Source organism: Achromobacter ruhlandii (assembly GCF_002082135.1).
GTDB lineage: Bacteria > Pseudomonadota > Gammaproteobacteria > Burkholderiales > Burkholderiaceae_B > Achromobacter > Achromobacter ruhlandii.
The window spans coordinates 403,753-460,945 of the sequence record NZ_CP017433.1 but is presented as its reverse complement, the minus strand read 5'-3'; the positions used below and the strand labels follow the sequence as shown (position 1 = coordinate 460,945).

Sequence of the window (57,193 nt, the reverse complement as noted above, 5' to 3'; positions counted from 1 at the left end):
CCGCCGTGGCCGGCAGTCCGCCTCAGGGCGCCAGTTGCTTGAACCAGGCGCGCGGCGAAATGCCGCGGTCCGGACCCAGGATCGAGAAACCGCCGTCCACCGGGATATCCACGCCCGTCATCCACGAAGCCGCGTCGGAGCAGGCGAAACACACCGCCGCCGCGATCTCCTCGCCCGAGCCGACCCGGCCCAGCGGATGAAAGTGCGCGCCCACCGCGTCGGCGGCTTCGCGCGAGCCGCCCGCCAATTGTTCGACCGACGGCGACCAGGTCCAGGCCGGCGACACCGCCAACACGCGAATGCCGGCCGGCGCCAATTCCACCGCGAAGTTCTTGGTGATCTGCAGCAAGGCGGCCTTGGACGCCGGATACAGCGCGCGTCCGGCGGCGCCGAACTTGCCGCCGGTGCTGCCCAGGTTGATCACCACGCCACCGCGCGGCAGCAGCGGCGCCGCCATCTGCGTGAAGATGGCGGCCGACACCAGGTTGGTGTCGAGCGTGGCGTGCCATTCCTCGCGGCTGGAGGCCAGGCCGCGATCGTTGTACTGGCAGGCGTTATTCACCAGGATATCGACCCGGCCGAAGCGCGCCCGCGCGGCATCCAGGCATTGCCGGATCTGGTCGTCCTGGCCGATATCGGTCTCGTGGAACAGCGCGCGGTCGCCCATCTCGCCCGCCAGCGCCCGGCCGGCCGCGGCGTTGCGCCCCACCAGCACCACGTTGGCCCCGGCCGCCGCCAGCCCGCGCGCGATGTCCGCGCCCAGCCCCTGGGTGCTGCCGGTGACGATGGCCGTCTTGCCGGCCAGGCCGGGAAAGCCGGAAAAATCCATGATGAGTCCTTTCGATCAGTGGGAGGTGGCGGCCCAGCGTACCGCCTGCGCCACCGAGCCGGTCTGCGCGATCAGGCGCATGCTGGCCAGCGAGGCGTCATGCACCGCCGGATCGGCCGAGGCGCAGGCGTCTTCGGCCACCATGACATTGAAACCGATATCCGCCGCGTGCCGCACCGTGCCCTCGACCACCGAATGGGTCGCCACGCCCGCCACCACCAGGCGACGCGCGCCCAGCAGCCGCAGCGTCTCTTCCAGCGGCGTGCCGTAGAAGGCGCTGATGCGGGTGTGCTTGACGACGAACTCGCGCGCGCTGCCGGTCAACGGTTGCAAGCCTTCGTAGAAGGCACTGCCCCATTGCCCCTCGGCCACGGCGCCGATGCGGGCGACGTTGCGGAAGATATCGCAATTGGGCAGCAGGTCGGCATAGTCGGGGCGGAAAGCGATGCGCACGTGCACGATCGGCAGGCCGTGATGGCGCGCGCCGTCGAGCAGGTCGGCGGCGCCGCGCAGCAGGCGCTGGCGCTCCGCGCCGGCGGCGTCCAGCCCGACGCGGATCTTGCCCTCGGGATGCAGCACGTCGTTCTGGTAGTGCAGCGCCAGCACCGCGGCGTCGGCGGCACTCACACGAACACCTCGAACACATCGTGCGCGTCGTCGCAGTTCACCAGGTCCACCCGCTTCATGCGGATGCGCCAGCTGTCGCCGTCGGCGGCCAGCTTATGGGTGTAGCGGCCCGCCAGTTGGCGCGGCTGGCGCTTGCGCCACTCGGTCATCTGGAACGCCGAGTGCACCACCAGGTTGCCGCCGGCGTCCATGCCCTCGACCTGCACCCCGCCCACCAGCCGCGCGCTGCGCGTGGGCGGCTGCTGCGACCAGTTGCGCGGATGTTCCAGCCGGCGGATGCGCACGTCGCGCAGCATGCGGTCTTCCCAGAACAGCGAGATGTGGTCGTAGGGGCTGGACTGACCCGGCTCGCGCGGCATCCAGTACATGCCGTCGTCGGTCCACAGCGACTGCCACTCGTCGTAGCGGCGCTCGTCCAGCAGCCGCGCCTCGCGGTACAGGAACTGGGCGATGCGGTGATAGGCCTCGGCCGGCACGTCGGCCGGCGCCAGGTTGGCGGTGGATACGTCGAATTCCAGGTCTAGCAGCATGCGCCTTCTCCTTGGCCATGGGCGGACGCCACGGGACCGGCCTCCATATAGTGCTTCCAGGCGCGGAACTGGTTGCGCATCGGCAGCTCGCTGGTGCCGTTGATCGACACCATGCCGTCCGCGTCGCTGCGGTCGGTGCCGTGGTAGCGGTGCATGCTGACCCATTCGCCCCCACGGGTGGCGTTGCCTTCCTGGCAGCGGTTGTAGAGCTCGATGTCGTCCGGCATGACGTTGGAGGACGGCGAGTTGATCACATTGGCGTACAGCATGGCGCGCTTGAACACGCCGTCCGGCGCGCCCTTGCAGCGGAAGGTCTGGATCTCGATCAGCGTGCGGTCGACGGCGATCGGGCGGATCACGCGGAACTGCTGGAACACCGTGTGCGGCGAGCCGCTGCCGTAGATGACGGTGTTGTGGCGGTTCATGCCGAGGATCTCGCGGGCGCGGTCGGCGCCGTAGGCAGCGGTCAGCGCCTCGAAATGCGCGCGCGACACCGGATCGCGTTCGGCCGCGCCCGGGTTGAAGATGCCTTCCATGTAGCCGTGGCCGTTGTCGTAGGCGCGCAGCTCCAGCTTTTCCCAGAACTCGTAGGGCTCGCCGTTGCCGTCCATGATATGCAGCTCGAACGGCATCTCGCCGATTTCCTTGGCCTCGTCGCGCGCGGCGGCGAAGGACGATTCGTGCGTCACGCGGGCATGCATGGTGTCGTGCAGGTTCTCGTAGAACACCTTCCAGTTGGAACGCTGCATCACGCGGAAGATGCCGCCGGCCACCTCGACCTCGCCGACCGGCGAACGGTCGCACAGGTTGTCGATGGACGAACGCACGCCGCCCAGGAATTCCTCCAGGCCCTGGCCGTCGCGGGCCTGGCTGGCGAAGACGAAGCCGCGATAGCTTTCCACGCGCGGCAGGCGCCGCATCGAGAAGCTGGGGTCGGTCGGATCGTACGAGGTGCCCTCCAATCCCTGCTTGAGCGGCACGCCCAGGTGGCTGCCGTCGAGCTTGAAGGTCCAGGCGTGGTACGGGCAGCGGAAGAACTTGCCGACACAGCCGTCGCCATCCGCCACCACCTTGGCGCCCTTGTGCGGGCAGCGGTTGTAAAGCACGTGCACGCGGCCGTCGCTGGCGCGCACCATCAGCACGTCCTGGTCGCCCAGCCGCGTGGTGTGATAGTCGCCCGTCTTGGGCACCTGGCTCTCGTGGCCAACGTAGACCCAGGCCCGGCCATAGATGCGCTGCATCTCCAGCTCGAAAATCGCCGGGTCGGTGTACAGGGCGCGGTGCACGCTGTCGCCGCGCACCATCTCGCCCAATTGTTGATCGCTATACGGCATGGCGGTCTCCTACTTGTTCTCGCTGTCTTTCCAGCGCGCCATCAGGGTGTTGGAAGGCAGGGTCTCGTCCAGCAGCTTCTGCGCGGTCTCGCGGCCGGCCACCGGCAGGCCCTTGGGGTCGAGCACGCCGATCTGCACCAGCACGCTGGCCTGGTCCCAATAGATGTGTTCGTGGCACAGCTTGTCGCCGCGGAACTTGACGATGGCCACCAGCGGAATCTCGACGTATTTGCCGGTAGGCGCGACGCCGGGCAGCAGCCAGTCGATCTCGGTGGTGTGGGTGAAGCAGAACAGCAGCTCGTCGACGATCTGGGTCGCGCCCACGGTGCGCGACAGCGGCACCAGTCTGGTGTCGGGCGGATTGCTGTTGACGAAGTGGTGCTGGTAGAAGCGCGACAGCTCGCGGTAGCCGACGCCGCCGGTCATGGTGGGAATGTGATTGACATAGGGCTCGGCCACCATCGTGGCCATGGTCGCGGCCACATCGCGCGTGCCGAATTCGTATTCGCAGTGCTTGTCCCACAGGGCCGAATAGTCGAACTGCGGGCCGATCACGCGTTGCAGCGCGGCCATGCTGCGCTGGTGCGCCATCAGCGCCGACGGCTTGTCGTAGTGCGCGCCGCCGGTGCGGGCAAAGGCGTGGTCCATGCCGGGGTACACATACAGCTCGACGTTGGCCTTGCCGCCCAGCGCCTCCAGGATGCGCTGGCGCGCCGGCGGCGGACAGAAGCCGTCCTGCTCGGCGATGTGCAGCACCAGCCGGCCGCGCAGGTTGGCGGCTTCTTCCAGGCTGTCCTCGATGCCCACGCCGTAGTAGCCGATGGCCACGTCGGCATCCGTGCGGCAGGCGGCCAGATAGGCCAGCTTGCCGCCCAGGCAATAGCCCAGCACGCCGGCGCCGCCCTGCTGCTCGGGCAGCGCGCGCAGCGCGGTCAGGGTCGAGGCAATGTCCTTGACGCCCAGCTCAACGTCGAAACGCTGATACAGCTCGAAGGCGCGCGGCATGTCGGCCGGGCCGTCGGTCAGCTGGATGCCGGGCTGCTGGCGCCAGAACAGGTCCGGCGCCAGCACCACGTAGCCTTCATCGGCCAGCGCCTGCGCGGTGCGCCGCATGAAGTCATTGATGCCGAAGATCTCCTGGCACAGCACCAGCCCCGGCCCGTGGCCCGCGGCGGGCACGGCCAGGTAGGCGCTGAATGATTGGCCGTCGTGCGAGGCGATGGTCACCTCGCGCGTCGTGATCGTTGCGGTCATGCGTCTCTCCTTGATGCGTGCGTCGCCTGCCTTACTTCATCTGGCAGGCGGCGGCGAACGGGTCGTGATACTGCGTCAGCACCGTGCCCGACAGCTTGTTGGCCAGCTTGCCGTCCGCGCCCTTGACGATGGTGCGCAGGTAGTAGTTCTGGATCGGGTACTGGTTGCGGTTGAAGGTGAAGTCGCCACGCACCGACTTGAAATCGGCGCGCCGCAGGGCCGGACGCAACGCGTCGGCGCCCAGCTTGCCGCCGGTCTGCCTGACCGCGCTGTCCAGCAGCATGGCGGCGTCGTAGCCTTGCGAGGCGTACAGCGTGGGGGTGCGGTTGTAGGTTTTCCTGAAGTCCTCGACGAACTTGCGGTTGGCCGGGTTGTCCAGGTCGGCCGCCCATTGCGACGAGTTGTGCAGGCCTTCGATCGGCGCGCCCACCGCCGCGATCGTATCCTCGTCGCCCGAGAAGCCCGGCGCCAGCAGCGCGATCTCCTTGCCCAGGCCGGCGCCGTTGAACTGCTTGATGAAGTTCACGCCCATGCCGCCCGGCAGGAAGAAGAACACCGCGTCCGGCTTGCTGGCGCGCAGCCGCGTGATCTCGACGCCGTAGTCGAGCTGGCCGAGCTGGGTATAGATCTCTTCCGACAGCCCGCCCTTGTACAGGCGCTTGAAGCCGTTGAGCGATTCGCGCCCGCCGGGATAATCGGGCGCGATCAGCGCCACCCGCTTGAAGCCCTGGTCGGCGGCATATTTGCCCATCGCCGCCGGGATGTCCTCGTTCTGCCAGGCCACCGCGAAGAAATTCGGATTGCAGCCGGCGCCGGCATAGTTCTCCGGCCCCGTATTGGTGCTGAGATAGATGGTGCCCGACTGCAGGATGGCCGGCATCACCGGCAGCAGCACGTTGGAAAACACGATCCCCGTCATGACGTCGACCTTGTCGCGCTTGAGCAGGCGCTCGACCGCCTGGCGTCCGGCATCGGCCTTCTGCTGGTCATCGGCCACCACCACCTCGGCCGGCAGCCCGCCCAGCTTGCCGCCGGTATGCTGCAGCGCGAGATTAAAGCCGTCGCGGATCTCGTTGCCCAGCGCCGCGCCCGGCCCCGACAGCGTGGTCAGCAGGCCTACCTTGATCTTGTCCGCCGCCGATGCCCCGGCCGCGGCCGTCATACAGCCCACCGACACCAGCATCGCCAGCGCGCGCCGGCCCCATAGCTTTCCCTTCATGAGCCACCCCGTTCGTGTCCGCCGGCGCCGCCGGCGCAATGCTGACAGAATCCGTCTGCCGTCGGTACACCCTGCCAACGATGAAAACTGCCAGCTTACGCGCCACGGCGCCGCCTTCCAACAACCCCCAGCTTAGGACGGCCGGGCGCGCGGCTCTATCCGAATCGGCCCACGCTTATCCGGGATTCACTTAATTCCCAACGCTTGACGATTGCATTACGCTCGACGGCGATACGGGAGCGTTCCCGTCCCGGAGGCATCCATGCACGGCTGGTCCCGCATCGAGCTGGCGCCATTGCTCAAACGACGCGTCTTCAGTTCCACCCAGCCGGCCGAAACCCGCGAGCGCGTCTCCGAAGCGCTCAAGGACCACCGCCTGACCTGGAAAGGCGGCCGCGTCGACGCCGAACTGAACCGCGCCCGCTTCGGCGCCCTGAGCGTCTGTACGCTGCGCTACGGCGCCGAAGTCCACATCGAACCCGACCGTCTGCAGGACTTCATGCTGGTGCAGGTGCCGCTGCGCGGCCGCGCCCGCATCGAATGCGGCACCGACTGCGTCGACGCCCACCCCGACTGCGCCGCCGTCATCGCCCCCAACCGCGCCCTGAAACTGCACTGGGAAGCCGGTTGCGAACAACTGCTGCTGAAGATTCCGCGCGGCAAGCTCGAAGCCATCGGCCACCGCATCTTCGGCGACGCCGCCGCCCGCCCCCTGGACTTCAGCCCCGCGCTACGCCTGGATACCCCCGTCGGCGCCGCCTGGCGCAGCATGATGACCAGCCTGATCCACCTGCTCCCCACCCTGGACGACGGCGCGCCGAGACCGCCCGCCGCCTGGCTGGAGCACCTGGAAGACACGCTCGTCCTGCACCTGCTCTACAACCAGCCCAACACCTGGCAACGCCACGCCGGCCTGCCCCCCGCCCTGCCGCGCCGCGTCGCCCAGGCCGAAGCCTACATGCGCGCCCACCTGGCCGCCCCCCTGACCCTCACCGACATCGCCCGCGGCGCCGGCGCCAGCCCCAGCGCCCTCACCCGCCTGTTCCAGCAACACCGCGAGACCACCCCCATGCAGGCGCTACGCGTCCTGCGCCTGGACGCCGCCCGCGAAAAGCTGCAACAAGGCGCCTGCGAAAGCGTGACCGAGGTCGCCGTCTCCGTAGGCATCAGCCACCTGGGCCGCTTCTCCGAGTATTACCGCGACCGCTTCGGCGAACTTCCCCGCGAAACCTTCCAGGCCAGCAGATAGGCTTGACAATTCTGGCGCCATGCGCCAACCCCCGCAGCCACAAGCGAAGAATCACAAACGTAGTTAAACCAATACATATGTGATAAAGCGCCCCGCCCGCGAGCGCGCAGCGTCATCCGCCCCCGCAAGACACCAAGTAAGCTTCAAAAGGCCGCCCGCGCGGCCGCCTTGAAGCGGGCCCCGCAAATCGCTCTGAACCCGCGTCGCCGACCACCAAAACGCCAAGAACCCCAATCGCCCCAGCACTCGCCATTAATTCTTATCGTGAGCGGGTGACGGGGCAGGCGGGGGATGGCGGGGCGTGTAGATGCGCCCGACGGAATCTGAAGGGAAGGCCGAAGGCCTGGACGAAGATGAGGACGGGGCAGTCCGGAGCGAAGGCTCCGGACCGCAATCGTAGCCCCGCCATCCCCCGCCTGCCCCGTCACCCGCGACTAAAGAACCCCCCCCAGCGCATCACACGCCAGGCCGGCCCAAATTCAAACCGGCACAACAGCCGTAACTTCAATCTCCACCTTGGCCCGATCCTCCACCAGATCCGCCACCTCCACCGCCGTCATCGCCGGAAAATGCCTCCCGATCAATTCACGATAGTGCTTCCCGATCTCCGGATAAGCCGCCACATAGGCCTCCTTGTCCGTCACATACCACGTCATCCGCACGATATGCTCAGGCCTGGCCCCGCCCTCGGCGAGAATCGCCACGATGTTGGCCAACGTCTGCCGCACCTGATCGGCCAGATCATCCGACTCGAACTGCTGCTGCCCGTTCCAGCCCACCTGCCCGCCCACGAACACCAGCTTGCTCCCCACCGTCATCTCGGTCAGGATCCCATTCGAATAGCCCCGCGGCGCCATCCAATCCGGCGGTTGCAGAATCTTCATAACGTCTCATCCTATTTTCAAAAAACAAACACCAGGGTGGCCCCCGCCGAACTCACTCGGCGGCAACCAGATAATCCTGCATGCGCTCGCGCAGATCCGCCGGCAGCGGCATCGACTTCATCGTGCGCAGATCCACCGTCACGATCGTCAGCGTCGCCGACAGCCGCAACTGCCCGTCCGGCCCCTCGAACCGAACCAGCGCCTTGAACGACGCGCCGCCGATGCGCTGCACCTGCAGCGTCTGCCGCAGTTTCTCGTGCCAACGGCTCGGCGCGCTGAAATCACACGTCACCGACGCCATCGGCGTGCCGATGTGACGCTCCACGTGCAGCGCGTGGAATGGCAGCCCCATGCCCTTGTCGAACCACTCCTCGACAAAGTCATTGATCATCTCGAAATAGCGCGGATAGAAAACGATGCCCGCCGGATCGCAATGACGGAAGCGGACCTCTACCTGACTGATGAATGGTGCTGCCATGGCATTTCCTTGATGCAAAAAAATCACGCCATCTTGCGCAGCGCGAATCGCTGCAGCTTGCCCGTCTCGGTGCGCGGCAGCGCGGACACGAACTCGATGGCGCGGGGATACTTGTAGGGCGCGATCGTGGCCTTGACGAATTGCTGCATGGCCGCCACCAGCGCCTCGCTCGGCGCGAAGCCAGGCTTGAGCACCACGAAGGCCTTGACCAATTGGCCGCGCTCGTCATCGGGCGCGCCGACCACGCCGCATTCAGCCACCGCTTCGTGGCGCAGCAGCGCATCCTCGACCTCCGGGCCGGCGATGTTGTAGCCGGCCGAGACGATCATGTCGTCATTGCGCGCCTGGTAGAAGAGATAGCCGTCGTCGTCCTGCACGAACGTATCGCCGGGCAGGTTCCAGCCTTTCTGCACGAAGCGGCGCTGGCGCTCGTCGGCCAGGTAGCGGCAGCCGGTCGGCCCCTTGATCGCCAGGCGGCCCACCGTGCCATTGGGCACCGGGTTCATGTCGTCGTCCACGATCTGCGCGATATAACCGGGCACCACGCGGCCGATGGCGCCGCGCCGCACCGACTCGGGCGGGCTGGACACGAACACGTGGATCATCTCCGTGCCGCCGATGCCGTCGATCATCTCGATGCCGCTGGCCTCTTTCCACAGCTGGCGCGTCGCGTCCGGCAGGGCCTCGCCGGCCGACACGCTCTTCTTGAGCGAGGACAGGTCGAACTTGCCCACCAGCGCCGCCATCTGGCGGTAGAACGTGGGCGCGGTGAAAACGATGGTGGCGCGGAAGTCCTGGATCAGCTGCAGCAGGCTTTCCGGCGTCAGGCGCTCGGCCAGCACCGTGCTGGCGCCGACCCGCAGCGGGAAGCACAGCAGGCCGCCCAGGCCGAAGGTGAACGCCAGCGGCGGCGTGCCGCAGAAAATGTCGTCCGGGCCCGGCTTGATGACATGCTTGGGAAACAGGTCGCACATCGCCAGCACATCGCGATGGAAATGCATGCAGCCCTTGGGCGCGCCGGTGGTGCCGCTGGTGAAGGCGATCAGGCAGACGTCGTCGGCGGCGGTATCGCAGGCCGTGAAATCATCCGGCTTGACCGCTGCCAGCGTGTCCAGCGCCTCGGGCGCCGTGTCGTTGAAATACACGATCTGCGCCAGCCCCGGACAATGATGCTCGTGATCCGGCTGGGCGCAGAACTGCGCCTCGTCCTTCAGGCGCACATCGCACAGCACCGCCTGGATCCGCGCCTTGTCGATGATCTGCTTGAGTTCCTTGGCGCGCAGCAGCGGCATGGTCGGCACCGTCACCAGGCCCGCCTTGATGGCGGCCAGCCAGGACGCCGCCATCATCGGGTTGTTGGGACCGCGCAGCAGCAGGCGGTTGCCCGGCACCAGCTTCATGTCCTCGACCAGCACGCGCGCGATGCGGTTGGTCAGCGCCGCCAGTTCGCGGTAGGTCATGGTGGCCGGCTTGCCGTCCTGCGCCCAGCGCAGCGCCACGCGCTCGCCGTGACCACGGTCGACCATGGCGTCCACCAGCTCAACCGCGCAATTGAAGCGCTTGGGATAGGCCACGTCGGGGCCGTCCAGCAGGAACTCGGGCCATTGTTCGCCCGGGGGCAGATTGTCCCGGGCGAAAGTGTCGATGTGGGCGGATACTTCCATGAAATTCCCCTTGCTGATGCGGTGTAGTTGACTGCCGAAAGCGGAAACTCGATGGTTTCTTCAGGCCTTCAGCAGTTCCCGGGCGATGATCAACTTCTGCACTTCGGTGGCGCCTTCGTAGATACGCAGCGCTCTGATTTCCCTGTAAAGCTTCTCCACCGGCATCCCCGACACCACGCCCGCGCCGCCGAACATCTGCAGCGCGCGGTCGATCACGGTCTGCGCCGATTCGGTGGCCGTCATCTTGGCCATGGCCGCTTCGCGCGTGGTGCGTTGTTTCTGCACGTCGCGCATCCACGCGGCGCGATAGGTCAGCAGCGCCGAGGCGTCGATGGCCGTGGCCATGTCGCCCAGCGCGGCCTGCGTCAGTTGCAGGTCGGCCAGGGTCTGGCCGAACATGCGGCGCGACCTGGCGCGCGCCAGGCCTTCGTCCAGCGCGCGGCGGGCAAAGCCCAGCGCGGCGGCCGCCACCGAGGCGCGGAAGATGTCCAGCGTCATCATCGCCAGCTTGAAGCCCTGCCCCGCCTCGCCCAGCCGCTGCGACACCGGGATGCGGCATTTGTCGAAGGTGAGGGTGGCCAGCGGGTGCGGCGCGATCAGCTCGATGCGCTCCGAGATCTCGAAGCCCGGGGTGTCGGCATCCACCACGAAGGCGCTGATGCCGCGCGCGCCCGGCGCCTCGCCGGTGCGGGCGAACACGCAATAGAAGTCGGCGATGCCGCCGTTGGAAATCCAGGTCTTGGCGCCGTTGAACACGTAGTGGTCGCCCTCCAGCCGGGCCTCGCAGGCCAGCGCCGCTACATCCGAGCCGGCATCCGGCTCGGACAGCGCGAACGCCGCGATGGCCTCGCCGCTGGCCACGCGCGGCAGGTAGCGCTGGCGCAGCGCGTCCGAACCCATCAGCGAGATCGCGCCGCTGCCCAGGCCCTGCATGGCGAAGGCGAAGTCCGCCAGGCCCTCGTGGCGCGCGAACGTTTCGCGCAGGATGCAGACCGAACGCGAATCCACCTCGGGCAGCGCGCCGCCCCAGGCGCCACCGGGGCCGCCCGCGACCGCGTAGCGCAGCCAGCCGGCCTGGCCCATGGCCTTGACCAGCTTGCGGCAGGCCGCGTCGGCGTCGTGATGGTCGACATGGCCCAGGGCGCTTTCGCACCAGCCGTCGACCTCATGCGCCAGTTTGCGATGGGCGTCGTCGAAGAACGGCCAGTCCAGCCAGCTTGCGTCGCGCATCATCAGTTCCCCTCGAAGACCGGCTTCTGTTTGGCCACGAAGGCCTCGTAGGCGCGATGGAAATCGCGCGTCTGCATGCAGATGGCCTGGGCCTCGGCTTCGGCCTCGATGGCCTCGTCCACGCCCATGTTCCATTCCTGGTGCAGCAGTTTCTTGGTCACGCCGTGGGCGAAGGTGGGGCCCGCGGCCAACTGCGTGGCCAGTTTGGCCGCCGCGTCCATCAGGGCGTCCGACTCATGCAGCGCGTTGAAGAAGCCCCAGCTGGCGCCCTCCTCGGCGGTCATGGCGCGGCCGGTGTACAGCAGTTCGGAGGCGCGGCCCTGGCCGATCATGCGCGGCAGCAGCGTGCAGGCGCCCATGTCGGCCCCCGCCAGGCCCACCCGCGTGAACAGGAAGGCGGTGCGCGCGGCCGGCGTGCCCAGGCGCATGTCGGAGGCCAGCGCCACCATCGCGCCGGCGCCGGCGCAGACGCCGTCCACCGCCGCCACGATCGGCTGCGGGCAGGCGCGCATGGCCTTGACCAGGTCGCCCGTCATGCGGGTGAAGTCCAGCAGCTCGGGCATGCTCATCTTGGTCAGCGGCCCGATGATTTCATGCACGTCGCCGCCGGAGCAGAAATTGCCGCCGGCGCCCGTCACCACCACCACCTTGATGTCGGTCGCGTACACCAGCGCGCGGAACAGGTCGCGCAGTTCGGCGTAGGAATCGAAGGTCAGCGGGTTCTTGCGCTCGGGGCGGTTGAGCGTGATGGTGGCGACCTTGCCGTCGGCCGACACCTGCCACAGGAACGTCCGGGCCTGGTAGCCGGCCAGCGGGCGCTTGTGGTGCTTCATGGTGTGCTCTTCGGGCTGCGTGCTCATGGTGTCTCCGTTCTGGAATCGTAGGGGTGGGCGCCGGCTCAGCCGGTCATCACTTCGCCGCCGTCGACGGCGATGGCCTGGCCGTTGATGGACGACGAGGCCGGCAGCGCCAGCCAGGCGACCGTCTCGGCCACTTCCTCGGGCTGCACCAGGCGGCCCTGCGGGTTGCGCTCGGCCAGCTTGGCGCGGGCGGCTTCCGGCGTCATGCCGGTCTTCTCGACGATATTGGCGACCGCGCCGCGCACGATGTCGGTCTCGGTGTAACCGGGACAGACGGCGTTGACGGTGACGCCCTTCTGCGCCGTCTCCAGCGCCAGCGAGCGGGTCAGGCCGATCACGCCGTGCTTGGCCGCGCAGTAGGCGCTGACGTAGGCGTAGCCGATGAGGCCGGCGGTGCTGGCCACGTTGATGACGCGGCCCCACTTGGCCGCCAGCATGCCGGGCAGGGCGGCCTGGATGCAATGGAAGGTGCCGGTCAGGTTGACCGCCAGCATCGACTGCCACAGCGCCGCGTCAGTGCGGTCAAAGCGCTGGCTGACGGCCTGCCCGGCGTTGTTGACCAGCACCAGCACCGGACCGAGTTCGGCCTCCGCCTGGGCGAAGGCCTGGCGCACCGAGGCCTCGTCGGCGATGTCGGCGCTGACCGCCTGCACCTGGCCCAGGCTGGCCAGGCTGTCGACGGCCGCCTCCAGCGCGCCGCCGTCGCGGCCCAGCAGCGTGACCCGCGCGCCGCGTTCCAGCAGCGCGCGGGCGCTGGCCAGGCCGATGCCCCGGGCGCCGCCCGTCACCAGCGCGTGGCGGCCGGCCAGGGGAAGGGAGGACGTGCTCATTTGATGTCCAGTTGCGCCATGGCGGCGGCGCGTTCGAAATTGGTTTCCAGCTGGCGCTTGCCGGCGAAGTACTGGCTCGGCCAGGCCACATCACGATAGCCCACGCGGGCCGCTTCGCGCAGCGTCCAGGAGGCGTCCGCCAGATGGGGACGCGCCAGCGCGCAGAGATCGGCGCGGCCCGAGGCGATGATGCCGTTGGCGTGGTCGGCCTCGAAGATGGCGCCCACCGCGATGGTGGGGATGCCGGCCTCGTTGCGCACGCGGTCGGCGAACGGCGTCTGGAACATGCGGCCGTAGACCGGCTTTTCTTCCTTGCTGACCTGGCCCGACGAGCAGTCGATCATGTCGGCGCCGGCGGCCTTGAAATGGCGCGCGATCTCGACGGCGTCATCGGGGGTGATGCCGCCCTCGACCCAGTCGCTGGCCGAGATCCGGACCGACATCGGCTTGTCCTCGGGCCAGACGGCGCGCACCGCGCGGAACACTTCCAGCGGGAAGCGCAGGCGGTTTTCCAGGCTGCCGCCGTATTCGTCGTCGCGATGGTTGGTCAGCGGCGAGATGAAGCTGGACAGCAGGTAGCCGTGGGCGCAGTGCAATTCGAGCCAGTCGAAGCCGGCGGCCTGGGCGCGGCGGGCCGCGGCCACGAAGTTGTCGCGCACGTCGTCCATGTCGGCGCGCGTCATGGCGCGCGGCGTCTGCGACACGCCCTCGATGTACGGCAGGGCCGAGGCCGACAGCAACGGCCAGTTGCCTTCGGGCAGCGGATGGTCGATCTTCTGCCAGCCCAGCTGCGTCGAGCCCTTGCGGCCGGCATGGCCCAACTGCACGCCGATGCGGGCGTCGCTGTTGCCGTGCACGAAGCCGACGATACGGGCAAAGGCCTGCTGCTGCTCGTCGTTCCACAGGCCCGGGCACCCCGGGGTGATGCGGCCGTCGGGCGAGACGCAGGTCATTTCGACCATCACCAGCCCGGCGCCGCCCATGGCGCGGGCGCCCAGGTGCACCAGGTGGAAGTCGCCCGGCACGCCATCGGTGCAGGAATACATGGCCATCGGCGACACCAGGATGCGATTCTTCAGCTTGACGCCGCGCGCCTGGTACGGCGTCAGCATGGGCAGCGGCGGCCGCTGGCCGGCCGGCGCCTGCGCGCCGGCGTGCTCGGCGATCCAGCGCTCGAAGCCTTCCAGCCAGGCCGGGTCGCGCAGCCGCAGGTTTTCGTGCGAAATGCGCTGCGAACGGGTCAACAGCGAATAGGCGAATTGTTCGGGTTCGAGTTCGGCGTAGCGCGCCACGTTCTCGAACCACTCGGTGGAGTTGCGGGCGGCATTCTGGATCTTCAGCACTTCGACGCTGCGCACTTCCTCGTAGTGCTTCAGGCCGCGCTCGACGCTGCCTTCGGCGCCGCTCAGGCAGCGCGCCAGTTCGATGGCGTCTTCCAGCGCCAGCTTGGTGCCCGAGCCAATCGAAAAGTGCGCGGTGTGTGCCGCGTCGCCCATCAGCACCACCGGCACGGCGCGCTTGTCACGGCGGGTTTCCAGCTGGTTCCAGTGGACCCAGGTGTTGCAGATGACGCGCGGGAAGCGGATCCAGATGGCCGAGCCGCGCAGGTGCGACGCGTTGCTGACCAGGGGATTGCCATCCAGCCAGGGCGCAAACAGTTTTTCGCAGTAGGCGATGCCCTCTTCCTGGCTCATCTGCTCGATGCCGGCGGCCTGCCAAGTCTCTTCGGGCGTTTCGACGATGAAGGTCGACATGCCGTCTTCGTAACGGTAGGCGTGCGCCTGGAACCAGCCGTGCTCGGTCTGGACGAAGGCGAAGGTGAAGGCGTCGAAGACCTTCTTGGTGCCGAGCCAGACGAAGCGGCAGCGGCGCTGGTCGATGTCGGGGTGGAAGGTGTCGGCGTAGCGGGTGCGGACCTGGCTGTTGATGCCGTCGGAGGCGATGACGAGGTCGGCGTCGTATTCGCGGGCGATGGCCTGGTCGTCCTGGACGAAATTCTCGAACACCAGCTTGACGCCAACATCTTCGCAACGCGCCTGCAGGATGTTGAGCAGCTTCTTGCGGCCGATGCCGATGAAGCCATGGCCGCCACTGCGGATGCTGCGGCCCTTGAAGTGGATGTCGATGTCGTCCCAGTGATTGAAGGCGTCACCGATGGTCTGGGCGGAAACCGGATCGGCTTCGCGCAGGTTCTGCATGGTGGCGTCCGAGAACACCACGCCCCAGCCGAAGGTGTCGTAGGGACGGTTGCGCTCGATCACCGTGACTTCGTTGGCCGGGTCTTGCAGCTTCATGAGCAGACCGAAATACAGGCCGGCGGGACCACCACCAATGCATACGATTTTCATTGCCGTAACGCTCCAAGAAGTGCGGCCCGGAAGCTTGGGGCGGGTCGCTGCTATTTTTAGGCCTTGATAGTTTAGGCTTGAAATATATACCTGGAATGGGAGGATCGCAAATGGGGGAAACGTGGGGGTTGAATTCTGGGGACGGGCTCGATGTGCGGCGGGGGGGCCGTTGGGGGGGTGTGGCGGGATCGAGCTTCGTAGGTCGCCCCTCGGGCGGGCGGACCCGATGGCGGGCGCCCGCGATTGCGGTCCGGAGCGTTCGCTCCGGACTTCCCCTGCCTCATCCTCGTCCTCGCCTTCGGCGACTCCTTCGGATTCCGTCGGGCGCATCGAGGTTGCCCGCCATCGGGTCCGCCCGCCCGAGGGGCTACGTGTGTCTGGGCTCGTCGCGCTGCTAGAGCCGGGTGCGGGGAAGGGAATCGCGGGGCTGCCCATCGCGGCCGCGCGGGCGGCCACGATGGGCGTCTGTGCATCTGAAAGTGAGGCGGGTGCGCTGCGCGCGGGTGGCGAGCGGTTTTCTGGTGATTCCGCTCCGAAGGGGGAGAGGGTAATGGCGGCGCGTTGAGGGGTGGCTTGCGCGTGACGAGCGCGTGCGCCGCCGACAACAGTCGTGGTGCCGGCAGCCGCGCAATCGCACCGGATAGCGCCTTTTTCGTGGTGCCGATAGCCGTGCAATCGCGTCGGATGGGGGCCTTTCCACCCGCGAGGGGAGTGTCAGTATTTTTGTGTTTAAGGCATAAAAGCCTGATCGTCGTTTAGATCAGGCCTGTTGATGCTATCGCAGCGAGAGGGGTCAGTGAGGCGCCCTGCAGGAAGCGTCATCATCCCGACGCAAGACACCACGTAAGCCGCAAAAGGCCGCCCGCGCGGCCGGCTTGCGGCGGGCCCCGCAAGACCTTCCCCTACCCCCCCTGTGCGCCAAAACGCCAAGCACACCGCCCGCCCCTGAGACCGTCATTACGTCTCATCGCGAGCGCGTGGCGGGGTCGGTGGGGGATGGCGGGGCGTGTAGATGCGCCCGGCGGAAACCGAAGGCAGCCGCCGCCAGGCGGCAACGAGGTTGAGCCCGGGGAAGTCCGGAGCGAACGCTCCGGACCGCAATCGTAGCCCCGCCATCCCCCACCGACCCCGACACGCGCGCCTTAAGAACCTACCCCCGCGAAAAGAGCAAACCGCTCACCCCCTAGCCCGCAACCATTCCTCGAGATCCCCCGCCGGCAACGGCGGCGAGAACAGAAACCCCTGCCCCGCCGCGCACCCCTGCTCGATCAGAAATCGCCGCTGCTCTTCATTCTCGATCCCTTCAGCCACCACCGGCAGGCTGAGGCTCTCACCGATGCGGATCACCGCGCTCGTCAGCGCCCGGGCCGCGTCATCGCTCTCCAGCCCCTGGACGAAACTGCGGTCCAGCTTCAGTTCGTCCACGATCAAGCGCCGCAAATGCCCCAGGCTGGAATAGCCCGTGCCGAAATCGTCCATCGACAGCCGCACGCCCAGGCGGTGCAGCTCCGCGATCGTTCGCAGCGTGCCCGCCGTCGCGTCCAGCACCACCCCCTCGGTGATCTCCAGCATCAGATCCGACGCCGCCAGCCCGAACTCCGCCAGCGTCGCGGCGATCATGCGCGGCAGGTTCAGGTTGTGGAAATTGGTGGCCGAAAGATTCACCGACACCGACGGCACCCGCAGCCCGTTGTGGCGCCAGATCGACAATTGCGAGCATGCCTCGCGCACTGCCCAGTCGCCCAGATCGCCGATCAACCCGCACTCCTCGGCCAAGGGCACGAAGCGGGCCGGCGAGATCTCGCCCAGCGTCGGATGGCGCCAGCGGGCCAGCGCCTCCACCCCGTACAGGCTGCCGTTCTTCAGGCCCACCTGGGGTTGGTAGTGCAGCCGCAGCGCGCGGCCCTCCAGCGCATCGCGCAGCGCCGCTTCCAGCGCCAGGCGCTCCTGGGCCTGGCGGTTCATCTCCGCGCTGAAGAACGAAATACGGTTGCGACCCGCCGTCTTGGCCTGGTACATCGCCATGTCGGCATGACGCAGCAGCGTATCCATGTCGCGGCCGTTTTCCGGGAACACGCTGATGCCGATGCTCACCGACGGATTGAGCGTAATGCCGCCCACCACGAACGGGTGCGACAGCGACACCAGGATGTGCTCGGCCGCGGCCGTCAGGCGGCCATGCTCGAAATCGGGCATCAGCATCACGAACTCGTCGCCCGACAGGCGGCCGACGATATCCGTGGCGCGCGCCAGGCGGCGCAGGCGTTGGGCGATGTCGCGCAGCAGGGCGTCGCCGATGGGGTGGCCGAGCGTGTCGTTGACCTGCTTGAAGCGGTCCAGGTCCAGGAACAGCACCGCCACCCGCTTGCGCTCGGGCTCGGCGCGGGCGATGGCCTGCTCGGCCTGGGCCAGCAGCAGGTTGCGGTTCGGCAGGCCGGTCAGTTCGTCGTAGAACGCCAGCTGGCGGATGCGGGCGCGGGCCTCTTCGCGCTCCAGCGCCAGGGCGCACAGGTACACGCACACGTCCACCAGGCGATGATGGAAGTCGTCCGGCAGGCGGCGTTCGCGGAAATAGAACCCGAACGTGCCGATCACGCGGCCGTCGCTCGACTTGATGGGCGAGGACCAGCAGGCCTTGATGTCTTCCGGCAGCGGCAGGTGGCGATAGTCGTCCCACAGCGGGTCGGTGGCGATATCGGGCACGATCACCGGCCGCCCCAGGAAGGCCGCGGTGCCGCAGGCGCCGGACCGGGGGCCGATGGCCTCGCCCTCCAGCGCGTCGGAGTAGGCCGAAGGCATGCTTGGCGCGGCCAGGGGCCGCAGCTTGCCGGCCTCGTCCACCCGCAGCACGGTGGCCGCGACTTCGGGCGCCAGGCGCTCGACCTCGCGGCAGACCATGTTCATCACCTCGACCACCGAGGCCTCATTGACCATCGCCTGCAGCACGCGGCGTTGCAGCACTTCGTGCACCTTGGTGGGCGTGATGTCGGTCAGCACATCGACGATGTTGACCAGCGAGCCGCGCTCGTCGAACACCGAGTTGGCCATCATCGATACCCACAGCGGCTTGCCGCCGCGGTCATAGACCAGCACGTCCTTGTGATAGCCCTCGCGGCAGGCGATGCGACGGTCCAGTTCCTCGCGGGTGCCACCGTCGGGGCGGCCGCCGGCCAGCAGCTCGCCCAGTTCCTGCCCGAGCGCATCGGCGCGCGAAAAGCCCCGCATGCGCTGGAAGCCATCGTTGACGTAGACGATTCGGCCGTCGCGCCCGGACACGGCCACGGCATTGCCGGTTTCGTTGATCCCCAGCAGCAACAGGCGGATCTCTTCCTGGCGTTCCGCATCGGCGATGGACTTGCGCGAGATGATCGCAATGCGGCGCACTTCGCCGCTCTCGTCGCGCATCGGCAGATAGGTGGCCTCGATCCACAGCGACGCGCCGCCGCGCGTGCGGTAGCGGCAGGTGCCGGAGAAGAATTCGCCGCGACGCAGGCGGGCCCAGATCTGTTCGGCGCTGGCGATGCCCTTGCCTTCGTCCATGCTGTCGCACAGCAGGTCGTGGCGCAGGCCGGCGATATCGGCGCGGGCATAGTCCAGCGCGGCCAGGAAGTTGTCGTTCGCGCTCAGCAGCGAACCGGCGGCGTCGAAGTCGAACAGCAGCAGCGCCCGGTCCATCGTCGCCAGATAGTTGCTCACCTGCCACGCGGCGCCCTGCGGGGCCACGCTCGAACCGCCTGGATGAGAATCAAGCATAAGGGGCTCCATACCGGAAGACAGCGATTCCGGGTTCATTCAGGGCCGGGGAAAGCCAAGCGCGACGCGGTCGCGTCCATCCTGCTTGGCCAGGTACAAGGCCTGGTCCGCCCGGCTGAGCGTTTCTGAAAAGGTTTCACCGAGCTGGTGGTAGGCCATGCCGATACTCACGGTCAGGCGCAGCACCTCGGCGCCGACGTCGATGGCCAGGGCGCGCACCGCGCCAACCAGCCGGTCCATCACGCCTTGCGCCGTCCCGGGCGGCGTGGCGGGCAGCAATACCAGGAATTCCTCGCCGCCCCAGCGGCCGCACAGGTCGTATTCGCGCACGCTGTCGCGCATGGCGCCGGCCAGCTCGACCAGGGCGCGGTCGCCGACCTCGTGGCCGTGGCGGTCATTGACGGCCTTGAAATGGTCGACGTCGAGCATGGCGACCACGAAGGCCTGGCCGCCGCGCGCGGCGCGCTGCACTTCCTGCTTGATCATCTCCGTCAGGGCGCGGCGGTTCAGCAGCCCGGTCAGCGGATCGCGGCGCGAGGTCTCTTCCAGCGTCGCATTCAGGTCGCGCATCATGCTCTGGTAGTGGTCGGAGATGCGCGCGATGCGCGCCAGCCGCCGCAGTTGCCGGTCGAATTGTTCGCACAGCCCCATCTCGCGCTGGTGCGCCATCGACTGGTAGGCATCCGACAGGTGGGTGACCCGCTCGATCCGCGCCATCTGCTCGGCGGTGTGCCGCCACAGGTCCTGCAGGGCCTCGCGCAGCGGGTGGCCGGCGTAGGCCGGATCCGCCAGCAGGGCGGCGATGCGTTCGTCCAGCTCGGCGTTGCCGGGCTTCATTGGCGGCCGACGACCGAGAACGGGAAGGTGCAGTCTTCCTTGAATTCCTCGGCCAGCTCGCCGACGCGCTCGTTGCGCATGTCGTAGAACCAGGTCACGCTGACGCCGCGGCCCTTGGCGTGGGCGGCTTCCAGCAGATCGAAGATGTCCATCACGGACTTGATGCTGCTGGTGTTCAGGTACAGCAGTTCCAGTTCCAGGTTGAGCGGCGCGTCGCCACTGAGCAGATAGGCCTCCACCCATTCGATCACCGGGCCGAACAGCTCGAAGGAATTCTCGGGGTAGGAGTCGCCGCGCATCGCCAGCACGCCGGCGGCGGCGTCGGCGGTGATGGCGGGCGTGGACTGGGTCCCCGGAATATTCAGGTCTTTCATCAGTAACTCCGAAAAGGTCTATGGCTCAGGGGCGCGGTCAGATCACGACGCTCAGGCTGAAGAATGCCCGGCCCTCGCCCGCCGCGGGCGTCAGGCTGGCTTCCAGCGGCGCCCCGGCCCGGCGGGCGATATCGATCAGGCCCAGCCCCGCGCCCGAGGCCACGCCGGGCGTGCGCGGCTTGTGCAACTGGGCCTTGTATTCCGCCTTGAGGGCGGCCTTGTCCAGCGCGGCCAACTGCTGGATGCGGGCCACCAGGCTGCGGCCATCCTCGGCCTTGACCAGGTTGCCGGCCGACACCACGTAGCGGCTCTCGTCGCGGCGCCCGATGACCACGGTGGCGGCGGCGTCCGTGTCGCCGTTCTGCGCGGCATACTGGCGGATGTTCTGGATCATCTCGATGTAGACCGAGAACACGTCCATGGCTTCGGCGGGCCGCGCGTGCTCGGCGTTCAGGTAATTCTTCAGCGCATTGCCGATTTCCTCGATCAGGCTGCGGGAGATGGGCCCGTTGAAGCACAACAGCGTGCGGTTCTGGTCGAACCGCTCGCCCAATGCGTAGAGATCGGAGGCATTCATGGGAGTTACCGCCCTGATAACGATTATTCGAAACGGAAAGACAGCAAGGTAATGTCGTCGCGCTGCGGCCTTCCGCCCTGGTACCGGGCCAGGGCCTCGGTAAAGGCCGCCGCCTGGTCGGTTAACGGCTGCCGCGCGTGTCTCTTGAGCATTTCGGCGAAACGCGTGTTGCCGAAGCCGAAGCCATGCTCGCCGCCGGCCTGGTCCAGGAAGCCGTCGGTCGCCAGGTAGTACGTCCAGCCCGGCTCCATGCGCAACTCGATGTTCTGGTAGGTCCCGGTCCGCTTGTCGCCCAGCGCGCGCTTGCCCCCCGGCACTTCGCGCAGGGTCTCGCCGTCGCTGGCGTATAGGCTGATCTTGGCGCCGGCATACCGCAAGCTGCCGGATTGGCGGTCAATATATACCAGCCCCGCGTCGGTATTGGTGGCCAGGGCCCGTGGCAATTGCGCGTCCGCGAGCATGGCGCGGATGGCGCTGTCGGTGCGCGCCAGGATGCCGGCCGGGTCGGCCGGGCCGGCCTCGGTGATGGCCAGGTCGATGGCCGCGCGCGCCAGCATGGTCATCAGCGCGCCCGGCACGCCGTGGCCGGCGCAGTCCATGATGCCCAGCAGGCAGTTGGCGCCGTCCGAGCGGAATACGTAGAAATCGCCGCCGACCACGTCGCGCGGCTTCCACAACACGAAATGGTGGGCGCCGAGCGACTGGGTCAGCTGGCGATCGGGCAGGATGGCGCGCTGGATCAGGCTGGCGTAGTCGATGGAATCGCCGATCTTCTTGTGCGCGGCCGCCATGGCGCGGTTGGCGTCCTCCAGCTCGGAGGTGCGCTCGCGCACCTTGCTTTCCAGTTCGGCGGTGTGCTGGCGAACCTTGTCGGCCATGACACCGAAGGCGCGGCTCAGGTCGCCGATCTCGTCCTGGCCGCCCGGCGGCAGGCGCACGTCGTAGCTGCCGTTGGCGATGGCGCGGGCCGATTGCTGCAGGCGGCGCAGCGGCCGCAGCATCAGGCGCTCGATGGCGTAGCCGAAGCACAGCAGCAGGGCCGCGAACAGCAGCACCAGGCCGATGGCGGCCGGCCACAGCCAGTCGGTGTCCAGCACCCGGGCCGCGCCCAGGTCGACCACCGTCAGCACGTGCCAGTGCAATTCGGGCATGTAGGCCACCGACACCAGCTGGCGCACGCCGTCGATGGTGACCCAGGCCGACTGCACCGATTGCGGATCGGCCTGGGCCGCGTGCATCGCCGAGCGCAGCTCGTCGCGGCCGTTGCCTGCGTCGAGCAGGTTGAACACCCTACCGCGGCCGCTGGCGCCTTCCGCGCCGCCGGCCCCTGAGTTGTAGGCGATCAGCGTCGGATCCATGTGCGCCTGGATCGCGCCCTCCTCGTCAACGATGATGGGCGTCACGCCGGGCTGGCCGCTGTTGACGAAGTCGCGCAGGAAACCGCCCACGTCCAGGCCGGCGCCGGTCAGGCCGATGACCTTGTCGCCGTCGCGCACCTGCACGTTGATCCAGACCCGGGTGGTCTTGAGCTTGAGGTCCGGATTGACGTTGATGTTGTAGCGCGCGCTCGCCTTGAGCGAGTTGTAGAACCAGCCATCGTCGGCCGCGTCGCGGCTGAGCGTGTAGCGCGGCGCCTCCGACAGCGGCTGGTCGTCATTGAAGTAATAGTGGCCGGTGGCGGCGCTGGCGATGAAATAGGCGCGGCCCAGCAGGTCGCGCCGGTAGCCGTCGGCCTCGCGGAAGAACAGTTCGCGCGCGGCCGGATCGCTTTCGTTGCGCAGCCAGCGGCGCGTGACCTCGCTATCGGCCAGCCGCTGCGACAGCGCCAGCTCGCGCGACACCGGCGCCAGGATGCGCTGCCGGTTCAGTTGCGTGAAGTTATCGGCGAAGGCGCGGCCGAAGTGATCGCGCACGCCGTCCAGCACCTGCCAGCCGATCAGCGCGGCCGGCGCCAGCGCGACCAGGCATGCCAGCAACAGCGCCATCAATGATTTTTTGCGCAAACCCCATTTCGCCATGCGAAGTCTTCCCTGACAGCTTGTTAAGACGTGACGCATCCACGCGGTACGCACGGCGCGCTAAGTGTAGAGAACCACGGGATGAATGAAAACAGGCGTAAACGCGCGGATTTGCCAAAGGTCAGCCTATTTCGGGCCGACCGCGGCAAACCTCGTCTTTATTGCGTTTTATATCGAAAGAAAAGCCGCCGCCCGCGCCGGGACTGCGGCTTTCGCGCTACACGCCCAGGTAGCGTTCCCACAATCCGCGATCGGCATCGAGCGCGGCGGAGTCGCCCGTCCAGACCACCTTGCCGCGCTCCAGGATGACGTGGCGGTCGGCCAGGCTCAGCAGGCGCTCGACGTACTTGTCGATCACCAGGATGGTCTGGCCGGCCTGGCGCAGGCGCGCCAGGCAGTTCCAGATCTCCTCGCGGATCTTGGGCGCCAGGCCCTCGGTGGCCTCATCCAGAATCAAGAGGCGCGGATTGGTCACCAGCGCGCGGCCGATGGCCAGCATCTGCTGCTCGCCGCCCGACAGCTGGTTGCCCATGTTGCGGGCGCGTTCGCCCAGGCGCGGGAACAGCTCGAACACGCGCTCGGGCGTCCACGGCTCGCCGATGGCGGGGTTGCGCGCGGCCACGAAGGCCGTCAGGTGCTCGCGCACCGTCAGGTTGGGAAAGCACTGGCGCCCCTCGGGCACGATGGCCATGCCGGTGCGGGCGATGCGGTCCGGGCTCCAGCCGCTGATGTCCTGCTCGGCGAAATGAATCCTGCCGCCGCGCAGCGGCAGCTGGCCGAACAGGGTGCGCAGCAGCGTGGTCTTGCCCATGCCGTTGCGGCCCAGCAGTGTCACCACCTGGCCCGCGCCGATCTGCAGGTCCACGCCGAACAGCACCTGGCTGGCGCCGTAGCCGCTCTGGGCCGATTCAATGCTGAGCATCAGGCAAGCTCCTGGCGCGCGGGCGCCGTTTCGTCATCGCCGAGGTAGGCCTGGCGCACATCCGGGTTGGCGCGGATCTCGTCCGGCGTGCCGGTGGCGATCACGCGGCCGTAGACCAGCACCGAGATGCGGTCGGCCAGCCGGAACACCGCCTGCATGTCGTGCTCGACCAGCAGCATGGCGGCGCGGCCGCGCAGGGATTCGATCAGGTCGGTCAGGCGCAGGGTCTCGTCGGGCCCCATGCCGGCCATGGGTTCGTCCAGCAGCAGCACGCGCGGCCGCGCGGCCAGGGCCAGCGCGAACTCCACCTTGCGCTGTTCGCCGTGCGGCAAGGTGCCCGCGGCGCGGTCCAGCAGGCTGGCGTCGATGGCGCATTCGCGCGCCAGCTCGCGGGCCTGCTCGTACAGGGCCGACTCGGCCGCGCGCGGCCGCCAGAAGCGGAAGCTGCTGCCGGCGTGGGCCTGCACCGCCAGCACCAGGTTGTCCAGCACGCTGGACTGCTTGAAGATGTTGGTGATCTGGTACGAGCGCGACAGGCCCGCGGCCACGCGCTGGTGCGCGTTCATGGCGGTGACGTCGCGGCCGTCCACGGCCAGCGAACCGGAATCGGCCGCCAGCGTGCCGGACAGCAGGTGGATCAGGGTGGATTTGCCGGCGCCGTTGGGGCCGATCAAGGCGTGGATCTCGCCCGGGTTCAACGAGATCGAGACATTGTCGGTAGCCACCAGCGCGCCAAAGCGGCGCACCAGGTTGCTGGCCTGCAGCGCGGGGGCCTGCGTGGGGGTATGGGTCTGGTTCATGATCCCGCCTTGCCGGTTTGCGCGGCACGGCCGCCGAACAGCGGGCCGAACAGGCCCACCAGGCCGCGCGGCGCGCCGAACACCACGCCCAGCAGCAGCACGCCCAGGGGCAGGTGCCAGTATTCGGTCCACTGGCGCAGCACTTCCTCCAGCACCAGCATCACCACCGCGCCGGCCACGCCGCCATAGCGCAGGCCGATGCCGCCCACCAGCACCATGATCAGCAGGTTGGCCGACTGGGTCCAGTGCATCAGGCTGGGCGAGATGAACAGGTTGTGGTTGGCCAGCAGCGCGCCGGCCAGCCCGGCCACGGCGCCGCTGAGCGTGAAGGCGGTGAGCTTGATGCGGTAGACCGGGTAGCCCATGGATTCCATGCGCGACTCGTTTTCGCGGATGCCCTGCAGCGCGGTGCCGAAGCGCGACAGCGTCACCCGCCCGAACAGCCACATCATCACGGCGAAGATCGCCAGCACCAGGTAATAGAACGCCACGTCGTTGGCCAGGTCGATGCCCGGCAGCGTGGAGTAGCCCGGCAGGTTCAGGCCGTCCTCGCCGCCGTACTGGCGCAGCGAGATGAAGATGTAGAACAGCATCTGCGCGAATGCCAGCGTGATCATGATGAAGTACACGCCGCGCGTGCGCAGCGAGATCGCGCCGGTGATGAAGGCCAGCAGCGCCGCCAGCAGCATCGCCACCGGCCACGACACCAGCGCCGAACTCACGCCCGACATCGCCAGGATGCCGACCGCGTAGGCGCCGGCGCCGAAGAAAGCCGCGTGGCCCAGCGCCACCATGCCGCCGTAGCCCAGGATCAGGTTCAGGCTGGTGGCGGCCAGCGCGTAGATCAGCACGCGCCGCACGAAGGAGATATAGAAATCCAGGCCCAGCGCGGGCGCCACCAGCGGGAATGCCGCCAGCGCGGCCAGCAGGGCCAGGGTCCAGAGCATCGAAGGGGTCCGCATCATCAGCCTCGCGCCGGAAACAGGCCGGAAGGCCGGAACACCAGGACCGCCGCCATCAGCACGTAGATGGCAATGGCCGCCAGCGTCGGGCCGACGCTGGACGCAACGGCCGGCGAGAACACCTGGCGCAGCAGCATCGGCAGGAAGGCCCGCCCGGCGGTATCGACCATACCCACCAGCAGCGCGCCGACGAAGGCGCCGCGGATCGAACCGATGCCGCCGATGACGATGCACACCAGCACCAGGATCAGGATTTCCTCGCCCATGCCGACCTGCACCGAGGTGATCGGCCCCAGCAGCGCGCCAGCCACAGCCGCCAGCATGGCGCCCAGCACGAACACGCCCAGGAACAGCAGCGGCACGCGCACGCCCATCAGGGTGGCCATCTGCCGGTTCGAGGCGCCGGCCCGCACCAGCACGCCGGCGCGGGTGCGCGTCACGAACCAGTACAGCCCGACGGCCGAGGCCACGCCGAAGACGATGATCATCAGGCGGTAGGCCGGATACAGCAGGTCGGGCAGCAGGCGCACCGGCCCGGACAGCAGCGCCGGCATGTTCAGCATGACCGGGGCCGGACCCCAGATCATCTTGACCAGGTCATTGGCGATGAGGATGACGGCGTAGGTGCCCAGCACCTGCGCCAGATGGTCGCGCAGCGCCAGGCGGCGGATCAGCGTCAGTTCCAGCGCCACCCCGACCAGGCCGGTGGCAACGGCGGCCACCAGCACGGCGGCGGTGAAGGAACCCGTGCGCTGCATGGTTTCGGCGGCGACATAGGCGCCTGCCATATAGAGCGAGCCGTGCGCCAGATTCATGATGTCCATGATGCCGAACACCAGGGTCAGCCCGGCCGCGATCAGAAACAACATCAACCCAAACTGCAGACCGTTCAGCAATTGCTCGACGATGAGCGTGAACGTCATGAATAAATCCCCTGGTGGGCCCACCCCCGGAGCGCTGCGCGCTTCCCCCTCAAGGGGGCGTCGCGACGGACCGGCGAAGCCGGATCCGCGCGACCCCGCGGGGCCAGGCTACATTGTGTAGCCGCGACGCTTTACGCGTCCCGCCGCCTTTTATAGTTTGCAGTCGCCGACGTAGACGTCCTGGTACTTGTCGAACACCTTGCCCACCAGCTTGTTGGTGATGCGGCCGCTGGCGTCCTTGTCGACCACGCGCAGGTAGTAGGCCTGGATCGGGTAGTGGTTCTTGCCGTAGGTGTAGCTGCCGCGCACCGAGGGATAGTCGGCCTTGGCCAGCGCCTGGACGATGGCCTCGCGGTCGGAGGCCTTGCCGCCGGCCTGCTTGACGGCGGCGTCCATGGCCATGATGACGTCGTAGGCCTGGGCGGCATACACCGACGGGTAGCGGCCGTTGTATTCCTTGCGGAAGGCCTCGACGAAGGCCTTGTTCTGCGGCACGTCCAGGTCATGCGCCCACTGCGCCGTGTTGTACATGCCCAGCATCGGCTCGCCCACGGCCTGGATCACGTCCTCGTCGGCCGAGAAGCCCGGGCCGATCAGCTTGACGCTCTGGGAAAGGCCGGCCGACACGAACTGCTTGACGAAGTTGATGCCCATGCCGCCCGGCAGGAAGATATAGACCGCGTCCGGCTTGGCGGCGCGGATCTGGGCGATCTCGGCGGCGTAGTCGATCTGGCCCAGCTTGGTGTAGACCTCGTCGCCCGGGGCGGTCTTGTAGCCGCGCTTGAAGCCGGCCAGCGCGTCCTTGCCGGCCGGGTAGTCCGGGGCCATGATGAACATCTTCTTGAAGCCGCGGTCGGCCGCGACCTTGCCGGCGGCTTCGTGGAAGGCGTCGTTCTGGTAGGACGAACCGAACCAGTAGTTATTGCATTGGGCGCCGGCGAACTGGCTGGGGCCCGGGTTGTTCGACAGGTACGGCACCTTGGCGGCGAACAGCGCGGGGCCGACGGCCAGCGCCACGTTCGAGCCGATCGGGCCGGTGAAGAAATCGACCTTGTCGCGCTGGATGTAGCGGGTCACCAGCTGGCGCGCCTGGTCGGGGTTGCCGCCCATGTCGGTCTGCAGGAACTCGGCGGGCTGGCCGCCCAGCTTGCTGCCCAGTTGCTTGATGGCCAGGTTGAAGCCGTCGCGGGCTTCGGCGCCCAGGGCCGAGAACGGGCCGGAAATGTCATTCGCGATGCCGACCTTGACCGGATCGGCGTGCGCCAGTGCCGGAATCAACGCGGCGGCGGCAACGAGGGAAGTGATGAAACGCATGGTGGTGTGCTCCGTGCGCGAGCCGCGCAGAGGGTGTTTTTCTGGGATTGCGATTCGAAGGACTTCTATGCCCGGCCTGCCGACCCGTTCAGGCGGCGCGTCAGACCGGCGCCCGCAGCAGCCGATCCCGTGGTGCGGCAAGGGGAGAACTGGCGTGGTTCATAGTTTAGGTTTAAAGTATCCGGCAAAACAAGTCTAGGGTTTTTACCAGTGACTCATGAATACAGACCGATCCACGCATTCCCGGTAACCTGCCGACCATGACAGACGCCCCCGACCTGGAATCCCGCGCCGCCCCCGATGATCACCATGCGCTGCGCCTGTGGCTGCGCATGCTGACCTGCGCCAATCTCATCGAAGGCGAGATCCGCAGCCGGCTGCGCAACGAATTCGACACCACCCTGCCCCGTTTCGACCTGATGGCGCAATTGCAGCGCGCCCCCAAGGGCATGAAGATGGGTGAATTGTCGCGCCACATGATGGTGACAAACGGCAATATTACCGGTATCACCGACCAACTCGAAAAAGAAGGCCTGGTGGTGCGCACCAAGGTCGAGTCCGACCGCCGCAGTTCGCTCATCAAGCTGACCCCGCAGGGCAGGAAGAGCTTCGCCAGGATGGCGCGGGCGCACGAGTCGTGGGTCAAGTCGATGTTCGGCGAACTGCCCGAAGGCAGCCGCAACGCGCTGTTCCAGGCCCTGGGCGAACTGAAGCTGCAGGTGGTGGCCACCCGCTCGGCCGGCGCCAAGGTCTGAGGCGGCCGCGGCGCCGGCCCGCCGCTTGCGCCCACGGCGCGCCCGGACGTGCCGGCACCCGTCCGAAGCCGATCGGGCGCCACCAAAAACGACGGCGGTTTGGCGCATAATTGCCGCCATGATTCCGGTATCCCTTCCTGGCGGTAATTACTATGTGTTGATGGCAGTGTCGCTGGCCTGCCTCTCCACGCTGCTGACCTGGCTGGCCGTCCTGGCCACCAGCCGCGGCGCCCGGCTGTGGCTGGTCGACCATCGCCGCCGCGGCACGATCCTGATGGCGCTGCTGGCCCTGGTCGGCGGCATCTTTCCCTACCAGCAACTGAGCCAATGGCTGGAAGCCCAGCGCGACGCGCGCCTGGGCGCCAGCCTTGACCGGGTGCTGGACCAGCCCACCCGGCTGGCCGGGGTCGACATGCCGGCCGGCACGGTGCTGCGCCTGGCCACCGCCGGCGACCCGGCCTCGTTCGACCGCGCCACCTTCCCGGACGGCCATCCGGCCACCGTGCAGGGCATCAGCGCCACGCGCCTGTTCCACTACCCGGCCACCAGCCGGCAGCCCGAAACACTGTCGGCCGAGATCGCCCGCGACCAGGCCCAGGACGGCTGGCTCTGCGCCCACGGCCACCGGGTCGAATTCGTCCTGCTGGGCGGCCAGCCGCGCTTTGCCAGCTGCCACCTGGCCATCGGCAACACCCTGAACCAGCAGCCCATCCCCCCTGGCGCCTGGCTCAAGGTCGACGACGCGGCCCGCGCCAGCGCGCCCGACCCGGCCAGCCCGGCGCCCCGCTGGCTGCTGCGCGCCGAAGGCAGCGAGCCCCTGACCGTGGCCGGCATGCCGCTGCTGAAGGTGGACATGACGCTGGACGCCCAGCGCCGCCTGCTGGCGTTCGAGGGCCTGCTGGGCCGTGAAAGCACGCTGGGCGGCATCACCTATCCCACCGGCACCCGCCTGCTGACCGCCGGCCCGCGGGTGCCCGGCGTGCAACCCGGCGACCTGCTGTTCTCGCCCTCGCGCGGCCGCTCGGCGCGTCAGGCCGACGGCAAGGAAATCGCGGCCGGCATGTCGGTGTTGCAGGCCCCGGACGGCAATGTGCGCGCCATCCTGTCCAACCGCGAAGCCGGCGTGCTGGACGTGGCCGCCATGCGCACCGCCCCCTGACAGCCGGCTTTCAGGCGGCCGCCGCCGGCTGTCGCAAAGCAGTGGGATAATACGAAGCTTTCCCCCGCGCGCCGCCTTGCCCTGGCGGCGATTTCCGTCCTGCTCATTCATGAGACGAAGTCATGGCCGTTAACCTGCAGATCCCCTCCGAGTCCGAAATTTTCCCTGTTGCCGGCGTTGAAATCGGCGTCACCGAGGCCGGCATCCGCAAAGCCAACCGACGCGACCTGACGGTATTCCGCCTGGCCGAAGGCAGCAGCGTGGCCGGCGTGTTCACCCGCAACCGCTTCTGCGCCGCGCCCGTGCAGGTGTGCCAGGCCCATCTGGCCGACGGCGGCCCGATCCGCGCGCTGGTCATCAACACCGGCAACGCCAACGCCGGCACCGGCGCCGAAGGCCTGAAGAAGGCCCAGGACACCTGCGCCGAACTCGGCCGCCTGCTCGGCGTGCCCGCCGCCCAGGTGCTGCCGTTCTCGACCGGCGTGATCCTGGAGCCGCTGCCGCTGGACCGTCTGTTCGCCGGCCTGCCGGGCGCCATCGCCAACCTGGGCGCCGACCACTGGTCGAGCGCCGCGCACGGCATCATGACCACCGACACGCTGCCCAAGATCTCGTCGCGCCGCGTCCAGATCGGCGGCAAGACCGTCACCTTCACCGGCATCAGCAAGGGCGCCGGCATGATCCGCCCCAACATGGCGACCATGCTGAGCTTCCTGGCCACCGACGCCGGCATCGCCCAGCCGCTCTTGCGCAAGCTGGCGGGCGAGATCGCCGACGCCTCGTTCAACCGCATCACCGTGGACGGCGACACCTCCACCAATGACTCGTTCATCATCGTCGCCACCGGCAAGTCGGGCGTCGAGGTCAACGCCGAATCGGACGCCGCCTACGCCGCCGTGCGCGAGGCCCTGACCGCCGCCGCGCTGGAGCTGGCGCAGAAGATCGTGCGCGACGCCGAAGGCGCCACCAAGTTCATGACCATCCGCGTCGAGGAAGCCGGCACCACCGAGGAAGCCCTCAAGGTGGCCTACGCCGTGGCCCACTCGCCGCTGGTCAAGACCGCCTTCTTCGCCTCGGACCCCAACCTGGGCCGCATCCTGGCCGCCGTCGGCTATGCCGGCATCGATGACCTGGACGTGTCGAAGATCCGCCTGTGGCTCGACGACGTGCTGGTGGCCAAGGACGGCGGCCGCAACCCGGCCTACCAGGAAGCCGATGGCCAGCGCGTGATGAAGCAGGCCGAGATCGCCGTGCGCATCGCGCTGGGCCGCGGCCAGGTCAGCGACACCGTCTACACCTGCGATTTCTCGCACGAGTACGTGTCGATCAACGCCGATTACCGTTCCTGATCAAGACCCGCCATCCGCCCGGCTGACCCCGGGCGCGAAGCGACGGCGTTCAGTTGCGCGCCGGGCCTCGCGGGGTGGCGGCAGCAATGAAATCCAGTGGCTGCGCCTTACCCATCGCCGGTCACTGCCCCCGGGGAATCCGTGGCATCACCGCGGTCCCCGGCAGGTGACAGCCGTTGAGCGGCGCGCGTCCCCACGACGCCTTTGCGGCGGGACACGCGCCCTCTTCTTCCGACGATGCCCGCGAACGCGACGCGGGCCCGGTGCCGGGCCCGCCCGTTCGCTCTTCCAGGATCACACCGTGACCGCGAACGAATTCACCACCCTCATCCAGCGCGCCGAGCGCGTCCTGGCCCAGCTCGAAGCCTGGCTGCCCCCCGCGCCCCCCGATATCGACTGGGACGCCCACGCGTTCCGCTGGCGCAAACGCGGCTCGCGCGGCTGGCTCGACGCCGTGCGCCACGTGGCCCGCATCGACCTCGAAGACCTGCAGCACATCGAGCGCCAGAAAGGCATCATCGACCGCAACACCGTGCAGTTCATCGAGAAGAAGCCCGCCAACAACGTGCTCATGACCGGCGCCCGCGGCACCGGCAAGAGCTCGCTGGTCAAGGCCATGCTGGCCGCCTACGGCGACCGCGGGCTGCGCCTGATCGAAGTCGACAAATCCGACCTGGGCGACCTGGCCGACATCGTCGAACTGGTGGCCGCGCGTCCCGAGCGCTTCATCGTGTTCTGCGACGACCTGTCGTTCGAGGAAGGCGAGGCTGGCTACAAGGCGCTCAAGTCCGTGCTGGACGGCTCGGTGGCCGCCTCGGGCGACAACGTGCTGATCTACGCCACCTCCAACCGGCGCCACCTGATGCCGGAATACATGAGCGAGAACCTGCAGGCCAAGCACCAGCCCGACGGCGAGATCCACCCCGGCGAAACCGTCGAGGAAAAGATCTCGCTGTCCGAGCGCTTCGGCCTGTGGCTGTCGTTCTATCCCTTCAAGCAGGACGACTACCTCGACATCGTCTACCACTGGCTGCGCGAGCTGGGCTGCCCGGAAGAGCAGATCGAACCGTCCCGCACCGAGGCGCTGCAATGGACCATCGAGCGCGGTTCGCGCTCGGGCCGCGTCGCCTACCAATTCGCCCGTGACTGGGCTGCCCGCCATGTCTGACAAAATCATCGATGTCGCCGCCGGCCTGATCCTGCGTCCGGACGGCATGCTGTTGCTGGGGCAACGCCCCGAAGGCAAGCCCTGGTCGGGCTGGTGGGAGCTGCCCGGCGGCAAGCTCGAACCCGGCGAGACCGTGCTGCAGGCGCTGGCGCGCGAACTGCAGGAAGAGATCGGCATCCGCGTGACGCAGTCGCGGCCGTGGGTGACCTACGTGCACGCCTACCCCCACACCACGGTGCGCCTGGCGTTCTGCCACGTCACCGGCTGGGAAGGCGAACCGCGCAGCCTGGAGAACCAGCGCCTGGAATGGGTCGACCCGGCCAACGCCGCGTCCGTCGGCGACTTGCTGCCCGCCACCCTGCCGCCGCTGCGATGGCTGCAGCTGCCGACCGCCTATGGCATCAGTTCGATCGGCTCGCGCGCCGGCCTGTCGGCGTTCCTGGGCCGGCTGGACGCGGCGCTGGCGCGCGGCATCAGGCTGGTGCAACTGCGTGAACCGCAGTGGCCCGACGGCCCGGCCTCGACCTCGCTGCACGAGGCGCTGCAGCAGATCGTCAAGCGCTGCCACGCCGCTGGCGCGAAAGTGCTGGTCAACAGCGCCCATCCGGCCGCCTGGTGGCGCGAGGCCGACGGCGTGCACCTGCGCGGCGCCGACGCCGCGCGTCTGAGCGCCCGGCCCGACCTGCCGGCCGGCGCGCTGGTTGGCGTCTCGGCGCACGACAACGCCCAGGTGGTGCACGCGCGCGAGCTGGGCGCGGACTTCGCCGTGCTGGGCCCGGTGCTGGACACGCCCAGCCACCCCGGCGCGCCGACGCTGGGCTGGGACGGCTTCGTCGAAGGCAACCGCGACGCCGGCATCCCGGTCTTCGCGCTCGGCGGGCAATCCACCCAGACCGTCTCGCAGGCCCTGCGCCACGGCGCGCACGGCATCGCCGGCATCCGCGGCCTGATCTGACGCGAGCGGGTCGGGGCAGGATCGCCGGCCCGACGCCCGCCCTCCCGACCGGCGCGCCGCGCCGGTTTTTTTTGTCCTAGGGAAACTCCCCCCTTGCCGCGCAAGGTGGCCAGGTCCTATCTTCGCTCTTGATGTGACCGTATGGTCACTTCTGGTTGTCGGCGCGACGGACACACGGCCACGCAACGCGTTCCACACGCCGGCGCCCGCTCGCTGGCGCCATCGCGCCGCCGTCCCGCCACACCGCTTTTGCTGCACCGTTTCTTTGTCGTCGTTCCCACAACAAGGAAGTCCAGCATGCCCCTGTCCCTGCATCCCGATGGCCGACCCGGCCCGTTCCCGGCCGACGCCCAGCGTCGCGACTTCATCCTGCGCGGCGCCGCGGGCCTGGCCGCCGCGGCCGGGCTGGCGGCAGGCGGCTGGCCCCTGCGGGCGCTGGCACAGGCCGCCTCGCCGCTGACCTTCGCCTTCTGGCCCTGGGGCAGCGAGATCGTGCAACATGGCGCGGCCCGCTTCACGCAGGAAAGCGGCGTGCCGGTAAACCTGTCGCCGATCCCCGGCGACTACGCCGCCGTGCTGGAAACGCAGCTGGCCGCCAAGGCGCCGCTGGACATGTTCTACGCCCAGCGCGGCCAGGCTTCGCGCTGGTACGCGGCCGGCTGGATCCGCCCGATCGACGACATGCCCGGCCTGGCCGACATCCAGAAGCAGATGTTCCCCGGCATCGTCGAGGACGCCAAGGCCACCGACGGCCGCTACCTCGGCCTGACCTATTACAACGGCGGTCCCTACGCGCTGTTCCGCAACGAGAAAATCCTGGGCGAAGCGGGCTACGGCGGCACCGCCAACGCCGCCGACTACCCGCGGGACTGGGCCACGGTCGAAAAACAGGCGCGCGAGATCAAGAAGAAGGGGTTGGCGCAGCATCCGATGCTGATGCCCTGGTACAACGCCTGGACCGGCCTGCCATGGGCCCTGATCGCGCAATGCTTCGCCGAGGGCGAGCGCTTCGTCGACGGCGAGCTGCGCGCCACCTTCGGACCCGACACGCCGCTGACCAAGGTGCTGACCGACTGGAAGCGCTGGTGGGACGATGAACTGGTGCAGCGCGCCGTGCTGACGTGGTCGGGCACCGAGACCTCCAGCTCGTGGATGAAAGGCCAGCACGCCTTCCACCTGAACATCGATTACTACAGCTTCAACTACAACGATCCCGCCAAGAGCCAGATCGCCGAATACTCCAGCTATAACCCGGTGGTGCCCGGCGCCACCCACGACACCGTGCTGGTGGGGCACGCGCTGCTGTGCATGTCGACGCGCAAGCGCAGCGACGCCGGGCAGGCCGCGCTGTGGGAGCTGGTCAAGTATTTCGGCTACCGCGACCGCGCCGGCCAGCTGACCACGCACAAGAACTGGATCGCCAAGGCCAACCTGGAAGTGCCCTTCCCCGAGCTGTACCGCGATCCCGACAGCCGCGCCGCCATCATGAAGTGGATGTACCCGGCGCATCGGGAACAGGTCTACCAATGGCTGTTCGAGGGGCGCGAGAAGGCCGTGGCCGCCAACATCCTGAAGGCGCCGTGGTACCAGGAATGGGACACCGGCATGCACGAGATGATCGCCCAGGACATGCTGATCAAGGGCACCCGCACGCCCGCGCAGGTGGCGACCGAGCTGCGCGCGCGCTGGGACGGCCTGTACAAGAAGTACGCCAAGATCCTCAAGCGGAGCTGATGACATGGCCAGCGTCTCCCTGCAAGGCATCGAGAAGTCATACACCCACTTCCAGGCGGTGCGCTCGCTCGACCTGGACATCCGCGACGGCGAATTCGTGGTGCTGCTGGGGCCGTCGGGCTGCGGCAAGACCACCACGCTGAACATGATCGCCGGCCTGGACACGCCCACCGGCGGCCAGATCCGCATCGACGACCGGCGCGTGGACCAGGTGCCGCCGCACCGGCGCAACGTGGCCATGGTGTTCCAGAGCATCGCGCTGTATCCGCACATGACGGTGCGCGAGAACATCGGCTTTCCGCTGCGGATGCAGAAGCTGCCCGCCGCCGAAGTGCGCGGCAAGGTCGAGCGCGCGGCCGCGCTGCTGCGGGTCGAATCGATGCTGGACCGCAAGCCCTACCAGCTGTCCGGCGGCCAGCGCCAGCGCGTGGCGATCGGCCGCGCGGTGGTACGCGACCCCGACCTGTTCCTGTTCGACGAGCCGCTGTCCAGCCTGGACGCCAAGCTGCGCACCGACATGCGGGTCGAGCTCAAGCGCCTGCATCGCAGCCTGAACGCGACCTTCATCTACGTCACCCACGACCAGGTCGAGGCCATGACGCTGGCGGACCGCATCGCCGTCATGTCGGGCGGCAACCTGCTGCAATTCGCCGACCCGGACACCATCTACCGTCGACCCGCGACCATGGAAGTGGCGGACTTCATCGGCAACCCCGGCATGAACTTCCTGCGCGGCACGCTGGAGACGCACGACGGCGCGCCGGCGCTGCGCACCGCGGGTGGCGCCTATCCGCTGCCCGCCGCGCTGGCGGCCGCCGCGCGCGGGCTGCCGGCGGGCAGCGAGGCGGCGATCGGCATCCGCCCCGAAGCCATGGCGCCGGCGCCGCTGGCCGGCGACGGCCTGCTGCTGCAAGGCCAGGTGTGGGCGGTGGAACCGGTCGGATCGGACCAGTTCGTCGACGTCATCACCGCCGGCGAGGACGGCCCGCGCCTGCGCGCCCGGCTGTCGCCGGAACGGCGCTACGAAGTCGGCGCGCCGATCGCGCTGGCGCTGCCGGCCGCCCGCCTGTACCTGTTCGACGCCGCCGGCCTGCGGGTCCATGGCGGCGAGGAGCCGCGCGCATGAGCGCCGCCAGCCTGCCACGCGCGTCCCTGCCGCTGCCCGCGCGCGGCGGCAAGGAGATGTCGGACCTGGGTTTCGCGATGACGGTGATCATCGCGGTATACGCGCTCAACACCCTCATCATCGGCGTCCCGCTGGGCTATTCGTTCTGGCTCAGCCTGCACGACACCAACGCGATCCTGCGGACCCAGGAGTTCGTGGGCGCCGACCTGTATGGCGAAGTGCTGTCCGACAGCGCCGTCACCGATGCCATCTGGCGCAGCCTGGGCTTCGTGGCGATGTGCGTGGCCGGCTCGTTCGTGGCGGCGCTGGGCATTGCCCTGGTGCTGAACGAGGAGATGCCGCTGCGCGGCCTGGTGCGCGGCCTGGCGTTGCTGCCGTGGGCCATGTCGCAGGTGGTGACGGCGACGGTGTTCTCGTTCCTGCTCAATCCCAGCTTCGGCGCGCTCACCGGCCTGCTGACGCCGCTCGGGCTGGCCGGGCCGGGCACGGTGTGGCTGAGCAGCGACTGGGCCCTGTTCTGGGTGGCGCTGGCCTTCGTCTGGCACGTCGCGCCGCTGGGCAGCTTCTTCTACCTGGCGGCGCTGCAGACCATTCCGCGCGACCTGTACCGGGCCGCGCGGGTCGACGGCGCCGGCCCGCTGGCGCGCTTGCGGCACATCACGCTGCCGCACCTGAAGCACACCACGCTGATCGTGCTGGTGGTGATGACGGTGGAGGCCGTGCGCCAGTTCGACCTGCTGTTCTCGCTGACGCGCGGCGGACCCGGCACGTCCACGCAGATCCTGCCGCTGCTGATCTTCCGCTACAACTTCGAGTTCTCGAAGTATGGCCTGGCCTCGGCCGCCGCGTTCCTGCTGACGGTGCTGTCGCTGCTGCTGGCCACCGCCTACTTCATGCTGATCCGCAAGAAGCGCCCGCAAGGAGTCAACCATGCGCAATGACGCGGCCCGCGTGGCCGGCGAAGGCTGGCGCCCCTGGCTGGTGGGCGCGGGCGTGGCCCTGGTGGCGTTCTGGTGCCTGTTCCCGCTGTACTGGACGCTGAAGGCCTCGTTCATGGACGAGTCGGCCATCATCATGGGCGTGGCGCACCATGCCGGGGGCTACACCTTCGAGAACTACCTGCGGGTCCTGGGCCTGTCCAGTTCCGATTCCATCTTCGGCGGCCAGACCCGCGCCATCATGGCCGGCTTCGTCAACAGCGCGCTGGTGGCGCTGCCGGCCGCCGCCGCCGGCACGGCCATCGCGACGCTGGCCGGCTACGTCCTGGGGCGCTTCGAGTTCCCGTTCAAGGGACCGCTGCTGTACGTGCTGCTGGCCTCGCGCACGCTGCCGCCGATCGCGCTGCTGATCCCGTATTACGTGTTCTTCGCCGCCATCGGCCTGGCCGGCAGTCTGTTCGGCCTGTGGATCGTCTACCTGACGGCGGTGATCCCGCTGCTGTCGTGGGTGCTGATGGGCTATTTCGCCTCGCTGCCGGTCGAAATCGAGCGCGCCGCGCGCATGGACGGCTGCACCCGCTGGCAGATGCTGCGCCACGTGACCCTGCCGATGGCGTTGCCCGGCATCGCCGCGGCTTTCATCATCGCCTTCCTGGTGGGCTGGAACGACCTGCTGTTTGCCATCGTGCTGACCGGCGGCACCTCGGCGCAGACGCTGTCGGCGGCGCTGCTGGGCCTGTCGCCGCTGATGCCCGGCTTTCGCGCCGACCTGGGGCTGTTCGCCGCGGCCAGCATGCTCGCCGCCCTGCCGCCTCTGGCGCTGGCCATGCTGTTCCAGCGCTTCATCACCAACCTGAACATCGTCGATCCCGTGACGAGCAACACGGACTAGGAAGAAGCACGCATGACCATCGGCATCGCGGCTTACGGACCCAACGCCGGCGCGGCGGTACGCGCCGCCGCCCTGGGCGCCGAACTGCTGGGGCACGGCGCCATCGGCGGCTTTGCCGTGTTCGCGGTGCTGGACGAACAGGGCCGCGCCCGCCACGCGACCGTCCAGCGCGGCGGCGTGACCGCGCTGGACCTGCCGCCGGATTGGCTGCGGACGCGCCATGCCGCCCTGATCGAAAGCGGCCCCGACCGCCCCGAGCCGCTGGCGCAGTTCCTGCCCGGCGCCGACGGCGTCGGCCTGGTGACCGGCCACCGCCTGCCCAACCGCCCCGGCGCCGATGGCGTGCCGCTGAACCTGACGGTGCTGCGGCGCCTGGCCGCCGGCCAGGCCCCCGCCGACGCCGTGGCCGAGGTGCTGCGGGCCCATCCGGAAGTCGACGCCGGCCTGATCGCGCTGTCCGCGTCGGGCCAACTGGCCTGGGGCAACAGCGACCGCGTGGCGCGCCGGCCCGACCAGGGCCAGGCCTGGCGCGACAACGGCGCCTGCCGTCTGGCGATCCTGCACAACTCGATATTCCCCTGCCCGCCCCTGGCCGAGGCCATGGCCGACCTGGCCTGGCACGCGCTGACCGGCGGCGTCGGCGCCTACCGCGCCCTGAGCCTGCGCGCGCCCGTGGCCATCAGCGCCGGCCCGCGCGACCGCGTGCGGGTGGACGACCGCCTGCGCGTCACCGGCATCGAGCAGGCCGATCCGTCGCTGCCGACCACCCGGCGGCGCGCCAACGCCATCTATCTGGGCAGCGAAGTCTGGCAAGATGGCAGGCATATCGGCCATACCGTCAGCGAACTGGTTGTGGACATGGCCGACGGCCGGGTGTTCGGTCTGCCGGACCCCGCCCGCTCCCTCATCATCATGAAGGAACCGGCCAATGTCCCGACGTGAGAATACCGAGCGCCAGATACTGCAGGCCCTGGAAGACCAGATCAAGGAAACCGGCATGGGCGGCGTGGGCATCAACGCCATCGCCAAGCGCGCCGGCGTCAGCAAGGAACTGATCTACCGCTACTTCGACGGCATGCCCGGCCTGATGCTGGCCTGGATGCAGGAACAGGACTTCTGGACCCGCAACCCCGGCCTGCTGGCGGCCGACGAATCCAGCCAGCGCAGCCCCGGCGAACTGGTGCTGTCGATGCTGCGCGCGCAACTGGACGCGCTGGCCGGCAACGAGACGCTGCGCGAAGTGCGCCGCTGGGAGCTGATCGAACGCAACGAGGTGTCCGCGCCGCTGGCCGAGCGCCGCGAACGCGCCGCGCGCGGCTTCATCGACCGCGTCGACGGCCTGACCGACGACATGGACGCGCCCGCCGTGGTCAGCGTGATGCTGGCGGGCGTGCTGTACCTGATGCTGCGCGCCAAGACCGAGAGCCACTTCCTGGGCGTGCCACTGCGCACCCAGGAAGGCTGGGACCGGATCAACGGCGCGCTCGAACACCTGGTCAAGCGCGGCTTTCCCGACGCGCTCAACCACGAATCCCTGGCCAACCTGGAGGCGCGCCGCAAGAAGCCACGGCCGCCCGCCGACACCGAGACCTGACGCCCGCCATGCCCGCGCAACCCGACCCGCAGGAATACGACCTCATCATCAGCGGCGGCCTGGTCGCCGACGGCCTGGGCGGCCCGGCGCGCCGCGCCGACCTGGCGATCAACGGCGAGCGCATCGCCGCCATCGGCGACGGCTCGGGCTGGCGGGCGCGGCGCCGCATCGACGCGAGCGGCCAGGTGGTGGCGCCGGGCTTCATCGACTGCCACACCCACGACGACCGCGCCTTGCTCGGTTCGCCGCTGATGCGGCCCAAGGTCAGCCAGGGGGTCACCACCGTGGTCACCGGCAACTGCGGCATCAGCCTGGCGCCGGTGCACGCGCCCGGCGACACCGTGCCGCCGCCCCTTAATCTGCTGGCGCAGCACACCGGCGAACTGTACGCCCGCATGCAGGACTACGCCGCCGCCCTCGACGCCAGCCCGGCCGCGGTCAACAGCCTGGCGCTGGTGGGGCATTCCAGCCTGCGAGTGTCGGCCATGGAGCGCCTGGACCGGCCCGCCGACAAGCGCGAGATCGCCGCCATGCGGCACGCGCTGGACCAGGCCATGGCCGCCGGCGCGGCGGGCCTGTCCACCGGCCTGTATTACCCCACCGCCATGCACGCCAGCACCGAGGAGGTAATCGGCGTGGCCGAGCCGCTGGCGTCCTGGCAGGGCCTGTACACCACCCACCTGCGCGACGAGGCCGACCACGTCTGCGACGCCATGGAAGAAGCCTTCCTGATCGGCCGCGCCGCCGACGTGCCGGCGATCCTGTCGCACCACAAGGTCACCGGCAAGCACAACCACGGCCGCACCGCCGAAACGCTGGCGCTGTTCGACCGCGCCCGCGCCGACCAGCCGCTGGGCATGGACGTCTATCCCTACGCCGCCTCGTCCACCATCCTGGAACCGCGTCGCGTGCCGGCCGGCGAGAAGATCATCGTCACGTGGTCGCAGACGCGGCCCGAGATCCAGGGCGTGGACCTGCGCGAACTGGCGGCGCGCGAGGGCAAGGATCCGCAGCGGCTGGCCGAGGAACTGTCGCCCGGCGGCGCCATCTATTTCTCGATGGACGAGGACGACGTCAAGCGCGTCATCGGCCACGGCAGCGTGATGATCGGTTCCGACGGCCTGCCGCACGACCAGCGGCCGCACCCGCGCCTGTGGGGCGCGTTTTCGCGGGTGCTGGGGCGATACGTGCGCGAGATGCGCGTGCTGGGCATGGAAGAGGCGATCCGCCGCATGACCAGCCTGACGGCGGCCCAGTTCGGCCTGCGCGACCGCGGCGTGCTGCGCGCCGGTTGCTACGCCGACGTGGTGGTGTTCGACCCCGCCGTGGTGGCCGACCTGGCCACCTTCGCCGAGCCGCTGCAACCGTCCGCCGGCATCCAGGCGGTGCTGGTCAACGGCCAGCTGGTGGAGGAGCGCGGCGCCGCCACTGGCGCCCGCCCCGGCCGCCTGCTGCGCGGCGCGGACCGCGCCGCGCCCGGCTTCGAGACGCCCGCCTGGGCCGCCTGAATCCCGCCATCCGGCGTCGTCGGCGCACGACGCCCCACCTTCGGAGCATCATGCACACAGTCGTCATCGGCGCCGGCGTGGTCGGCATGGCCACCGCCTACTACCTGCATCGCGAGGGCCATCGGGTCAGCGTGGTCGACGCCGGCCCGGGCCCGGGCCTGGCCACCAGCCGGGCCAATGGCGCCCAGCTCAGCTACAGCTTCGTCGCGCCGCTGGCCGACCCCGCCGTGCTGCCCAAGCTGCCTGCCTGGCTGCTGGGCCGCGACACGCCGCTGCGCTGGCGGCCGCGGCTGGATCCGGCGCAATGGCGCTGGTGCCTGGATTTCCTGCGCGCCTGCACCCGCGGCCGCAGCCGCGCCACCACCCGCGAACTGCTTGCGCTGGGACTCTACAGCCGCCAGTGCGTGCACGAACTGGTGGGACGCGAACGGCCCGACTTCGATTTCAGTTCGCGCGGCAAGCTGCTGGTGTACCAGGACGCCGCCGCCTACGGCCGCGCGCTGGCGCAGATGGATTATCAGGCGACGCTCGGCTGCGCGCAGCGCGCCCTGGACCGCCAGGCCTGCCTCGACCTGGAACCGGCGCTGGCCGACATCGGCGCCAGTATCGCCGGCGCCATCTACACGCCGACCGAGGACGCCGGCGACTGCCTGCGGCTGTGCACCGAACTCGAACGCCTGTTGCGCGCCGCGCCCGGCGCGGTGGATTTTCACTTCGACACCCCGGTCACGGCCCTGCGCGGCGAAGGCGGCCGCATCGTGGCGCTGGCCACGCCGCAAGGCGAACTGCAAGCCGACCAGTACGTGCTGGCGGGCGGCATCGGCGCCCAGGCCCTGGCGCGCCGTCTCGGGCTGGACCTGCGCATCTATCCGCTCAAGGGCTACAGCCTCACCTACACCCTGACAGCGGACAGCGTGGCGCCGGTATCGAGCATCAGCGACATCGGCCGCAAAGTCGTCTATGCGCGCCTGGGGCAGCGCCTGCGGGTCGCGGGCATGGTCGACATCGGCGCCGCCGATGCGGCCATCGACCCGCTGCGCACGGACAGCCTGGCGGCGGATGTGGCGCGCTTCTTCCCGCGCCTGAACCCCGCCGGCGCGCCGCAGCCCTGGGCCGGTTTGCGTCCGGCGCGGCCCGATGGCAAGCCGCTGATCGGCGCCACGCCGTGGCGCAACCTGTGGTTGAACGCCGGGCACGGCGGCCTGGGTTTCACGCTGGCGGCGGGCAGCGCCCGGATGCTGGTGGACCTGATGCGCGGGCGCCGCCCCGCGGTCGACCCGGCGGCATTCGCGCTGGCCGCCTGACGGCTCGGCCCGGTCCCGCGCCGCCGGCGCTTCAGGCCGGCGCCGGCGGGAGGATCGCGGCCGGACAGGCCCCGGCCGCCCTCTCGCCTCAATCCGCCTTGATGCCGCGGCTCTGGATCAGCTTGCCCCACTTGTCGCGTTCCTTCACCTCGAAGGCCGCCAGGTCGGCGCCAAACAGGTTGCCCGGGGTCGCGCCGCCTTGCGCCAGCGACTGTTTCAGGGCCGGCGATTGCAGCGCCTGCTTCATGGCGGCGATCAGCTTGTCGACCACCGGCGCCGGCGTGCCGCGCGGCGCATACAGGCCCGACCACGCGGTGACTTCGAAGCCCGGCAGGCCGGCCTCGGCCATGGTGGGCAGATCGGGCGCGGCGGGGCTGCGCTCGGCCGACGTGACCGCGATGCCGCGCAGACGGTCACCGGCCTTGAGCGCGGCCATCGAACTGGGCAGGTTGTCCATCAGGATGTCGACCTGGCCGCCGATCACCGCGGGGATTGCCGCCGACGAGCCCTTGAACGGCACGTGCAGCATCTGCAGACCCGCCATCGATTCGAAGTAGGCGCCCGTCAGGTGCACCGACGAGCCGATGCCCGGCGAGGCGTAGGAATACTTGCCCGGGTCTTTCTTCACCGCGGCCATGACATCCTGCAACGTGCGCCATGGCGAGCCAGCCGCCACCGCCATCACATTGGGCGTGGACGCGATCATGCCCAGCGGCACCAGGTCGGTGGCGGGATTGAAGCCGATGTTGCCGTACAGGAACTGATTGACGCTCTGCGTGCCGACCGAACCCAGCACGATGGTGTAGCCGTCCGGCTGGGCGCGCGTGGCGGCGGCCACGCCCAGGTTGCCGGCGGCGCCGGGCTTGTTCTCGACCACGATGGACTGGCCCAGCGCCGGCCGCATGTGCTCGGCGATGGTGCGCGCGAAGATATCGGTGGTGCCCCCGGGCGGGAACGGCACGATCAGGGTGATGGGCCGTTCCGGCCACTTGGCCGCGGCCGCCGGCGCGGCCATTGCGCCCGCCATCGCGGCCACGCCGACGCAGACCGCGGCGGCGCCTGTCCCTGCACGAAACAACCTGCCCATCCTCTTTCCCCTTCGTGTGAAGTGTTCGATTGATCAAACGGAATCGGGTGCATCGGTACTTCGCGGTTCGACACGGGCGCCCTTGCCATGGGCAGGACATCGCGTCGCGGGCTGGCGCCCGAAGTGACCATGCGGTCACTTTTTCCGCATTAAGAACCCGGGGCCCCGGCTTGTCAATCGGGAGAAGGAGGAATCGGGCGTTATCCCTAAGGTTGGTTGACCGGCTGGCCGCCACCGGCCTGGCCGTTGGCCGCCGCGCCGCCTTGCGCCGGCGCCAGGCCATCCCAGCCGCCGCCCAGCGCGACGATCAGGTTGACGCTGGCCACCAGCCGGTTGCCATACAGGCTGAGCGCGCTGCGTTCGTTGCTGAGCGCGGTGGCGTCCACCACCGCCACGCTCAGGTAATCGACCAGGCCGGCCTTGTACTGGTTCTGGATCAGCCGCAGCGATTCGCGCGCCGATTCCAGCGCGCGGCGCTGCACGGTCTGTTCGCTCTCCATCACACGCAGCTGGATCAGGTAGTCCTCGACCTCGCGCAGCCCGGTCAGCGCCGCCTGGCGGTAGGCCGCCGCCTGCGCATCGTAGGAGGCGCGGGCCTGCTCGACCTGCGCCTGGCGCGCGCCGCCGTCGAAAATCGTCAGCGCCAGCGCCGGCCCCAGCGACCAGAAGCGCGCCGGCGCGGTCAGCAGTTCGGCGAACTGGCCGTTGCGAAAGCCCCCGTCGGCCGACAGGGTCAGGCTGGGGAACCAGGCCGCCTGCGCCACGCCGATCTGCGCATTGGCGGCGGCCGCGCGGCGCTCGGCGGCGGCCACGTCGGGACGGCGCTCCAGCAGCTCGGACGGCAGCCCCACCGGAATCCGCGGCAATTGCAGCGAGAACGGCGCCGGCGGCAGGCTGAAGCGCGACGGCGCCTGGCCCATCAGCACCGCGATCGCGTGTTCGTACTGGCCGCGCTGCCAGTCCAGGTCGATCGACTGCGCGCGCGTGCTTTCGACCTGGGTGCGCGCCACCGCCACGTCCGACTGCCCCGCCACGCCCACGTTGTAGCGGTTCTGCGTCAACTGCAGCGATTTCTCGTAGGCCGCCACTGTGGCGTCCAGCAGGCGCTTCTGTTCGTCCAGCACGCGCAGTTGCAGATAGGCCTGCACCAACGCGGCCTGCGCGCTCAGGCGGGTCGCGGCCAGATCGGCCAGGCTGGCCGCGGCGCTGGCCTCGGACGACTCGACGCTGCGGCGCACCCGGCCCCACACATCCAGCTCCCAACTGACGCTGCCGGTCAGCGAATACTGGTTGGACACGTTGCCGCCGCCGCCCGACGCGGCGGACGACGAACCGCCGCTGCCGCCGCCACTGCCCGAACGGGTCAGGCCGGCGCCCGCCCCCACGGTGGGGAAGAAGCCGGCGCGGGCGCCGCGCACCAGGCCCAGCGCCTGGCGGTAGTTCGCCTCGGCCTGGGCAATGGTCTGGTTGGAGGCATTGAGGTTGTCCACCAGGCCATTGAGCGTGGCGTCGTCATAGACGCGCCACCACTGGCCGCGGTCGGCGTCGTCGCGCGGCTCGGCGCGCTTCCAACCCGGCACCTCGTCCTGGCCTTCCTTGTAGGTCGCGCCCACGTCCAGCGCCGGCCGCTGGTAGTCGGGACCGACGGCGCAGGCGGCCAGCGCCGCGCATAGCGCCAGAGTGATGCCGGCGCGCGGCAGGAAGGCGGAAGGAAAAGGCTTGGCGTTGCGGATCATAGTTGTTCTATCGAAGCGGCCCCGCCACGCCGGGCGCGCCCGCGCGCGGCCCAGAGGCGGAAACGGTCAAGGTAGAGATAGACCACCGGCGTGGTGTACAGCGTCAGGACCTGGCTCAGCACCAGTCCGCCCACGATGGTAATGCCCAGCGGCTGGCGCATCTCGACGCCGGCGCCCGTGGCCACCACCAGCGGCAACGCGCCGAAGATGGCGGCCATGGTGGTCATCATGATCGGCCGGAAGCGCGTCAGGCAGGCCTGGAAGATGGCTTCCTTGGGCGCCATGCCCTGATTGCGCTCGGCCTCGAGCGCGAAGTCCACCATCATGATGGCGTTCTTCTTGACGATGCCGATCAGCAGGAACACCCCGATCAGCGCGATCAACGTGAAGTCGGTGCGCACCAGCAGCAGCGCCAGCAACGCGCCCAGCCCGGCCGACGGCAGCGTCGACAGGATCGTCAGCGGATGCACGAAGCTCTCGTACAGGATGCCCAGCACGATATACATGGTGACCAGCGCCGCCAGGATCAGCCAGGGCTGCTGCGCCAGCGTCTGCTGCAGCACTGCCGCCGTGCCCTGGAAACCGGCCTGAATCTGGTCCGACGGCAGGCCGATGCGCGCCACGGCCGCGTCGATGGCGGCGGTGGCCTGGCCCAGCGACACGCCCGGCGCCAGGCTGAACGACACCGTATCGGCCACGAACAAGCCCTGGTGCTGCACGCTCAGCGGGGCATTGGCGTTCTCGAAGCGGGCGAAGGCCGCCATCGGCACCCGCGCCCCGCTGGCGGTGATCACCTCGACCTGTTTGAGCGACTCGATGTCCTGCGCGAACTTCGGGTCCACCCCCAGCACCACGTGGTACTGGTTCAGCGGCCCGTACATCACCGACACCTGGCGCTGGCTGAAGGAGTTGTTCAGCACGGTCGAGATCGTCGCCATGCTCACGCCCAGCCGGGTGGCGGCGTCGCGGTCGATCACCAGGTTGATCTCGCGGCCCTTGTCCTCGACGTCGGTATCGACGTCGGTGATCTCCGGAACCTTGGCCATGGCCTGCTGCACCTTGGGCATCCACGAACGCAGCAGTTGCAGGTCGCCGGACATCAGCGTGTAGTCATAGGAACCCTGGCTCTGGCGGCCGCCGACGCGGATGTCCTGCTGCGCCACCAGGAACATGCGCGCGCCCGGCATGTTCTGCAGCCGCGCCCGCAGGCGGTTGATGACCTGCTCGGCCGAGACATTGCGCTCGCCCAGCGGCTTGAGCTGGATCTGCATGAAGCTGCTGTTGCTGCCGCCGCGCCCGCCGGCGTAGCCGGTCATGCTCTGCACCGCCGGATCGGCCAGCACCACCTTGCGCAAGGCCTCCAGCTTGGGCACCGTGGCCTGGAACGACGTGCCCTGGTCCACCCGGAAAAAGCCCAGCAGCTGGCCGGTGTCCTGCTGCGGGAAGAAGCCCTTGGGCACGACGGTGTACAGGTACACGTTCAGGCCCACCGCCGCCGCCAGGACCAGCATCATCAGGCGGCTGTGCGCCAGCGCCCACGCCAGGCTGCGGCGGTAGCCGTCCTGCATCCAGGCAAAGCCGTCCTCGGCCCAGCGCGCCAGCCGGCCGGGCGGCTTCGGTTCCTTGGGCTCGGCCTTGAGCAGGCGCGCGCACATCATCGGCGTCAGCGTCAGCGACACCACCAGCGACACCATGATGGAGGCCGACAGCGTCACCGCGAATTCCCGGAACAGGCGCCCCGCCACCCCGCCCATCAGCAGGATCGGAATGAACACCGCCACCAGCGACAGGCTCATCGACAGCACCGTGAAGCCCACCTCGCGCGAGCCGCGCAGCGCCGCCCGCATCGGCGACATGCCGTTCTCGACGTGCCGCATGATGTTCTCCAGCACCACGATGGCATCGTCCACCACGAAGCCGGTGGCCACGATCAGCGCCATCAGCGAGATGGTGTTGAGCGTGAAGCCGCACAGATACATGACGCAGAAAGTGCCTATCAGCGACACCGGCACCGCGACGCTGGGGATGATGGCCGCGCGCCAGCGCCGCAGGAACAGCAGCACCACCAGCACCACCAGGCCCACCGCGATGATCAGCGTCAGCTCGGCCTCGTGCAGCGAGGCGCGGATGCTGGGGGTGCGGTCCTGCGCCACGGTCAGCTGCACGTCGGCCGGCATCAGCGCCAGCAGCGTCGGCAGTTGCGCGCGCACCGCATCCACGGTTTCGATGATGTTGGCGTCGGCCTGGCGCCGCACGATCATCAGGATCGCGTTGCGCTGGTTGTAGAAGCCGGTCTGGTACAGGTCCTCGACCGAATCCTCGACCCTGGCCACGTCCGACACCCGCACCGGCGCGCCGTCGCGCCAGGCCACGATCAGCGGCCGGTACTGTTCGGCGCGGCTGAGCTGATCGTTGACCATGATCTGCCAGTGGTACTGGTCGTTTTCCAGCACGCCCTTGGGCCGGTTGGCGTTGGCATTGGCCAGCGCCGTGCGCACTTCGTCCAGCGACACCCCGCGATTGGCCAGCGCGCCCGGCAGCACCGTCACGCGCACCGCCGGCAGCGAACTGCCGCCCACCGTGACCTCGCCCACGCCATCGACCTGCGACAGCTTCTGCGCCACGATGGTCGAGGCCAGGTCGTACATCTGGCCCTGGCTCAGGGTGTCGGACGTCATCGCCAGCGTCATGATGGGCGCGTCCGAGGGATTGGACTTGTGGTACGTGGGGTTGCTGCGCAGGCTGGTCGGCAGCAGCGAGCGGGCGGCGTTGATGGCCGCCTGCACGTCGCGCGCGGCGCCGTTGATGTCGCGCGACAGGTCGAACTGCAAGGTCACCCGCGTCGAACCCTGCGTGCTGCTGGAAGTCATCTCGGTCACGCCGGCGATGCTGCCCAGCGAGCGCTCCAGCGGCGTGGCGACACTGGACGCCATGGTCTCCGGGCTGGCGCCGGGCAGGCTGGCCGACACCGAGATGGTGGGAATGTCCATCTGCGGCAGCGGCGCCACCGGCAACAGGAAGAACGACAGCATGCCCGCCAGCACGACCGCCAGCGACAGCAGCGTGGTCGCCACCGGCCGGACGATGAAGGGCGCCGACAGGATCACGGCGCGCTCCCGGCGCGCGCCTCGCGCATGCCGCGCCAGCGCCGCGACATGCGGTCGAACATCAGGTAGATCACCGGCGTGGTGAACAGCGTCAGCACCTGGCTCAGCAGCAGGCCGCCCACCATCACCAGGCCCAGCGGCTGGCGCAGCTCGGCGCCCGTGCCCGTGGACAGCATCAGCGGCAGCGCGCCGAACAACGCCGCCAGCGTGGTCATCAGGATCGGCCGGAAACGCAGCAGCGCCGCCTCATGGATCGCCGCGCGCGGCGACAGGCCGCGCTTGCGCTCGGCGTCGAGCGCGAAGTCGATCATCATGATGGCGTTCTTCTTGACGATGCCGATCAGCAGGATGATGCCGATGATGCCGATCATGTCGAGCTCGGTGCCGCTGATCAGCAGCGCCAGCAGCGCCCCCACGCCGGCCGACGGCAGCGTCGACAGAATGGTGATCGGGTGGATGTAGCTTTCGTACAGCACGCCCAGCACGATGTACATGGTGACGATGGCCGCCAGGATCAGCCACAGCGTGCTCGACAGCGAATTCTGGAACGCCAGCGCCGCGCCCTGGAAGCGCGTCTCGACGCTGGCCGGCATGCCGATCTCGGCCTCGGCCGCGGTGATTGCCTCGACCGCGGCCGACAGCGATGCGCCCTGCGCCAGATTGAACGACACCGTGACCATCGGGAACTGGTCCAGCCGGTTCACCGCCAGCACCGTCTTGCCCTCGGTGATGCGGGCAATCGACGACAGCGGTACCTGCGCGCCGGTCGAGGTCGGCACGTGGATCTGGCCGAGCGAGGCCGGGTTCATCTGGAACTGCGGCTGCACCTCCAGCACCACGCGGTACTGGTTGGACTGGGTGAAGATGGTCGAGATCAGGCGCTGGCCGAAAGCGTCGTACAGCGCCTCGTCCACCACCGCCGCCGTGATGCCCAGGCGCGAGGCCGCGTCGCGGTCGATTTCGACCCAGGTCTGCAGGCCGTCGTCCTGCAGGTCATCGGTCACGTCCTTCAGGCCCGGCACCTGGCGCAGCCGGTCGATCAGCTTGGGCGTCCATTCGCTCAGCACCTTCAGGTCCGGATTGGACAGGGTCATCTGGTACTGCGTGCGGCTGACGCGGTCCTCGATGGTCAGGTCCTGCACCGGCTGCATGTAGACGGTCAGGCCGTCCTGCTTGCCGAAGGCTTCCTGCAGCCGCGCCATGACCGTGCGCAGGTCGCCGTTGCGCTCGGCCTGCGGCTTGAGCGCGATCTGCATGCGCCCGGCGCTGAGGGTGGCGTTGCTGCCGTCCACGCCGATGAAGGACGACACCGCCTGCACGTCCGGATCCTCCAGCGCCAGCCGCGCCGCCGCCTGCTGGCGCTCGGCCATGGCGGTGAACGAAATGGACTGCGGCGCCTGTGTGATGGCCTGGATCAGTCCGGTGTCCTGCTGCGGGAAAAAGCCCTTGGGAACCAGGATGTACAGCAGCACCGTCAGCGCGAAGGTGGCCAGGGCCACCAGCAGCGTCAACGGCTGGTGCCGCAGCACCTTCTGCAGCATGCGGTCGTAGGCGGCGATGGTGCGGTCGATAAAGGCGCCGGTGACCTGGTGAAAGCGCCCGTGCTTCTGCTCGGACTCGGCGCGCAGCAGTCGCGCGCACATCATCGGCGTCAGCGTCAGCGACACCACCAGCGAAATCAGGATCGACACCGCCAGCGTGATGGCGAACTCGCGGAACAGCCGCCCCACCACCTCGGTCATGAACAGCAGCGGAATCAGCACCGCGATCAGCGAAAAGGTCAGCGAGATCAGCGTGAAACCGATCTGCTGCGCGCCCTTGAGCGCGGCCTGCAGCGGCGTCTCGCCCTCTTCGATGTGGCGGGCGATGTTCTCGATCATGACGATGGCGTCGTCCACCACGAAGCCAGTGGCGATGGTCAGCGCCATCAGCGTCAGGTTGTTGATGGAGAAGCCGGCCAGGTACATGATGCCGAAGGTGCCCACCAGCGACAGCGGCACCACCACGCTGGGAATCAGCGTCGCGGTGAGGCTGCGCAGGAACACGAAGGTCACCATCACCACCAGCGCCACCGCCAGCAGCATCTCGAACTGCACGTCGGCCACCGAATCGCGGATGGTCTGGGTGCGGTCCGACACCACCGCCACGTCCAGCGTGGCCGGCAGCGCGGCGCGCAATTGCGGCAGCAGCGCCTGGATGCGGTTGACCACGTCGATGACGTTGGCGCCGGGCTGGCGCTGGATGTTCAGCAGGATGGCCGGCTTGTCGCCGGCCCAGGCGGCCTGGCGCGTATCCTCGGCGCCCTCGACCGCGCGCGCCACGTCCGACAGGCGCAGCGGCGCGTTGTTCTTGTAGGCGATGATCAGGTCGTTGTAGTCGGTGGGCGACTTGAGCTGGTCATTGGCGTTGATGGTGGTCGAGCGCAGCGGCCCGTCCAGGTTGCCCTTGGGCTGGTTGACGTTGGCGCCCACCACCGCGGTGCGCAGGTCGGTCAGCCCCAGGCCGTTGGCCGCCAGCGCCTGCGGATTGACCTGCACCCGCACGGCCGGGCGCTGCCCGCCCGCCACGCTCACCAGGCCCACGCCCGGAATCTGCGACAGCTTCTGCGCCACCCGCGTATCGACCAGGTCGCGCACCTGCGGCAAGGGCATGGTGGGCGAGGTGATGGCCAGCGTCAGCACCGCCGCGTCGGCCGGGTTGACCTTGTTGTAAGTCGGCGGCACCGGCAGGTCGCTGGGCAGCAGGTTCGACGCCGCGTTGATGGCGGCCTGCACCTGCTGCTCGGCCACGTCCAGCGGCAGCGTCAGGTTGAACTGCATGGTGATGACCGAGGCGCCGCCCGAACTGGTCGACGACATCTGGTTCAGGCCCGGCATCTGGCCGAACTGCCGCTCCAGCGGCGAGGTCACCAGCGAGGTCATCACGTCCGGGCTGGCGCCCGGGTACAGCGTGGTCACCTGGATGGTGGGGTAGTCGACTTCGGGCAGCGCCGAGACCGGCAGCAGGCGGTAGGCGATGAAGCCGGCGATCAGGATGGCCACCATCGACAGCGTGGTGGCCACGGGCCGCAGGATGAACAGGCGCGACGGGCTCACGGCGCGGCCCCCCGATCAGCGCGTGGCGGGCGTGGTGCCCGCCGGCGCGCCCCCGCCCAGCGACTTGTCCTTGGCGGCGGGGATCACCTCGTCGCCGCCCACCACCTCGACCTTGGCGCCGGCGCGCAGGCGGTCGGTGCCCTCGGTGACGACGCGGTCGCCCGGCTGCAGGCCCTCGTTCACGGCCACCATGCCATTGTTGATGGCGCCCAGCTTGACCTGCCTGACCTGCACGGTATTGTCCGGCTGCACCAGGAACACGAAGGCGCCGGCCGAGCCCTGCTGCACCGCCGCCGTTGGAATCGCGGTCACGCCCTTGCGCGTCAGCACGTGCAGGCGCACGTTGACAAACTGGTTGGGAAACAGCGCGTCGTCCTGGTTGTCGAACCTGGCCTTGAGCTTGAGGGTGCCGGTGGTGACGTCGATCTGGTTGTCCAGCGTCTCCAGCGTGCCGGACGCGATGCGGCGGGTGTCGGCGCGGTCATAGGCCTCCACCGCCAGGGTGCGGCCCTGGGCCAGTTCGGCGCGCACTTCCGGCAATTGCGTCTCGGGCAGCGTGAACACCACCGAGATCGGCTGGGTCTGCGTGATCACCACCAGGCCATTGGTGTCCGAGCTGGACACCAGGTTGCCGCGGTCGACCTGGCGCAGGCCGAGGCGGCCGCTGATCGGCGCCGTGATGCGGGCGTAGTCCAGCTGCAGGCGGGCATTGTCGACATTCGCCTGGTCGCTCTTGATGGTGCCTTCGTATTGCCGCACCAGCGCCGCCTGGGTGTCGACCTGCTGCTTGGCGATGGAGTCCTGCTTGAACAGGGCCTGATAGCGCTGCAGGTCGCGGCGCGCGTTCTCCAGCAGCGCCAGGTTCTGCATCTGGGTGCCGCGGGCCTGGTCCAGGGCCACCTGGAAGGCGCGCGGGTCGACCTGCGCCAGCAGGTCGCCGGCCTTGACCTGCTGGCCTTCCTTGAACGGCACGTCGACCAGCTCGCCGCTGACGCGGCTGCGCACGGTGACAGTGTTGTAGGCCGTGACGGTGCCCAGGGACTTGAGGAAGATGTCGATGTCCTGCGTGACGGCGCTGGCCACCCGCACCGGCACGGCCAGGTTGGCCATGGCCGCGGCCATGTTGGGCCGTCCGCCCGCGCCCGGACGCCCGCCGCCCGCGCCACCCGGCTTGGCGGCCGGCCGCAGCGCCAGCCAGGCGATGCCGGCGACCACCAGCAAAAGCACCGCCAACCCGATGATTCTGCGGCGGGTCCAGCGGGAAGGCGACGAAACGGGACGGCTATCGGACATGGGATACGGTTCCGGCACTGACGGAGAAAGCCGTATTGTGACCCAGGCGGCCGACATTTCCGTGATTGTCCGTTGCCGCTGAAATAGGCCGCAACAGGAATCGGGGCGGGATCGCCGCCGGCTGCCGCGCCCGGAGGCCCGGACGGATCAGGAATTGCAGAGGGTCATCTGGAACGGGATGCTGCGGGCCACCTGCTGGGGCTTGAACTCGCCGTCCTGGGTCGAAAAGCGGATCCAGATCATGTACTTGTTGGCGCTGATCTCGGGGAATACGCCCTGGGCCTGGTCGACCCACACGCGCAGCAACTGGTACTGCTTGCCGCCCAGCATCTGCTGGTAGGCGCCCTGTTCGGCCACGATGTCGGTCTTGCGGCCGGACTCGCGCAGCAAGCGCAGCGCCATGGTCAGGCCGTCGAACAGGGGGATGAAGGGCGCCAGCCAGGCCTGCAGGTCCGCGCAGCGCGCGGCCTCGGGCTTTTGCTGCCAGGCGTAGTACGACGGCATGTCCACCTGGGTGGCGCCGCCGGGCACCGCCAGGCGGCCGCGCAGGCTGGTGAGCCATTCGTTCTCGCGCAGCGACTGGCCGGTCTTGCCGGGCGCGGCCAGGGTCGAGGAGACCTTTTCGAGTTCGCGCAGCATGCCTTCGAGCGCGTCCTGCGCCACCCCGGGGTGATCGCGCAGGCCCACCAGCGCCACGCGCTGGCGTTCGAGATCCTGCAGCACCGCGCCTTTCACGTCGGTGCGCTCGCAGACGTCGAGCAGATCGAACAACGAGGTGACCGCGACCTGGTGCAGGCGTGAATCCCCCTCGCGGGCAAAGAAGAACAGCCTGTCGAACAGGTATTCGAGCCGCAGGTAAGCGCGGATGCGCTCATTGAAGGGATATTCGAAAACAATCACGCTTGTAAACAGGCCCATCAGAGGTCGACCCGCGGGCCGAGATTATTCAGGGGTGCCGGCCAAGCCCGGGGCTTGCCGGCCCGTCGCGGCCGCCAGCGCAAGCCAGCGGTCATGCAGGGTCTTCGCCTGCGCGCGCAATTGCTCCGGCGAGGTCGCGCCGCCATTGTCGATGACGTCATCCGCGACTTCGAGCCGGCTGGCCCGCGCAGCCTGTGCCGCCATGATACGCCGGATGGCAGAGTCCGTCAGCCCGCTGCGCGACTGCACGCGCGCCACCTGCGTTTCGGGATCGCAATCGACCACGCAGATGCGATCGACGCGGTCGCGCCAGCGCGTGATCGACTCCACCAGCAGCGGCACCACGAACACCAGATAGGCGCCGCGCGCGGCCTCGGCCTGGCGTTCGGTTTCATGGCCGATGGCCGGGTGCAGGATGGCCTCAAGGCGCAGGCGGACTCGCGGATCGGCGAAGGCGCGTTCCCGCATCCAGTCGCGGTCGAGGGCGCCATCCGGTGTCAACGCGTCGGGCCCGAACTCGCGTTCGATGGCGGGCATGGCCGCGCCCCCGACCGCTGTCAGCGCGCGCGCGATCTCGTCCGTGTCGACCACCGACGCGCCCCACTCGCCCAGCATGTCGGCCACGCGCGACTTGCCCGAGCCGATGCCTCCTGTCAGACCGATCTTGAACATGCTCTTCATTCCCTCGCGGCCGCGATCCGGCCGGACCGGCGCGCCCCGCGCGCCCTCAATGCAGCAACCATCCCAGGCCCTGCTCGCCGCCCAGCAGCAGCACGGCCACGCCCGCCAGCGCCAGGTAGGGCCCGAACGGCAACGCCTGGCCGCGACTGGCGCGGCCGCTGAGCGTCAACGCGCCGCCCACCACCACCCCCGCCACCGACGCGGCCAGCAGCAGCATCGGCAACGCGCCGACGCCGAACCAGGCGCCCAGCGCCGCCAGCAGCTTGAAGTCGCCGTAGCCCATGCCCTCGCGCCCCGTCAGCAGGCGGAATGCATGAAAGATAACCCACAGGAACGAATAGCCGGCCACCGCGCCCACTACCGCCATCGACAACGGGGTGAAGGCATCGAACAGGTTCACCAGCAGGCCGGCCCAGGCCAGTGGCAGAGTGATGGCATCGGGCAGCAGGGTCGATTCGAGATCGATCCAGGCCAGCGCCACCAGCGCCGCCGACAGCCCCATGGCGCACAGCGCGATGGGCGTGGCGCCGAAGCGCCAGGCGCAGGCCGCGAACAGCACGCAGGTGATGGCCTCGATGGCGGGATAGCGCCAGCCGATCGGCGCCCGGCAGGCGGCGCAGCGGCCGCGCAGCGCCAGCCAGCCCGCCAGCGGCAGGCGGCGCCAGCCGGTCACGGGCGCTTCGCACCGCGGGCAGTGCGCGGCAGGCGCCCACAAGCCGTAGCTGGCGGCCGGCCGGGCCTGGCCCGCCGCCTCCTGGCATTGCGCCTGCCATTCGCGTTCCATCATGCGCGGCAGGCGGTGAGTTACCCGCGTCAGCCAGCCGCCGACGGCCAGGCCGCCCAGCGCGGCCAGCGCGACGAACAGTGCCAGCGGCACGGGAAGGACATGCCACAGCGTGGTCATGCGCGCCCTCGCGGCGCGGCGCGGCGGCGGCCGGGCCGCGCGGGGCCGTGTCGTAATTTGTGCATAAAGTGCCGGCTACGCCTTTCAGGGTGTGGGGGAACGTATCGAATCTTCGCATAAGTGCGTAAAATCGGAGACAGACTCAATTTACGGATCAGCTGCCATGGCCGCGCGCGTCGAACTCCTTACCCGCCCCCGCAAACTCGGCATCTTGGGGCTGCTGCTCGCGGGCACGGCGCTGGGTGCCGCGGGCTGCGCCCAGCAACGCACCGAAGGCTATTACGATCCTCCGGCGGAAAGCACCGTGACCGACGCCCAGTACCAGGGCTCCGGCGCCGGCTACCGCACCGTGCTGCGGGCGCCGTCGCAGGTGCAGATCGCCCTCAAGCCGGACCAGAAAAAGACCCCGAACCAGGCCGCGGCCAGCCAGGGCGCCACCACCGAGGACGGCCAGGCCGTGCCGGAAGGCGCCGACAGCGCCGCCGGCGGCGGCGCCGCGGCCGCCCCGGCGCCCGCTCCGGCCCCGGCCGCCATGCAAAGCGCGGCCGCCAACAGCCTGGTGCCCCAGCCGCAGACCTACATGGGCACCCTGCCGTGTTTCTCGCCCGCCATGCAGTGCACGGCGCAGCGCGTCACGCTGACCCTGGCGCCCAACGGCCGCTGGCGCGGCCGCACCGCCTACCTCGAAAACGATCCCAAGAAGGCCGCCCCGGTGGTCGAGCAAGGCTGCTGGGATGCCACCGACGAGCGCCCGCCGCGCGTCATCCTGCTCGACGGCAAGGGCAATGTGCGGGTCGAATTCGTGGTGGCCGCCAACAACGTGCTGCGCGTGCGCTCCATCGGCGGCCAGACGCCGAACCTGAACTACAACCTGACGCGCCAGCCGGACCTGGATCCGATCGACGAACTGGCCAAGGCCACCGCGCCCCAGTGCCCGTAAGGCCGGCAGGCCAGACACTGCCTCTGGCCTGACCGACCGCCCACCGCCCCAAGGGCCTGCCGGACACCGCGTCCGCCAGGCCCTTGTGCTTTCCGCCGCCCGCGCCCGGCCGGACTCGCGAACGCCGCTGGCGAACACGCTCGATGTGAGCGCCTACTTACCCCACAACCCCTTGCTGATCAGCATCGCGGAACAATCCGCGATCACGGTGGCGATCGGCCTGGGATGGACGACATACGCGCCCGAGCCCGGGCATCCCGTTTCCGCCCTGGCCGGGCCGTCACCGGCCGTCGCATCCTGAACGTGGCCAGCGGGCCCGACCGGCAACGGCGGTCCGCCGTCCAGGTGTCCGTAGGCGCATAGCCGGCAGGCCAGCCGCATGGCGTTGCGCACCCCCAGCTTGGTGAAGATGCGGGCGCGATGTGCCTCGACCGTGCGCAGCGAGATACCCAGGTCGATGGCGATGACCTTGTTGGGGCGTCCGGCGACGATGTAGTCGACGATCTCGCGTTCGCGCGGCGTCAGGACGGCCAGGATGGCGGGAAGATCGGGGCGGGGAACGGGCATGGAACGGCTCTGCAATGAAAGGTTGCAGAGAGTCTGCCCCGCCGCCGGCGGCGACGTAAGCTGGCAATTTTGCCAGGGGCGACGGCGCGGCCCGCGGCAAACGGGCCGGCGGCGGCGCCTGGCATCAGGCCGTGTAGGACAGTTCCAGGTTGTCGATCAGGCGCGTCGCGCCCAGCTTGGCGGCGGCCAGCACCACCACGGGCTCGCCGGCCTGCAGGTCGGCGGCTTCCGGACGCTTCAGGTCGCGCTGGCGACGCAGGGCGATGTAGTCCACCTTCCAGCCACGATCGGTCAGGTGCTGGGTGGCCTCGCGCTCCAGCCCGGCGGCATCGCGCTCGCCGGCCGCCAGCCGCTGGCCGACGCCCCGCAGCGCGGCGTACAGGGCCGGCGCCTCGGCGCGCTCGGCCTCGCTCAGGTAGCGGTTGCGCGAGGACAGCGCCAGGCCGTCGTCGGCGCGCACGGTCTCGTGCGCCAGCACTTCCACCGGCAGCTGGAACTGGCGGCACATGTTGCGCACCACCATCAGCTGCTGGTAGTCCTTCTTGCCGAACACCGCCACCTTGGGCT

Annotated in this window: 48 protein-coding genes (1 of these 48 cut by a window edge); 15 read left to right on the top strand and 33 right to left on the bottom strand. The window is 69.0% G+C overall.

Annotated features, from left to right (window positions below):
* Positions 1–22: 22 nt before the first annotated feature.
* The 6 genes from AruCF_RS02045 to AruCF_RS02020 are packed head-to-tail and all read right to left on the bottom strand — an operon-like array spanning position 23 to position 5,793.
* Positions 23–829, bottom strand: a complete 807-nt coding sequence (locus AruCF_RS02045) for an SDR family oxidoreductase (protein WP_049071073.1) — start codon at positions 827–829, stop codon at positions 23–25.
* Between the two features lie 15 nt (positions 830–844).
* Positions 845–1,456 (bottom strand): cysteine hydrolase family protein, encoded by a 612-nt coding sequence (locus tag AruCF_RS02040; RefSeq protein WP_049071072.1) that lies wholly within the window; start codon positions 1,454–1,456, stop codon positions 845–847.
* Complete coding sequence (locus tag AruCF_RS02035; protein ID WP_049071071.1) at positions 1,453–1,986, bottom strand: aromatic-ring-hydroxylating dioxygenase subunit beta; 534 nt, start codon at positions 1,984–1,986, stop codon at positions 1,453–1,455. Before AruCF_RS02035 ends, AruCF_RS02040 begins: the two co-directional genes overlap by 4 nt.
* A complete protein-coding gene (locus tag AruCF_RS02030) occupies positions 1,977–3,320 on the bottom strand; it encodes an aromatic ring-hydroxylating dioxygenase subunit alpha (RefSeq protein ID WP_049071070.1) in 1,344 nt (447 codons plus the stop codon). Before AruCF_RS02030 ends, AruCF_RS02035 begins: the two co-directional genes overlap by 10 nt.
* Before the next feature lie 9 nt (positions 3,321–3,329).
* Entirely contained in the window at positions 3,330–4,574 is a 1,245-nt protein-coding gene (locus tag AruCF_RS02025) for a dienelactone hydrolase family protein (RefSeq protein ID WP_049071068.1), read from the bottom strand.
* A gap of 31 nt (positions 4,575–4,605) precedes the next feature.
* Positions 4,606–5,793, bottom strand: a complete 1,188-nt coding sequence (locus tag AruCF_RS02020) for an ABC transporter substrate-binding protein (protein WP_053085987.1) — start codon at positions 5,791–5,793, stop codon at positions 4,606–4,608.
* Positions 5,794–6,055: 262 nt separating this feature from the next.
* On the opposite strand from AruCF_RS02020, the gene AruCF_RS02015 reads away from it, so the two are divergent.
* Positions 6,056–7,042 (top strand): AraC family transcriptional regulator, encoded by a 987-nt coding sequence (locus AruCF_RS02015; protein WP_049071066.1) that lies wholly within the window; start codon positions 6,056–6,058, stop codon positions 7,040–7,042.
* Between the two features lie 479 nt (positions 7,043–7,521).
* On the opposite strand, the gene AruCF_RS02010 is transcribed toward AruCF_RS02015, so the two are convergent.
* From AruCF_RS02010 to AruCF_RS01930, 17 genes are all read right to left on the bottom strand, one after another.
* Positions 7,522–7,926 (bottom strand): RidA family protein, encoded by a 405-nt coding sequence (locus AruCF_RS02010; protein ID WP_049071064.1) that lies wholly within the window; start codon positions 7,924–7,926, stop codon positions 7,522–7,524.
* 52 nt (positions 7,927–7,978) lie between these two features.
* Positions 7,979–8,404, bottom strand: a complete 426-nt coding sequence (locus tag AruCF_RS02005) for an acyl-CoA thioesterase (RefSeq protein ID WP_026384894.1) — start codon at positions 8,402–8,404, stop codon at positions 7,979–7,981.
* A 23-nt stretch (positions 8,405–8,427) separates the two neighbouring features.
* The gene (locus AruCF_RS02000) at positions 8,428–10,068 is read right to left on the bottom strand and encodes an AMP-binding protein (protein WP_049071062.1); all 1,641 of its coding nucleotides are present in this window, start codon (positions 10,066–10,068) and stop codon (positions 8,428–8,430) included.
* 60 nt (positions 10,069–10,128) lie between these two features.
* Positions 10,129–11,298, bottom strand: coding sequence for an acyl-CoA dehydrogenase family protein (locus tag AruCF_RS01995; RefSeq protein WP_049071060.1), 1,170 nt, complete (start codon positions 11,296–11,298; stop codon positions 10,129–10,131).
* A 2-nt stretch (positions 11,299–11,300) separates the two neighbouring features.
* Entirely contained in the window at positions 11,301–12,158 is an 858-nt protein-coding gene (locus tag AruCF_RS01990; protein ID WP_049071058.1) for an enoyl-CoA hydratase family protein, read from the bottom strand.
* A 38-nt stretch (positions 12,159–12,196) separates the two neighbouring features.
* Entirely contained in the window at positions 12,197–12,988 is a 792-nt protein-coding gene (locus AruCF_RS01985; RefSeq protein ID WP_049071057.1) for an SDR family NAD(P)-dependent oxidoreductase, read from the bottom strand.
* On the bottom strand, positions 12,985–15,336 hold the full coding sequence (locus AruCF_RS01980; RefSeq protein ID WP_049071055.1) for a bifunctional salicylyl-CoA 5-hydroxylase/oxidoreductase: 2,352 nt from the start codon (positions 15,334–15,336) through the stop codon (positions 12,985–12,987). The genes AruCF_RS01985 and AruCF_RS01980 overlap by 4 nt, the downstream gene beginning before the upstream one ends.
* A 1,176-nt stretch (positions 15,337–16,512) precedes the next feature.
* Positions 16,513–19,089: a sensor domain-containing protein gene (locus AruCF_RS01975; RefSeq protein ID WP_235432730.1), complete on the bottom strand. Its 2,577-nt coding sequence runs from the start codon at positions 19,087–19,089 to the stop codon at positions 16,513–16,515.
* Between the two features lie 39 nt (positions 19,090–19,128).
* Positions 19,129–19,926 carry a biofilm regulation diguanylate cyclase SiaD gene (gene siaD / locus AruCF_RS01970; RefSeq protein WP_049071051.1) on the bottom strand — a complete coding sequence of 266 codons (798 nt, stop codon included), beginning with the start codon at positions 19,924–19,926 and terminating at the stop codon, positions 19,129–19,131.
* A complete protein-coding gene (gene siaC, locus AruCF_RS01965; RefSeq protein WP_049071049.1) occupies positions 19,923–20,300 on the bottom strand; it encodes a biofilm regulation phosphoprotein SiaC in 378 nt (125 codons plus the stop codon). Before siaC ends, siaD begins: the two co-directional genes overlap by 4 nt.
* A 37-nt stretch (positions 20,301–20,337) precedes the next feature.
* Positions 20,338–20,877, bottom strand: coding sequence for a biofilm regulation protein kinase SiaB (gene siaB / locus AruCF_RS01960; protein ID WP_049071048.1), 540 nt, complete (start codon positions 20,875–20,877; stop codon positions 20,338–20,340).
* 23 nt (positions 20,878–20,900) lie between these two features.
* Complete coding sequence (siaA, locus tag AruCF_RS01955; protein ID WP_200904295.1) at positions 20,901–22,895, bottom strand: biofilm regulation protein phosphatase SiaA; 1,995 nt, start codon at positions 22,893–22,895, stop codon at positions 20,901–20,903.
* A 217-nt stretch (positions 22,896–23,112) separates the two neighbouring features.
* On the bottom strand, positions 23,113–23,817 hold the full coding sequence (locus AruCF_RS01950; protein WP_049071045.1) for an ABC transporter ATP-binding protein: 705 nt from the start codon (positions 23,815–23,817) through the stop codon (positions 23,113–23,115).
* Entirely contained in the window at positions 23,817–24,617 is an 801-nt protein-coding gene (locus AruCF_RS01945; RefSeq protein WP_049071043.1) for an ABC transporter ATP-binding protein, read from the bottom strand. The genes AruCF_RS01950 and AruCF_RS01945 overlap by 1 nt, the downstream gene beginning before the upstream one ends.
* Positions 24,614–25,582, bottom strand: a complete 969-nt coding sequence (locus AruCF_RS01940; protein WP_049071042.1) for a branched-chain amino acid ABC transporter permease — start codon at positions 25,580–25,582, stop codon at positions 24,614–24,616. Before AruCF_RS01940 ends, AruCF_RS01945 begins: the two co-directional genes overlap by 4 nt.
* Positions 25,582–26,502: a branched-chain amino acid ABC transporter permease gene (locus AruCF_RS01935; RefSeq protein WP_006388547.1), complete on the bottom strand. Its 921-nt coding sequence runs from the start codon at positions 26,500–26,502 to the stop codon at positions 25,582–25,584. Before AruCF_RS01935 ends, AruCF_RS01940 begins: the two co-directional genes overlap by 1 nt.
* Before the next feature lie 150 nt (positions 26,503–26,652).
* Positions 26,653–27,816: an ABC transporter substrate-binding protein gene (locus AruCF_RS01930; protein WP_063568844.1), complete on the bottom strand. Its 1,164-nt coding sequence runs from the start codon at positions 27,814–27,816 to the stop codon at positions 26,653–26,655.
* Positions 27,817–28,076: 260 nt separating this feature from the next.
* Here AruCF_RS01930 and AruCF_RS01925 point away from each other — a divergent pair, with 260 nt between their 5' ends.
* From AruCF_RS01925 to AruCF_RS01865, 13 genes are all read left to right on the top strand, one after another.
* Positions 28,077–28,571 carry a MarR family winged helix-turn-helix transcriptional regulator gene (locus AruCF_RS01925; protein ID WP_049071038.1) on the top strand — a complete coding sequence of 165 codons (495 nt, stop codon included), beginning with the start codon at positions 28,077–28,079 and terminating at the stop codon, positions 28,569–28,571.
* 118 nt (positions 28,572–28,689) lie between these two features.
* The gene (locus tag AruCF_RS01920; RefSeq protein ID WP_049071036.1) at positions 28,690–29,730 is read left to right on the top strand and encodes a hypothetical protein; all 1,041 of its coding nucleotides are present in this window, start codon (positions 28,690–28,692) and stop codon (positions 29,728–29,730) included.
* Positions 29,731–29,852: 122 nt separating this feature from the next.
* Entirely contained in the window at positions 29,853–31,079 is a 1,227-nt protein-coding gene (argJ, locus tag AruCF_RS01915) for a bifunctional glutamate N-acetyltransferase/amino-acid acetyltransferase ArgJ (protein WP_049071034.1), read from the top strand.
* Positions 31,080–31,380: 301 nt separating this feature from the next.
* Positions 31,381–32,247: an ATP-binding protein gene (locus tag AruCF_RS01910; protein WP_049071032.1), complete on the top strand. Its 867-nt coding sequence runs from the start codon at positions 31,381–31,383 to the stop codon at positions 32,245–32,247.
* Positions 32,240–33,202, top strand: a complete 963-nt coding sequence (locus tag AruCF_RS01905; RefSeq protein WP_049071030.1) for a Nudix family hydrolase — start codon at positions 32,240–32,242, stop codon at positions 33,200–33,202. The genes AruCF_RS01910 and AruCF_RS01905 overlap by 8 nt, the downstream gene beginning before the upstream one ends.
* A 297-nt stretch (positions 33,203–33,499) precedes the next feature.
* Positions 33,500–34,936 carry an ABC transporter substrate-binding protein gene (locus AruCF_RS01900; RefSeq protein WP_049071027.1) on the top strand — a complete coding sequence of 479 codons (1,437 nt, stop codon included), beginning with the start codon at positions 33,500–33,502 and terminating at the stop codon, positions 34,934–34,936.
* Between the two features lie 4 nt (positions 34,937–34,940).
* Positions 34,941–36,062, top strand: a complete 1,122-nt coding sequence (locus tag AruCF_RS01895) for an ABC transporter ATP-binding protein (RefSeq protein WP_049071026.1) — start codon at positions 34,941–34,943, stop codon at positions 36,060–36,062.
* Positions 36,059–37,003, top strand: coding sequence for a carbohydrate ABC transporter permease (locus AruCF_RS01890; RefSeq protein ID WP_049071025.1), 945 nt, complete (start codon positions 36,059–36,061; stop codon positions 37,001–37,003). Before AruCF_RS01895 ends, AruCF_RS01890 begins: the two co-directional genes overlap by 4 nt.
* A complete protein-coding gene (locus AruCF_RS01885; RefSeq protein WP_006388536.1) occupies positions 36,993–37,892 on the top strand; it encodes a carbohydrate ABC transporter permease in 900 nt (299 codons plus the stop codon). The genes AruCF_RS01890 and AruCF_RS01885 overlap by 11 nt, the downstream gene beginning before the upstream one ends.
* Before the next feature lie 12 nt (positions 37,893–37,904).
* Positions 37,905–38,834 carry a DUF6963 family protein gene (locus AruCF_RS01880; RefSeq protein WP_049071024.1) on the top strand — a complete coding sequence of 310 codons (930 nt, stop codon included), beginning with the start codon at positions 37,905–37,907 and terminating at the stop codon, positions 38,832–38,834.
* On the top strand, positions 38,821–39,486 hold the full coding sequence (locus tag AruCF_RS01875; protein WP_049071023.1) for a TetR/AcrR family transcriptional regulator: 666 nt from the start codon (positions 38,821–38,823) through the stop codon (positions 39,484–39,486). The genes AruCF_RS01880 and AruCF_RS01875 overlap by 14 nt, the downstream gene beginning before the upstream one ends.
* Before the next feature lie 8 nt (positions 39,487–39,494).
* On the top strand, positions 39,495–40,994 hold the full coding sequence (locus AruCF_RS01870) for an N-acyl-D-amino-acid deacylase family protein (protein ID WP_049071021.1): 1,500 nt from the start codon (positions 39,495–39,497) through the stop codon (positions 40,992–40,994).
* A gap of 50 nt (positions 40,995–41,044) precedes the next feature.
* On the top strand, positions 41,045–42,298 hold the full coding sequence (locus AruCF_RS01865) for a D-amino acid dehydrogenase (protein WP_049071019.1): 1,254 nt from the start codon (positions 41,045–41,047) through the stop codon (positions 42,296–42,298).
* An 88-nt stretch (positions 42,299–42,386) separates the two neighbouring features.
* On the opposite strand, the gene AruCF_RS01860 is transcribed toward AruCF_RS01865, so the two are convergent.
* The 8 genes from AruCF_RS01860 to AruCF_RS01825 form a co-directional block, all read right to left on the bottom strand.
* Positions 42,387–43,385: a Bug family tripartite tricarboxylate transporter substrate binding protein gene (locus AruCF_RS01860; protein ID WP_049071017.1), complete on the bottom strand. Its 999-nt coding sequence runs from the start codon at positions 43,383–43,385 to the stop codon at positions 42,387–42,389.
* Between the two features lie 206 nt (positions 43,386–43,591).
* On the bottom strand, positions 43,592–45,121 hold the full coding sequence (locus tag AruCF_RS01855; protein ID WP_049071014.1) for an efflux transporter outer membrane subunit: 1,530 nt from the start codon (positions 45,119–45,121) through the stop codon (positions 43,592–43,594).
* The gene (locus tag AruCF_RS01850; RefSeq protein ID WP_049071012.1) at positions 45,118–48,228 is read right to left on the bottom strand and encodes a multidrug efflux RND transporter permease subunit; all 3,111 of its coding nucleotides are present in this window, start codon (positions 48,226–48,228) and stop codon (positions 45,118–45,120) included. Before AruCF_RS01850 ends, AruCF_RS01855 begins: the two co-directional genes overlap by 4 nt.
* Positions 48,225–51,323: an MdtB/MuxB family multidrug efflux RND transporter permease subunit gene (locus AruCF_RS01845; RefSeq protein WP_049071010.1), complete on the bottom strand. Its 3,099-nt coding sequence runs from the start codon at positions 51,321–51,323 to the stop codon at positions 48,225–48,227. The genes AruCF_RS01850 and AruCF_RS01845 overlap by 4 nt, the downstream gene beginning before the upstream one ends.
* 15 nt (positions 51,324–51,338) lie before the next feature.
* Positions 51,339–52,616 (bottom strand): MdtA/MuxA family multidrug efflux RND transporter periplasmic adaptor subunit, encoded by a 1,278-nt coding sequence (locus tag AruCF_RS01840; RefSeq protein WP_049071008.1) that lies wholly within the window; start codon positions 52,614–52,616, stop codon positions 51,339–51,341.
* Between the two features lie 147 nt (positions 52,617–52,763).
* Positions 52,764–53,516, bottom strand: a complete 753-nt coding sequence (gene zapD, locus AruCF_RS01835; RefSeq protein WP_049077418.1) for a cell division protein ZapD — start codon at positions 53,514–53,516, stop codon at positions 52,764–52,766.
* Between the two features lie 42 nt (positions 53,517–53,558).
* Positions 53,559–54,206: a dephospho-CoA kinase gene (gene coaE, locus AruCF_RS01830; RefSeq protein ID WP_049077416.1), complete on the bottom strand. Its 648-nt coding sequence runs from the start codon at positions 54,204–54,206 to the stop codon at positions 53,559–53,561.
* A gap of 55 nt (positions 54,207–54,261) precedes the next feature.
* Entirely contained in the window at positions 54,262–55,119 is an 858-nt protein-coding gene (locus AruCF_RS01825) for a prepilin peptidase (protein ID WP_049071007.1), read from the bottom strand.
* Positions 55,120–55,282: 163 nt separating this feature from the next.
* Between AruCF_RS01825 and AruCF_RS01820 the strand changes: the two genes are divergently transcribed.
* Positions 55,283–56,059: a copper resistance protein NlpE N-terminal domain-containing protein gene (locus AruCF_RS01820; RefSeq protein ID WP_049071006.1), complete on the top strand. Its 777-nt coding sequence runs from the start codon at positions 55,283–55,285 to the stop codon at positions 56,057–56,059.
* Between the two features lie 153 nt (positions 56,060–56,212).
* On the opposite strand, the gene AruCF_RS01815 is transcribed toward AruCF_RS01820, so the two are convergent.
* Positions 56,213–56,626, bottom strand: a complete 414-nt coding sequence (locus AruCF_RS01815) for a response regulator transcription factor (protein ID WP_049071005.1) — start codon at positions 56,624–56,626, stop codon at positions 56,213–56,215.
* Positions 56,627–56,750: 124 nt separating this feature from the next.
* Positions 56,751–57,193: the 3' portion of a pantoate--beta-alanine ligase gene (gene panC, locus AruCF_RS01810; RefSeq protein WP_049071004.1), read on the bottom strand. 412 nt of this gene lie beyond the right edge of the window; 443 of the gene's 855 nt are visible here — the last part of the coding sequence; its start codon lies beyond the right edge, outside the window; its stop codon occupies positions 56,751–56,753.

Bases quoted from the DNA above. Each gene is read 5' to 3' on its own strand.
- siaC (WP_049071049.1), bottom strand. From the start codon at position 20,300: ATGAAAGACCTGAATATTCCGGGGACCCAGTCCACGCCCGCCATCACC.
- AruCF_RS01990 (WP_049071058.1), bottom strand. From the start codon at position 12,158: ATGAGCACGCAGCCCGAAGAGCACACCATGAAGCACCACAAGCGCCCG.
- AruCF_RS01895 (WP_049071026.1), top strand. From the start codon at position 34,941: ATGGCCAGCGTCTCCCTGCAAGGCATCGAGAAGTCATACACCCACTTC.
- AruCF_RS01865 (WP_049071019.1), top strand. From the start codon at position 41,045: ATGCACACAGTCGTCATCGGCGCCGGCGTGGTCGGCATGGCCACCGCC.
- AruCF_RS02020 (WP_053085987.1), bottom strand. From the start codon at position 5,793: ATGAAGGGAAAGCTATGGGGCCGGCGCGCGCTGGCGATGCTGGTGTCG.
- AruCF_RS01815 (WP_049071005.1), bottom strand. From the start codon at position 56,626: ATGCCCGTTCCCCGCCCCGATCTTCCCGCCATCCTGGCCGTCCTGACG.
- siaD (WP_049071051.1), bottom strand. From the start codon at position 19,926: ATGAAGCCCGGCAACGCCGAGCTGGACGAACGCATCGCCGCCCTGCTG.
- siaB (WP_049071048.1), bottom strand. From the start codon at position 20,877: ATGAATGCCTCCGATCTCTACGCATTGGGCGAGCGGTTCGACCAGAAC.
- AruCF_RS01940 (WP_049071042.1), bottom strand. From the start codon at position 25,582: ATGATGCGGACCCCTTCGATGCTCTGGACCCTGGCCCTGCTGGCCGCG.
- AruCF_RS01985 (WP_049071057.1), bottom strand. From the start codon at position 12,988: ATGAGCACGTCCTCCCTTCCCCTGGCCGGCCGCCACGCGCTGGTGACG.
- AruCF_RS01870 (WP_049071021.1), top strand. From the start codon at position 39,495: ATGCCCGCGCAACCCGACCCGCAGGAATACGACCTCATCATCAGCGGC.
- AruCF_RS01950 (WP_049071045.1), bottom strand. From the start codon at position 23,817: ATGCTCAGCATTGAATCGGCCCAGAGCGGCTACGGCGCCAGCCAGGTG.
- AruCF_RS01900 (WP_049071027.1), top strand. From the start codon at position 33,500: ATGCCCCTGTCCCTGCATCCCGATGGCCGACCCGGCCCGTTCCCGGCC.
- AruCF_RS02000 (WP_049071062.1), bottom strand. From the start codon at position 10,068: ATGGAAGTATCCGCCCACATCGACACTTTCGCCCGGGACAATCTGCCC.
- AruCF_RS02035 (WP_049071071.1), bottom strand. From the start codon at position 1,986: ATGCTGCTAGACCTGGAATTCGACGTATCCACCGCCAACCTGGCGCCG.
- AruCF_RS01885 (WP_006388536.1), top strand. From the start codon at position 36,993: ATGCGCAATGACGCGGCCCGCGTGGCCGGCGAAGGCTGGCGCCCCTGG.
- AruCF_RS02045 (WP_049071073.1), bottom strand. From the start codon at position 829: ATGGATTTTTCCGGCTTTCCCGGCCTGGCCGGCAAGACGGCCATCGTC.
- AruCF_RS01840 (WP_049071008.1), bottom strand. From the start codon at position 52,616: ATGTCCGATAGCCGTCCCGTTTCGTCGCCTTCCCGCTGGACCCGCCGC.
- AruCF_RS01875 (WP_049071023.1), top strand. From the start codon at position 38,821: ATGTCCCGACGTGAGAATACCGAGCGCCAGATACTGCAGGCCCTGGAA.
- AruCF_RS01935 (WP_006388547.1), bottom strand. From the start codon at position 26,502: ATGACGTTCACGCTCATCGTCGAGCAATTGCTGAACGGTCTGCAGTTT.
- siaA (WP_200904295.1), bottom strand. From the start codon at position 22,895: ATGGCGAAATGGGGTTTGCGCAAAAAATCATTGATGGCGCTGTTGCTG.
- AruCF_RS01995 (WP_049071060.1), bottom strand. From the start codon at position 11,298: ATGCGCGACGCAAGCTGGCTGGACTGGCCGTTCTTCGACGACGCCCAT.
- AruCF_RS01925 (WP_049071038.1), top strand. From the start codon at position 28,077: ATGACAGACGCCCCCGACCTGGAATCCCGCGCCGCCCCCGATGATCAC.
- AruCF_RS01860 (WP_049071017.1), bottom strand. From the start codon at position 43,385: ATGGGCAGGTTGTTTCGTGCAGGGACAGGCGCCGCCGCGGTCTGCGTC.
- AruCF_RS01920 (WP_049071036.1), top strand. From the start codon at position 28,690: ATGATTCCGGTATCCCTTCCTGGCGGTAATTACTATGTGTTGATGGCA.
- AruCF_RS02005 (WP_026384894.1), bottom strand. From the start codon at position 8,404: ATGGCAGCACCATTCATCAGTCAGGTAGAGGTCCGCTTCCGTCATTGC.
- coaE (WP_049077416.1), bottom strand. From the start codon at position 54,206: ATGTTCAAGATCGGTCTGACAGGAGGCATCGGCTCGGGCAAGTCGCGC.
- argJ (WP_049071034.1), top strand. From the start codon at position 29,853: ATGGCCGTTAACCTGCAGATCCCCTCCGAGTCCGAAATTTTCCCTGTT.
- AruCF_RS01980 (WP_049071055.1), bottom strand. From the start codon at position 15,336: ATGAAAATCGTATGCATTGGTGGTGGTCCCGCCGGCCTGTATTTCGGT.
- AruCF_RS01880 (WP_049071024.1), top strand. From the start codon at position 37,905: ATGACCATCGGCATCGCGGCTTACGGACCCAACGCCGGCGCGGCGGTA.
- AruCF_RS01820 (WP_049071006.1), top strand. From the start codon at position 55,283: ATGGCCGCGCGCGTCGAACTCCTTACCCGCCCCCGCAAACTCGGCATC.
- AruCF_RS02025 (WP_049071068.1), bottom strand. From the start codon at position 4,574: ATGACCGCAACGATCACGACGCGCGAGGTGACCATCGCCTCGCACGAC.
- AruCF_RS02015 (WP_049071066.1), top strand. From the start codon at position 6,056: ATGCACGGCTGGTCCCGCATCGAGCTGGCGCCATTGCTCAAACGACGC.
- AruCF_RS01825 (WP_049071007.1), bottom strand. From the start codon at position 55,119: ATGACCACGCTGTGGCATGTCCTTCCCGTGCCGCTGGCACTGTTCGTC.
- AruCF_RS01930 (WP_063568844.1), bottom strand. From the start codon at position 27,816: ATGCGTTTCATCACTTCCCTCGTTGCCGCCGCCGCGTTGATTCCGGCA.
- AruCF_RS01890 (WP_049071025.1), top strand. From the start codon at position 36,059: ATGAGCGCCGCCAGCCTGCCACGCGCGTCCCTGCCGCTGCCCGCGCGC.
- AruCF_RS01975 (WP_235432730.1), bottom strand. From the start codon at position 19,089: ATGCTTGATTCTCATCCAGGCGGTTCGAGCGTGGCCCCGCAGGGCGCC.
- AruCF_RS01905 (WP_049071030.1), top strand. From the start codon at position 32,240: ATGTCTGACAAAATCATCGATGTCGCCGCCGGCCTGATCCTGCGTCCG.
- AruCF_RS01945 (WP_049071043.1), bottom strand. From the start codon at position 24,617: ATGAACCAGACCCATACCCCCACGCAGGCCCCCGCGCTGCAGGCCAGC.
- AruCF_RS01855 (WP_049071014.1), bottom strand. From the start codon at position 45,121: ATGATCCGCAACGCCAAGCCTTTTCCTTCCGCCTTCCTGCCGCGCGCC.
- AruCF_RS02030 (WP_049071070.1), bottom strand. From the start codon at position 3,320: ATGCCGTATAGCGATCAACAATTGGGCGAGATGGTGCGCGGCGACAGC.
- AruCF_RS02010 (WP_049071064.1), bottom strand. From the start codon at position 7,926: ATGAAGATTCTGCAACCGCCGGATTGGATGGCGCCGCGGGGCTATTCG.